We start from the raw sequence: 56,804 nt of genomic DNA on the forward strand, positions 1-56,804 counted from the left end.
CCGATACGGTTTTCGTCGACGCTCGCCGAGAACCGTGGATCCGCCAGGATGGCATTGAGCGACGCCTCAGCTTGCCGCGGACGATCGATCAAGATGCGCGACTGTGTCGGCGCCGGCGGCGAGCCGTAAGCATCGCCCACGTGCGTTGGGAGAATGACGATGAATCCGGCACGCGCAAGCGCGGTCGCCAGCTCACGATGGCTCAGCGGACCGCCGCGCCGGCCATGCGAGAGCAGCACGACGGGAAAACGCCTGTCCGCGATGGGCGCGGCATTGCGCGTGGCCTCGATCAGGAACGGCCCCGCTTGCCAGGCGGTTTCGCGATCGCGGGTGGGATAGAAGACAACAGTGTCGATCGGCGCGGTTTGATCGGCGACAGTCAGGCGGATGACGCCTGCATTGAAGCTCGGCGCATCGGTCTGCGCCCGAGCCGCGCACGCGAACGCAATAAACAGCACGACGGTCACTATCCAGCGCATGGCGTGGCTCCTCGCACGTCGCTCGAAATGAGCGTGGGCGAAGAAGCATAGCAAAGGCGGTTGGGGATGGGCGCATGAGCCCGCGCGCAGTGGCCCGGAAAAAAGAAAAGCCCTGACGGATCAGGGCTTTCTATCTGGAGGCGCGAGCCGGAGTCGAACCGGCCTACACGGCTTTGCAGGCCGTCACGACTTACACAAAATCAATCACTTATATATATTAACCACCAAAATTAGCCACCTTACCAAGGCAGTAGCCGCAGATCCCGTTTTAGAACGGGATGTCGATTTCCATTGAATTCTCCAAATCAACTAAATAAATGATCTGCGAGGCGCACAGCGCCAACAGGTACTCGGTGACTTCTAACGTCGCCTTGCCGCCGTTCGCCCCGCCATGTCCCACCCCGTCTCCACCGCTCCTAAACGCATAAACACCGGTAATCGTCTGGCAGATAACTATCGCTTTGTAGAACAGCCATTGAGACGAAGGGGGCGCTTCATCGCCAAACGTATCGAATCTGGAGCAGCTTCCTCGACGCCTCAAGGCGAACACCGCGGACGAGAGGATGAGGCAACCGGCGCGCTTGTCGGAAAGTGATTAGATTGTAGATCGGCTGTGGGAGGGATGCCGGGAGGGCACCGGCAATTCCGCCTGTGCACCAGAAGCAGCGCTGAGTATCCCGCGTCGAACCTTTCTCGATAGGCTGCACCAGAACACCGTCGATCGTGCGCGGCAAGAACGCAATGTGAGCGCAGAGTACGCGAAGTAGAATTCACGAAAGGCATCTACTTGCCCTTAACGCTGAAGGCGCCTAGATGATGTCAAGGCGCGTTTGCAGCGCAGATTTTCCGTAGTTGCCCCCGGGACGGTGACGAGAACGATTCGCCCACTGAATGGCTTTTTTCAAAAGAAGAGAGCGATTACCGCATTGCCAGTGCAGGCCACTAGGTTAACGGCCCCAAGCCCTACGGCGTCACGTACGCTTATCGTCGGCGCTGGGCCGCGTCGTCGCCTTGTTGTTATCGAAAACATCAACGGTGTACGGGCCAACTTGATGAATCTCGCTGGGCTCGCCAAACGTGGCGACCACCTGTTCTTGGCTAAATTTCGGTTCGATCTGCCGGTTTTCAACCACAACGAATTTGCGCCCTGGATTCGACATAAGTGGCTTTTCCGGCGTGCTGGATATCCAAACGAGAGGCGTTAACTTGCCGTTCGGCCCAGGAGCGAGCGCATTGACTGTAGTCTGACCGTGAGTCAACACAGTCACGATTCCGGCGCTCCAATATGGGCCATACCCATCCTTTAGATCGTGTGCCGTCAGCCATGCAGCGAGCTGCTGTTGCTCGCCGTTAGCGAAACGGTGTTGGTCGGTCGAATTCACGAATCCACAGACTATGGACACCACCGAGCTGGCCGCAATGACGCCGACAGCACCTTGATCCATTCTCACGCGTGGTAACGACATCGACACCAGGATCGCTCCAAAGACGTATACGGGCAGCAAGTATCGGGACGTCGCCAAATTGATAGGCAGCGTGCTGAAGAGATTCGCCGCGATAACTAACAAGATTGCCCAGAATAGTGCCTGTGTGATCGGCTGCTGATCAGTCGGCTCAGCGCCGAGTACTGAGCGCATGATCGGCCTCGCAAGTTTCGAAACGACAAAGCACAAGAGCAGCACAATCGGTAAGCGGATTAGCGCCGGCAGGGGGCCACTGGCGAGGAACGGAACTATATCTAGCACCGGGCTCACAGGCTTCCCGAAGAAATCTGCCCCGAACAACCCAAGAATGCCCTGCACGACCAATGAAACGTTCTTCCCCACTAGGTCGAACATGACGAATCCAGCCGGCATCGGGATGATACTGAAACCGCCAGCATGACCGATCAGGACTAGGCCAACCTTCCCTGCGATCACCGCACCGCTGGTCAGCGCACCTAGGGCGCCACGGCGACGCCAGTCCATGCGACGAGCCGACAGGCAGGTGAGCAACACAGGCGCCGCACAGAAATACGGGGAGAACGGGTCGCCGAGCGTCATTAAGGCGACGAGGAGAAAATAAGAACACGCTGCAAGACGTTCGATACGCCTTGAGACGAGGAAGCGTTGAGCCAGTACGAACGCGATCAGCGCGTAGACGATCGATCCGATATGGATCGGGGCAACGGTGATCAACGCCGCCACCGGCCCGTTAAATACCTGGGGCAGACCAAGTATCACGAAGGCACACAGCGCGTGGAAGAAGCGAGTTTCCTTCGCTGAATACTTGGCGACCACGGCGCACGACAGAAGAACAACCATTGCCCAGATAAGAGCGGGCGTAATAACAAGAATTGTGGGTGATTTTCCAAACACAATGGATTGTGCGCCGAACAGCAATAAGTCTATGCCGTAGAACGTGCTAACCGGCTCAACCCACCCCCGCAAGAGCCAGTTTCCGTGAACCATATCGTAGGCCGACAGCAACGGGTTCGCCTCGTCGGATGAGTGCGCAAACAGGTGAAAAATTTTGTAGTAAGCGATCGCCAGGACAAGCAGGCATACGATCGCAACAGCCAGCGATTTAGCCCGTGAAGATTCCGTTTGCATGAATTATTCTCATCTTTTAGCTAACCGCCGAAGCGATTAGCCGCGATAGTGTTCGTGTTGTTGAGAAGCTTAGGGGCAGATATGTGAGAGAAAGGATGGCTTCCCATGCGCCAAGGATGATGGCAACCGCTACGATCACGGCAACAACGTTCACGAAGGCTGATTGCCTTCGCGCAGTAACGTCAATCCGCGGGTTCACCGCGTCTGTCAGGATGCCCCGAGCGTCGCGCACGAGGTCTTCTTTTATCTTCACGGTAGTCTCTACCGATTAACTTACTACGCCCAATTTTGAGGCAGCCATTATGAGATAGGCTCACTGAACCGTCTACAACGATCCGGCTCAATCTTACCATGTCGTGGAACAATGGCATTCTCGCGTCAAGACTCTAGAAGAGTCCGCCTGTCTGGGTGCCGGGCTCCCAGTTCGTAATCACCAGCTCGCGACTCGTCGACGGCCCACCAGATTGAGTGTTATTGACGCTGTAGGTGGCAGGGCCTCGGCTGATTCACTGGCCAACTCAGTGGAAAGGCGGCCGGGTTCATGCGCGAACATTTTCCCGGTCGCCCTGTCTTTTCCCGTGCCGCGAAGCACGGTCAAAGTAACTTTTATGCTCCCCGCATAGCGCCGCGACAAGCGCTGGTGGCCACTCGCATCCCTTTAAAAGCCAGAATGATTAGCCCAGACGGGAAATCGCACTAAACGCGAACTATCCGCTCCAAGAGGTCCGCTATAATCGTCGCCCACCGCAATCCTTACATTTCATTACGGCGATGATTTCTAGAGACGACGTGATTTCAGCGTACCGAATAATCCTGAGACGCTCCCCGGAGAGCGAGAGTGTCATCGACCATTGGATGTCGCGGTGCGAGTTTCCAGAGCAGCTCATCTCCAGCATTCTCGGATCGACCGAGTTTCGATTGAGCGTCTACCGTCGCGCCCTTCCCGAATCTGAACCACGTCTTTCTGCCCGTGAAATTGCCGAGCGTTTCGGCGTATATCCAGAATCTAATCTGGTGCGCTGGCTGCGAGACTATCCGACGATCGAGGGCATGGTGTTGCCGAGCGCTGCCTATATGTCGGCGGCGCTCGCACAGTTGCAGGCGCGACAAAATCTGAGCGGCAATATCGCTGAGATCGGTGTCTACCACGGCAAGCATCTGGCCGGTCTGGCGACTTCGCTCAAAAACGGTGAAAATGACCTGCTCCCCGCGTTTAGTACGGTGACGGTGTAGAGTCCGTTCCAGAGAGGAACGGCAATGAAAAAGCGATTCACCGAAGAACAAATCATCGGCATCTTGAAGGAAGCCGAGGCTGGCCTGAAGCCGGCGGAGCTGTGCCGCAAGTACGGCATATCGGAAGCGACCTACTACAACTGGAAAGCGAAGTTCGGCGGGATGACGGTCTCCGAAGCGCAGCGCCTGAAGGAACTGGAGCAGGAGAACAACAAGCTCAAGCGCCTGTTGGCCGAATCAATGCTCGACAACGCCGCGCTGAAGGACCTGCTGGCCCGAAAGTAGCAAGCCCGCAGGCCAGGCGCGAAGCGGTCCGGATATTGATGACCGAACGCGCCATGGGTGTTACCCGGGCCTGCGGGCTGGTAGGGATTTCGCGCTCGCTGTTTCACTACGAATCACGCCGCCGGGTTGAGGACGAAGCGCTGACTGGCCGGATGATGGCCATCGCTGCGCAGAAGCGCCGTTACGGCTATCGCCGGATTCACGTGCTGTTGCAGCGGGATGGCTGCCTGGCCAACCACAAGCGCATCTGGCGCCTGTACAGCAAGGCGGGACTGAGTGTGCCTAAGCGGCGACGCAAGCGTATTGCGGCTGTCGAGCGCACGCCGCTTCCGGTACCAACAGGCCCGAATCAGAGCTGGTCGCTGGACTTCGTTTCTGACGGGCTGGCCTATGGTCGGCGGTTTCGATGCCTGAACGTGGTCGACGACTACACACGCGAGTGCCTGGCCATCGAGGTCGATACTTCATTGCGGGGCCTACGCGTGCAGCAAGTGCTCGAGCGGCTCAGGGAGATGCGAGGCTTACCCGCATCCATCACGGTCGACAACGGGCCGGAGTTCGCTGGTAAGGCGCTGGATGCATGGGCCTACGAAGCCGGTGTCACGCTGTCGTTCATCCGGCCTGGCAAGCCGGTGGAGAATGCCTATATCGAGAGCTTCAACGGGCGGTTCCGCGATGAATGCCTGAACGAGCACTGGTTCGTCTCAATGCGCCACGCCAGGCGGCTGATTGAGGAATGGCGTATCGAGTACAACACCGAGCGGCCTCATAGTTCACTCGACTATCTGACGCCCGTGCAGTTCGCCCGGGCGTACGACGCCAGGCAGCAGTTTTTAACCTCGGACTCTAACTGCAGTTCGGACTAAAACCGGGGGCAGGTCATCCTCTATGGTGACTATCTGGTCCTTTTGGGCGATGAGCTCTTCAGGAAGGATGCCAGCGTCGAGCAGTTGCTCTAAACGGGCAACGTACGCGTCGCCCTCTTCTTCGGTCTGGAATGTGAGGTGAGGGAAAGTGGCTTTGGGAGAACGCCCTTGCGGCGAATAATGTATTCCCACGTCCCTGATGGACGTCTTCTCTTTGTCGACATAGCCCCGTGGACTCAATTCGCGACGACGGCCAAAGAGCCGATCGTCGCGTGGTTGAGCGTGATTCTTGAGTGGTTACAGAGGGCTTTTTACCACTTCAGAGCGCGTATTTCCAACAATGGAAACGATCAGAAAAAAGAAAAGCCCTGACGGATCAGGGCTTTCTATCTGGAGGCGCGAGCCGGAGTCGAACCGGCCTACACGGCTTTGCAGGCCGCTGCATAACCGCTTTGCTATCGCGCCAGAAGCGGACTGCCGGCCCGGATCGAACAGGGTGCGCCTGAAACGGCCCGGCAGATTTGTGCGGCAGCCTTCCGGCCTGCCAAACAAAAAGGGAAGCGCAGCTTCCCCGTGTATCTGGAGCGGGAGACGAGTCTCGAACTCGCGACCTCAACCTTGGCAAGGTTGCGCTCTACCAACTGAGCTACTCCCGCATGGTCCTGCTTGCAACGCTTTCGGAACCGACACAACCGCAAAACGCCGCATCGAAAATCTGGAGCGGGAGACGAGTCTCGAACTCGCGACCTCAACCTTGGCAAGGTTGCGCTCTACCAACTGAGCTACTCCCGCGTTTTGCTGCTTTTTGCCGCCTTCTTAAAGCAACTCCGGTGTTCAGAACCGCGTGCACCGGAGAGATGAGATTATGTATAAGCCGCTGAAACGTGTCAAGCCCCACGCAAGTTTTTCCTCTTTGAAGCGGCGGCATCACGCAAGGTCGGTCCCTCGCCGGTTCAGGCCCGCCCACCGCGCTCGCGAATCTGCGGCCACGCGAGCTTCATGTAATAAAGCATCGACCAGATGGTCAACACGGCAGCCACGTAGATGAGCCACAGGCCCCACACGCGCGTGTCGAGCACGAAGCCGCCGCCCAGCGGCACAGGCCCGTAAAGCAGCAGCATCGGGATCGCGACCATCTGGCACGCGGTCTTGAACTTGCCGAGCTGATTCACGGCCACGCTCTTCGACGCACCGATCTGCGCCATCCACTCGCGCAATGCCGAGATAGCGATTTCCCGACCCACGATCACGAGTGCAATGGCCGCGTCGAGACGCAACAGCTGCACGAGCACGAGCAGCGCCGCCGTTACCATCAGCTTGTCCGCCACCGGGTCGAGAAACGCGCCGAACGACGACGTCTGATTCCATTTGCGCGCCAGATAGCCGTCGAACCAGTCTGTCAGCGCCGCCAGAATGAAAATGGCCGCTGCCGCCAGATTGCGATGCGCGGGGCTCATCATCATGTCCGGCAGGTAGAACACGCCGACGAACAGCGGAATCAGCACGATCCGCAGCCACGTCAGAAAGATCGGGAAATTGAACGGCATCGGCGGGCGCCATCTGTCAAGGGAGTTGCAATTGTGCCGTGTCGTCGCACCCGCTACAAGCAAAGCCCGGCGAGCCCGCAAGGCCCAGCGCAGGACGCGACGAAACGGCAAGGCGGCTGGATAGCACCGCGGCGCCTCAGTGAAGCTGCTGATAGATCTGCTCCGCAAGCGAGCGCGAGATGCCCTCCACGCTCGCGAGGTCGTCCACGCTCGCCGCCATGACGCCACGAAGGCCGCCAAACCGCGCGAGCAGCCGCTGCCGGCGCTTCGCCCCCACGCCTTCGAGTTCTTCGAGCCGCGAGGTCTGCCGCGTCTTGCTGCGTTTGGCGCGCATGCCCGTAATGGCGAAGCGGTGCGCTTCGTCGCGGATCTGCGCGACCAGCATCAGCGCCGCGCTTTCCTTGCCGAGTTCCAGCGGGGCGCGGCCGTCCGCGAAGACGAGCGTTTCGAGACCCACCTTGCGGCCTTCGCCCTTCGCCACGCCCACCAGCATGCCGCGATCGAGCCCGAGTTCAGTGAACACCTGGCGCGCAATCTCGACTTGCCCCTTACCGCCGTCGATCAGCACGATGTTCGGCAGCGTCCCGCCCGCCGCAGCCGGCTCCGCCACGTCGCCACCCGCGCTCGCGGCCTCTTCGGATTGCAGCGTTCCGGCTTCGTCGGCGGCATTCTGCGCGGCCTGCGCGACCATCTTTTCGTAGCGGCGCGTCAGGACCTGGCGCATGGCGGCATAGTCGTCGCCTGGCGTAATGCCCGTGATGTTGTAGCGCCGGTATTCGCCCGACTGCATCTTGTGGTGGTGATAGACCACGCACGATGCCTGCGTGGCTTCGCCCATGGTGTGGCTGATGTCGAAGCATTCGATTCGCAGGTGCGCGAGGTCGTCGAATTCGAGGCTCAGCGTATCGGCAAGCGCGCGCGTACGCGCCTGCTGCGAGCCTTGTTCGGAGAGCAGGCGCGCGAGCGCGAGCTGCGCGTTCTGCTCGGCCATCGTGAGCCAGGCGCGCTTCTGGCCCTGCGGCTGACGCAGCACGGTCACCTTGTGACCTGACTGCTCCATGAGCAGGTTGACGAGTTCGCTGTTGGCGGGCGGATGGCTCACGACCAGCACCGGCGGCACGCGATTGCCGAGGTAATGCTGCGCAATGAAGGCATCGAGCACTTCCGATTCGATCGCGACGCTGCGGCCTGTTCTCGCGGCGTCGGCCCCTTCTTCGTCGTCGCTCTCCGGCGCAAGGGCTTCGGCGAGCGCGAGGGGGTCGTCGGCGAAATTCGGGGCGCCGGCTTCGCTGTGGGCCCCCTTCCCGGCGGCATCGGCTTCAGCGGCGCTCGCGTCTGCCGCGGCCTCATCGTCGTTCTGGCGCAGGATCACGGCGCGGGCATCGGCCTCGCCCTCCGCGCGCTCCCCCCTGTCTTGCCCATCCGCGACCACTTCGGACTCGTCGCCCACGCCGCCTTCGTCTGCCGTGAGCGCGCTTTCCACGTGCGCGGGAAAATACGCCTTGTCGCCCAGATGCCGGCCGCCGCGCACCATCGCCAGATTCACGCAAACGCGGCCGCCTTGCGCGACCACGGCGAGGATGTCGACGTCGCTGTCACCGCCGGTCTCGATGGCCTGCTGATGCAGCACCGTCGAGAGCGAACTCATCTGGTTGCGCACCGCCGCGGCCTGCTCGAACTTCAGCTCGGCCGCGAAGGCGTGCATCTTCTGCTCGAGTTCCTTCATCACCTCGGTCTGCCGCCCGAGCAGGAAGCGCGAGGCGTTCTGCACGTCGCGCGCGTAATCCTCTTCGCTGATCGCGCCCACGCAAGGCGCGGAGCAGCGCTCGATCTGATGCAGCAGGCACGGTCGCGTGCGGTTGTTGAACACCGAGTCTTCGCAGGTGCGCAGCTGGAAGACGCGCTGCAGGATCTGGATGCTCTCGCGCACCGCCCATGCGCTCGGGAACGGCCCGAAGTACTGGTTCTTGCGATCGACAGCGCCGCGGTAGTACGCCATGCGCGGATACGCGTGGCCCGTGAGCTTGAGGTACGGATACGACTTGTCGTCGCGAAACAGGATGTTGTAGCGCGGCGCGAGCGCCTTGATCAGATTGTTTTCGAGCAGCAGCGCTTCGGCCTCGGAACGCGTCACCGTGGTTTCGACGCGCGCGATGCGCGTCACCATCATCGCGATGCGCGGCGACAGCAGCGTCTTCGTGAAGTAGCTCGACACGCGCTTCTTCAGGTCGCGCGCCTTGCCTACGTACAGCACGGCGCCGGCGGTGTCGTAATAACGGTAGACCCCGGGCAGATGCGGCAGCTGCGCCAGTACTTTTTTCGGTTCGAAGTCTTCGGATTCGGTCATGCAGAAACGGGCGACGCCGCGCTTGCACGCGGGCCACCTCGATGGCTGATGTGCTTTAGAATCGCCAGTTTAGAACATTCCACGCGCGTCCGAATCGCGGCGCGGGCAAGCGCTCGAGGCGCCGCGCCACGCTGCGCAATGTGCACGCCGACGCCATGCCTGCTTCGTCCTTCTCTTCCCGTCCCGGCATGCATCCCTCCGGTACAGCGACAGCCATCGCCTGCGACATCTTCTGCGCCGTCATCGACAACTTCGGCGACATCGGCGTCAGCTGGCGGCTCGCGCGCCAGCTCGCGCACGAGCACGGCTGGCAGGTGCGCGTGTTCGTGGACGACCTGCATGCGTTCCAGAAACTCTGTCCGGCACTGGATCTCGACAAGTCACGGCAAACGGTAGACGGCATTGCCGTGGAGCACTGGCACACGCCCACGCACGCGGGCGACGTGCTCGAGATCGCCGACGTGGTGATCGAGGCGTTCGCCTGCGAACTGCCGCCCGTGTACGTCGCGGCTATGGCGCGGCGCGAACGCAAGCCCGTGTGGCTCAATCTCGAATATCTGAGCGCGGAAGACTGGGTGGCGGAGTTTCATCTGCGGCCATCGCCACACCCGCGCTATGCGCTCACGAAGACGTTTTTCTTTCCGGGGCTCGGCGCCGGCACGGGCGGCGTGCTGAAAGAACATGATCTCGACGCCCGGCGCGCGGCGTTCGAAGCCTCCGCACAGGCGCGCGCCGACTGGTGGCAACGCGCGACCGGCGGCCCGCCGCCGGCCGAAGGCACTACCGTGGTCTCTCTCTTCGCCTACGAAAACCCCGCCGTGGACGCTTTGCTCGCCCAGTGGCGCGACAGCGCGGCACCCATCGTGCTGCTCGTCCCCGAAGGCCGGATCTCCGGGGCCGTGGCCCGCTTTTTCGGGGTCGGGTCGTTTGGCGCGCAAACGCATGCAAGCATGGGGGCGCTCACGGCATATGGCCTCGCGTTCACTGACCAAAACGGCTACGACAACCTGCTATGGGCCAGCGACATCAACTTCGTGCGCGGCGAGGACTCGTTCGTGCGCGCGCAGTGGGCGGCGCGTCCGTTCGTCTGGCACATCTACCCGCAAGCCGACGACGCTCATCTGCCCAAGCTCGACGCCGCCCTCGCCCACTACACCCGCACGCTGCCCGGCGCGGCACGCGCGTCGCTCGCGCGGTTCTGGCATGCGTGGAACGGCAACGGCGTGCCCGACTGGGCCGATTTCGAACGCCACCGCGTGCAATTCGCGGCCCGTGCGGTGGAATGGGCGAGCGAGCTTGCGCGGGTGGGCGACCTCGCCGCGAATCTGGCCGGATTTGCAAAAAGTCAGCTAAAATAAGCGGTTACCCGTGAACGCGCATCCCCGGGTAGGCGCAGCATGCAGCGCGAACCCGCCCAGGGTCGTATGCCGTAGAAAATATTCGAAGCGATTTAAATTTTTGGACAGGACAGTTTTATGAAGATTGCACAGGAACTCCGCACCGGCAACGTCGTGATGATCGGTAGCGACGCGATGGTCGTGCAGAAGGCCGAATACAACAAGTCGGGCCGCAACGCCGCCGTCGTGAAGATGAAATTCAAGAACCTGCTGACGGGCGCAGGCATGGAATCGGTGTACAAAGCCGACGACAAGTTCGACGTCGTCGTGCTGGATCGCAAGGAAGTGACGTACTCGTACTTCGCCGACCCGATGTACGTGTTCATGGACGCCGACTACAACCAGTACGAAGTAGAAGCCGAGATGATGGGCGACGCGCTCAACTACCTCCAGGACGGCATGGCGTGCGAAGTCGTGTTCTACAACGACAAGGCCATCTCGGTCGAACTGCCCACCACGCTCGTGCGCGAGATCGTCTATACGGAGCCGGCAGTCAAGGGCGACACGTCCTCGGGCAAGGTGCTGAAGACCGCGAAGCTGAACACGGGCTTCGAACTGCAAGTGCCGCTCTTCTGCAACATCGGCGACAAGATCGAAATCGACACGCGTACGAACGAGTACCGCAGCCGCGCCTGAGGCAAGCCCCACTCGGCGCACACGACTTACTCGCTGCAGGAAAGCGCCGCGGCACAGTCTGCGGCCGCGACGAAATAAAGCGCCCCCAGGGAATAAAGCGCCCTTTTGGGCGCTTTTTCTTTTTCCGTCGACCGTGTATGTTTGGGAAAACTTTACCGCTTTTGCACGTCATTCCGCGCCCTCTCCGGCACACAGACCGTCGCGGTGCCGCGCAGCACGGGGCTTGATCCAGACGTCACAGGATGGCACGTTCCCTGCTTTAAACGACGCGAGTCTTTGGGGAGCCGCATCCCCATTCTCGAGGTTCAGGAGACGTGCCATAAACAACGACGTCACAGCAGGCAAGTAGAAGCGCTTCACGGGCAAAGATCCGCGAAGGAGCGCCGCGCGAAGTGCGCCAGTTTTTCGACACAGACGAAGACTGGCGACCGTAACACCGTAACGCTCGAGGCGCCCGGAAACAGGCACCAGCCCCGTGAGGTTGGTCCGGAGGCACTCCGCAGGACGCGGCATGCAAGAGCCGCGCGGCGCCCGCAGGCGTTTTCGACAAGGACCGAATGACAAAGACAACGAACGCGTCGAATCGCGACCGCCGCCGGCTCACGTCAGAGCGGCAGCAACGCGACGTCGCCCTACGCATCCCAATATCTGCAACTTGCGCTCCGCCATGCCACACGCCCTGATTGTCGAAGACGATCCCAACAGCCTGTCCGGCCTCTCTGCCATCCTCGCGGCAGACGGTTTTTCTGTGGATACCGCGGCCACGCTTGCCGAGGCACGCAGCGCGCTCGCGCGGTTCATCCCCGACGTCGTGCTCGTCGACCTGAATCTGCCCGACGGCAGTGGTCTCGACCTGCTCCAGCACCTGCCTGCGCAACCGCCCGGCGGCGCGTTGCCCGTGATCGTGATGACCGGCAACGCGACAGTGGAAAGCGCCATCGAAGGCTTGCGGCATGGCATCTGGGACTATCTGCTCAAGCCCGTCAACATTCCGCGTCTGCGCAGCCTGCTCGCGCGTATTCCGCGTCCTTATGAACTGACGGAGGAAGTGCGCACGCTGCGCGCCACGCTGCGGCAGATGGGCCGCTTCGGCCGCATGATCGGGCACAGCACGGCCATCCAGCACGTCTACGACGCCATCGAGCAAATTGCCCCTACCGAGGCCGCCGTGCTCATCAGTGGCGAAGCGGGTACCGGCAAGGAGATCGCAGCACGCACGCTGCACGAGATGAGCCGCCGCCGCAAAGGGCCGTTCGTGGTGTTCGACACCCGCAAGGCGGCCGCCCAAGAAGAGGGACGCCTGCTCGAGAGCCTGCTCTTCGGGCACGAGCGCGGCGCGTTTAGCGGCGCCGAGCAACGCGAACCCGGACTCGTCGATCAGGCAAGCGGCGGCACGCTGTTCATCGACGAACTCGCCGACCTGCCGCGCGCGCAACAGGAAGCGCTGCTGCACGCGCTCGATTCGCAGACCTTCATGCGCGTAGGCGGCACGAGCAAGGTGGGGACCGATTTCCGGCTCGTGGCAGCCACCCGCACGGTGCCGCGCAATGCGGTGACCGAAGGCCGGCTGCACGAAGACCTGTGGCTGCGCCTCGATGCCGCAGCGCTCGCGCTCCCGCCGCTGCGCGAACGCGAAGACGACGCCGCACTTTTCGCGCAGGCATTCGTCGACGAACTGAACCAGGAAACGCACGCGCGAGGCCTCACGGGCACCACGCGGCTGATCTCGCCCGAATTCGTCCGCGAGTGTCTCTCGTACGAGTGGCCCGGCAACGTGCGCGAACTGCAGGAGCGCGTGCGGCGGGCGTATCACGCGTCGGGCGAAGTGCTGGAGACGTTGCGCGCAGACGAGACCGGCAGCGGCGGCATGCGCGACATCAACGGTGGCCGTGTCCAGGTGACGGTCGGCACGCCGCTCGCGGATGTCGAAGAAATGCTGATTCGCGCAACGCTGGACGCGGTGGGCGGAACGCGACATCGCGCCGCATCGCTGCTCGGAATCAGTCCCAAGACGCTCTACAACAAGCTGCAGCGCATGCGGCTCAATTGAGGGACAAACTAGAGCCCGGAACTCAGCCCAGGGCGCTGCGCAGCAGCGCCTGCGCGCGCTGATAGGCAGGCTGGCTCGCGAGCCTGTTCCATTCCAGCGCCTTGCCGCGCGGGCGCATCGCCTTGATGCGCTGCCGGGACGCCTTCGACGGCTCAAACGCCAGCGCATCCAATACCTTGCCCGCCTCCTCCGGCTGATTGCAGATCAGCACCATGTCGCAGCCCGCGCCGAGCGCGGCGGTGGCCGCCTCGGTCAGCGTGCCGCCCTGGCGCGCGGCTTCCATCGAAAGATCGTCGCTGAAGATGGCGCCGGTGAAGCCCAGCTTGCCGCGCAGGATGTCCTGCAGCCACACGCGCGAGAAGCCGGCGGGTTTGTCGTCCACCTGCGGATAGATGACGTGCGCGGGGATCACGGATTGCAGCGCGAGACCCAGCCAGTCGTAAGGCTTCACGTCCTCGGCAAGGATAGCGTCGAGGGGTCGATCGTCGACGGGCACCGCCACATGCGAATCCGCCACGGCGAAGCCGTGTCCCGGAAAATGCTTGCCGCAGTTCGCCATGCCGGCGAGCGCGAGACCGTGATTGAGGCTCTTGGCGAGCAGCGCGACGACGCGCGGATCGCGATGGAACGCGCGGTCGCCGATCACCTTCGAGTGGCCGTAGTCGAGATCGAGCACCGGCGTGAAGCTCATGTCGATGCCGCACGCGCGCAGCTCCGAGGCGAGGATGTAGCCGACTGCCGTCGCAACCTTCGTCGCATGCAGCACGTCCTTGTCCCATAGCTCGCCGAGCCGGCCCATGGCGGGGAGCACCGTGAAGCCGTCGGTGCGAAAGCGCTGCACGCGTCCGCCCTCGTGGTCCACGGCGATCAGGATGTCCTCGCGCACGTTGCGGATCGCGTCAGTCAACGCGACGAGCTGGGCGCGGCTTTCGAAGTGACGCGCGAAGAGAATCACGCCGCCCGTCATCGGATGGGCGAGGCGGCGCAGGTCGGCGTCGGTCAGCGTCTTGCCGGCGACGTCGAGCATCACCGGGCGGGGTCTGGTTTTCATCGGATCGGGAAAAGTGGTGGAAAGAGCGCGGAGCGTGCCGCGCATTCAGGAATCATGCGGCCGGGCCGGAGCGGGTCTCAATGCTGCCGTCGCTGCTGCCATCGACCTCGGCGATCACGAACGACACGGCGTAGTCGTGCTCGTCGCTGATGGTCACGCGCGCGGTGATGCGGCGCGCGGCGAGCCACTCGGCGAGTTCGCCTGACGTCACCACGACGGGCTTGCCGCTCGGCTCATTGAGCGTCTGCATCGCGCGCCATGTCATGGGCCAGTGCATGCCGAGACCGATCGCCTTCGAGAACGCTTCTTTGGCCGAAAACCGCGTGGCGAGAAACGCGAGCCCGCGCACCTGCGAGCGCGCATTGCGCGCGTGGTAGACGCGCAGTTCGTCGGGCCCGAGCACCTTCTCCGCGAAGCGCCCATTGGTGCGCGTCATCACCACCTCGACGCGGCTCACCTGAACGATGTCTGTGCCGATGCCGTAGATCGCCATGGAAGTTGTTTGTGTGTCGTCTGCGCCAGGGATGGGATGGCCAATCGCGAAGGTTGCGAAGATCGCGGCGGATCAGCCGCGCGCACCGAGCCGCGCGGCGACCATGATCGCCTTCATCTCGCGCACGGCGTTCTCCCAGCCGGCGAAAACCGCGTGCGCCACGATCGCGTGACCGATGTTGAGTTCGGCAATGCCGTCGATCGCGGCGATCTGCTGCACATTGGTGTAGTGCAGGCCGTGTCCGGCGTTGACCTTGAGACCCAGGCCCATACCGAACTCGACGCCGCGCACGACGCGCTCGTATTCGCGCTGCTGCTCGCCGGCATCGTGCGCTTCGGCATAACGGCCGGTGTGCAGTTCGATCACCGGCGCACCGGCTTCGTGAGCGGCGCGGATCTGCGTCTCGTCGGCGTCGATGAAGAGCGACACGCGAATGCCCACGTCCGCAAGCTGGCGGCACGCGGCGCGCACCGCCTCGAACTGACCCGCGACGTCGAGGCCGCCTTCGGTCGTCAGCTCCTGGCGCTTCTCGGGGACGAGACAGGCGTCGTGCGGCTTCACGTCGCACGCGATGTCGAGCATTTCCGCCGTGACGGCGCATTCGAGGTTCATGCGCGTCTTCAGCTGCGGGCGCAGTGCGCGCACGTCGGCGTCCACGATGTGGCGGCGGTCCTCGCGCAGGTGCAACGTGATGGCGTCGGCGCCCGCCTCTTCAGCCGCGAGCGCGGCGCGGATCGGATCGGGATACGACGTGCCGCGCGCATTGCGCAGCGTGGCGACGTGGTCGATGTTGACGCCCAGCTCGATGACGTTCGGCGAGGTGAGAAAGAAGCTCATAGGTTTTGCAGGTCGATCAGGATCTGACGAGTGGCCAGCGGCGCGCCGCCAAGGTAGGTATTGAGCAGGAAACGCATCAGCGTCTTGCTTTGCGCGACGGTCTGCGGACGATGGTAATCGTCCTCTTCCATATCGAGCAATGTCTGGCCCGCAATGATGGGCCATTGCGCGGGCAGGTCGTCGGACGCTTCGCGCACGCCGCGCTCCGGGTCGAACACGTAGCGGCCCTCGGCCAGCACGGGCTTGCGCGACGCGGTCTTGTCGAGCGACATCGCATAGCCGGTCTCGCGCAGCAGCACGCGCTCGAAGGAGCGCAGCACCTGCACGGCAGGTTCGTCGTGCGCAAGGCGCGTGAGCGTGACGACGTAGTGATGAAACAGCTGGGGGTGCGGATCTTCGCGCGCGCAGAACTTCACGAGCAGTTCGTTCACGTAGAAGCCGCACAGGAGCGCGTCGCCCGCGAGCGGCAACATGCCGCCCACCCATTCGGCCGTCGTAAGCGTGCGGACCTCGCCTTTGCCGGTCCACGAGAGCGAGAGCGGCTGGAACGTCTGAAGCACCCCGCGCAGCGCCGAATGCGGACGCTTGGCGCCCTTGGCGACAAGGGCGAGACGGCCATGGTCGCGCGAGAGCACGTCGATGATCAGGCTGGTTTCGCGATAGGGATAGCTGTGCAGCACGAAGGCGGGCTGCTCGGCGATTCGATACTGCGGGGTGGGCGGCGACGGCGCACGGGGTGCGCGGCGCGTGGAGGGTCGGCTTCGTTCGCCGCTCACGCGGCTCGAGGCGGCGCGGGTGCTGCTTTCATTGCCCGCGTCTTCATGCGTGTCGTGCGCCAACTCGCTCGCCGCCTTGACGGCGGCGCTTGCCTTGCGGCCGCGCGGCGCACGCGGGGCGGTTTCAGTGGCTTCGGCCTCGTCGGGATCGATGGGGTCGACGGGATTGACGCGCGGGTCGAGCGTCATCCATCCGTCATTCGTACCCATACGCCCGCAGCCCGGCTTCATTGTCGGCCCAACCGCTCTTCACCTTGACGAAGGTCTCCAGGTAGACCGGGCCGTCGAACAGCTTTTCCATGTCGAGGCGCGCTTCCGTGCTGATCTGCTTAAGCTTGGCGCCCTTCTGGCCGATCACCATCGCCTTGTGTCCGTCGCGCTCGACGAGAATGGTCGCGAAGATGCGGCGCAGCCGCCCTTCGGTTTCGAACTTGTCGATGAGCACCGTGCTCGTGTACGGCAACTCGTCGCCGGTCCAGCGGAACACTTTCTCGCGCAGAATTTCGGCGGCAAGAAAACGCTCGCTGCGATCGGTCAGATCGTCTTCGCCATAGATGGGCTCGCCTTCGGGCAGATACGGCTTGATCGTGGCGAGCAGGCGCTTGATGTCGTCCGGATTCTTCGCGGAAAGCGGCACGATTTCCTTGAACTCCCGCAGCGCGTTCATCTGCTGGAAGAAGGGAAAGAGCGTGTTCTTGTCCGAGACGCGATCGAGCTTGTTGGCAATCAGCAAGGTGGGCGCGGAAGGCGGAATCAGGTCGAGCACCTTCTGGTCGTCAGGGCCGAAGCGGCCTGCCTCGATGACGAACAGCACGGCGTCCACCGAACTCAGCGTCGACGTAACGGCGCGGTTCAGCGAGCGGTTGAGCGCGGAGCTGTGGCGGGTCTGGAAACCGGGCGTATCGACGAAGATGTACTGCGCGTCGTCGATCGTGTTGATGCCCGTGATGCGATGGCGCGTGGTCTGCGCCTTGCGCGACGTGATGCTGATCTTCTGTCCGACCAGCGCGTTCATCAGCGTCGATTTACCGACGTTCGGGCGGCCGACGATCGCGACCATGCCGCAGCGAAAACCGGAAGACGAGGAGGAAAGAGGAGCATTCATGGTCGGATGACAGCGGATTTCACCAACGTGCGGCGCACGCTGGCGACATTGTTTCAGTGGCCGGCGTCCGCGGCGCGGACGGGTACGGCGCCGGGGGCCACGACTGCGTCTTCGGACGTGCCGGACGACGCATCGCGAGCACGCAGTGCAACGGACTTCTCCGCGAGCGGACGCGCGCCGGACGATGCGTCATTACGCTCGCCGGAGCGATCGATGCTATGGACCGTGGCTTCGGCGCGATCTGCGGCGGCCTTGATGGCCGGGGTGCCCGACGTAGTCGCCGCAGCACCAGCAGATTCGGATTTTTCGGCAGAACGGTCGGCACGCGATTCAGGACGATCGGATTTCTCGGAGCGACTGCGTTCCGCAGAAGCTGACTCGACCTTCTCAGCGCTGTGCTCTTCCTTCGATTGCGCTTTTTCGGCGCTCTTCTCGGGCGCCTTGTCCTGGAGCTTTTCGGCGCCTCGCTCGGACGTTCTTTCTGTGGCTTTCTCAGTGCTTTTTTCAGCCGGCTTTTCGGGCGTTCTCTCCTGGCCTTGCGTCGAGCCGACGTGGGCGGCACGAATCACGGCCAGCGGCGCGGCAGGCGGCACGGCGCCCGACGCCACAGGAGACGCCGAAGGCGCACGCTCGGCCGCCGGCTCGGCGGTGGCCGCGGTCTTTTCCGCGACACGTGCCGCGCGATCCGGACGGCGCTCCGGTGCGCGCAGATCCAGCGCGGCCTGCACACCTGTCACCCCCGGCACCACTTCCTGTTCCGCCTTGGCCGCACGCGAATTCTTCGAGCGCTTCGGTTTCGTCGCGAGCGCAGGCGCCACGGCCATTACCTCTTCCAGCGCCTTCTTGGCCGCGGCCTGCTCAGCCGCGCGCCGGCTCGCGCCGGAGCCTGACACTTTCACGTCGAGCTTCGGAACCGTGCATTCCACTTCAAACTGCTGATTGTGCGCCGCACCATGCGTGGCGACCACGGTATAGGTGGGCAGCGCGATCTTGTGACCTTGCAGGTATTCCTGCAGCAGCGTCTTCGAATCCTTGCCGAGCGTACGAGGATCGATATGGTCGAGAATCGGCACGTACAGGCGCTTGATGACGGTCTGGGCGGCATCGAAGCCACCGTCGAGAAAGACCGCGCCGAAGACCGCCTCCAGCGCATCCGCCAGAATGGACGGGCGACGGAAACCACCGCTTCGCAGTTCGCCTTCCCCTAGCCGCAGGCTTTCCGAGATATTGAGGGCCTGAGCAATTTCATACAGCGACTGCTGCTTCACGAGATTGGCCCGCACACGCGACAGGTCGCCTTCGTCCAGTTTGCTGAAACGCTGGAACAAAAGGGCAGCCACCGCGCAATTCAGAACGGAATCGCCCAGAAATTCGAGCCGTTCATTATGCGTGGCACTGTGACTGCGGTGGGTTAAAGCCTGGCGCAATAATTCCGCATTACGAAATTCATAGCGCAAGCGGCTTTCCAGCGGAGATAGGGGCATGGGCAGAGTATAACGCGCCGGCCTGCCCCGGCGAACACACGGGGCAGCGGGCGAAAAAGCGTGGTGAAGCGGCGTTATCGCACGTTCTTAAAGTGCCGTGCGAACACGATGCGATGCGTCTCGCGTGCGAAACGCATCGTGACGATGTGTGCTCAGTTGAACGAGCCGACGCGCTTCAGGTTGCCGAAGTTCATCCAGATGAAGAAGGCGCGGCCGACCAGGTTCTTGTCCGGAACGAAGCCCCAGTAGCGGCTGTCGGCGCTGTTGTCGCGATTGTCGCCCATCATGAAGTAGTGCCCCGCCGGCACCTTGCATACGACGCCGCGATCGTTGTACTGACAGTTCTCACGGTACGGGTAATCTTCCGCACCCACCACGAAGGGCGGTACGGCCGGATTATTGAGGATCGCGTTCTTGCGTCCGTTGAGATCTTCTTCGAACTGCTTCGCGTAGCCGATGCGCTCCTCGTCGAAGTAGTCGGGCAGCGGCGTTTCGGGAACCGGCTTGCCGTTGATGGTGAGCTTCTTGTCTTCGTACGCGACCACGTCGCCAGGCAAGCCGATCACGCGCTTGATGTAGTCCACCGACTCGTCCTTCGGGTAGCGGAACACCACCACGTCGCCGCGTTCGAGCGGACGGCCCTGCGTGATCTTCGTATTCACGATGGGCAGGCGAATGCCGTAGTCGAATTTGTTGACGAGGATGAAGTCGCCAACCAGCAGCGTGGGCACCATCGATCCCGACGGAATCTTGAACGGCTCGATCACGAACGAGCGCACCATGAACACCACGAGGATGACAGGAAAGAAGCTCGCGGAATACTCGAGCCACCACGGCTGGCGCAGCTTTTCTTCGCGCAGGCGGGCTCGCGTGGCGGGCGCGTTCTCGTCTGCGAAGCGCTCGCCGACGCGCGCCTGCTGGCGGTCGAATTCCGCCACCGCCGCCTCTGCCGCCCGCCGCCGCTGCGGCATGAAAACCAGTTTGTCCGCCACCCATGCAACGCCCGTCAGAATGACGAGCACAAAAAGAATCAGGGCAAAATTCATGTAGGTACGGTTCCCGTGTTGATCTTATTTGTCTTCGACCCGGAGGATGGCAAGAAATGCCTCTTGCGGAATTTCGACGGAGCCGACCTGCTTCATCCGCTTTTTGCCTTCCTTCTGTTTCTCGAGCAGTTTCTTCTTGCGCGTGATGTCGCCGCCATAGCACTTGGCGAGCACGTTCTTGCGCAGCGCCTTGATGTTCTCGCGCGCGATGATGTGCGCGCCGATCGCCGCCTGGATCGCGACGTCGTACATCTGGCGCGGAATGATCTCGCGCATCTTCGCCGCCACTTCGCGGCCGCGGTACTGCGACTGCGAACGGTGGACAATGACCGAGAGTGCATCCACCTTGTCGCCGTTGATGAGCATGTCGACCTTGACCACGTCCGACGCGCGATATTCCTTGAACTCGTAGTCCATGGACGCGTAGCCGCGCGACACCGACTTCAGCCGGTCGAAGAAGTCGAGCACGATCTCGGCCATCGGAATTTCGTAGGTGAGCTGCACCTGGCGGCCGTGGTACTGCATGTTCACCTGGTTGCCGCGCTTTTGCGTACACAGCGTGATGACCGAGCCCACGTAGTCCTGCGGCATGTACAGGTTCACGGTGACGATCGGCTCGCGAATCTCTTCGATCTTCGACGGGTCCGGCATCTTCGCCGGGTTCTCGACCATGATTGTGCTGCCGTCGGCCAGCACCACTTCGTACACCACGGTAGGCGCCGTGGTGATCAGGTCCATGTCGAATTCGCGCTCGAGCCGCTCCTGCACGATCTCCATGTGCAACAGACCGAGGAAGCCGCAGCGGAAGCCGAAGCCGAGCGCCTGCGAGACTTCCGGCTCGTATTGCAGCGACGCGTCGTTCAGCTTCAGCTTTTCGAGCGACTCGCGCAGTGCGTCGTACTGGTTGGCCTCGACCGGATACAGCCCCGCGAACACCTGAGGCTTCACTTCCTTGAAGCCCGGCAGCGGCTCCGCGGCAGGCTTTGCCGCGTTGGTGACCGTATCGCCCACTTTGGTTGCCGCCAGCTCCTTGATGCCGGCGATGATGAAGCCCACCTGGCCCGCGGAGAGCGCCTCGAGGTCTTTCGACTTCGGCGTGAAGACGCCGACGTGCTCGACCGGGTACTGGGCGCCCGTCGCCATCAGCTTGATGCGCTCTTTCGGGCGCAGCGTGCCATTGACGATGCGCACGAGCATCACGACGCCGACGTAGTTGTCGAACCACGAGTCGATGATGAGCGCCTGCAACGGCGCTTCCGGGTCGCCCTTCGGCGGCGGCACCTTGGCGACGAGCGCTTCGAGTACGTCTTCCACACCCTCGCCCGTCTTCGCGCTGCAGCGCGTGGCATCGGTTGCGTCGATGCCGATCACGTCTTCGATTTCGGCAATCGCGTTTTCGGGATTCGCCGCCGGCAGATCGATTTTGTTGAGCACCGGCACGACTTCGACGCCGAGTTCGATGGCCGTGTAGCAGTTCGCAACCGTCTGGGCTTCGACGCCCTGGCTCGCGTCCACGACAAGCAGCGCGCCCTCGCAAGCCGACAGCGAACGGCTTACTTCATATGAGAAGTCGACATGGCCTGGCGTATCGATCAGGTTGAGGTTGTAAACCTTCCCGTCGCGCGCGCGATAACTCAGCGCCGCGGTCTGCGCCTTGATGGTGATGCCGCGCTCGCGCTCGAGATCCATCGAGTCGAGCACCTGCGATTCCATTTCACGGTCAGACAAGCCGCCGCACAACTGGATGATGCGATCGGCGAGCGTCGACTTGCCATGGTCGATGTGCGCAATGATCGAGAAGTTACGAATATGATCCATTCAGTGCCGATCAAGCGAAAAAGGCGCGCCTGGACGATTGCAGAGCACGCCTTGTAAGCAAATGAAAAACCGGACTATTTTAGCCGAAAAGGCCTTCCAGAGGCAGCTTTGGGCGGCCTCGGCCAATCTTCAGCGCGTTCGGGCGTAGAAACGGACAAAGCATCAGGACGACGACTGGATCAGCCATACGGCCGATTTGCAGCCTTTACCCGCGCGTAGATGTCGTGAGCCGCATCAGCGCGGCTCGCACCGGCGCTTCTTCGAACCGGTAGCGGCACAACTCGATGCCCCCGATTGCGAGCACCGGGACCAGTTCGTTGTAGCGCCCCTCCAGCACGGGGTCCGCATCGATATCGATGATTTCGACGGTCGCGCCGAACTCGGCCAGCAACGGCTCGAGCGCAGCGCGCATGTCGTCGCACAGGTGGCACCACGCGCGCCCATACAGCGTGAGGGTTGCGCAAGCGGTGGGCATCAGGCGCTATGCCTCGTCATTTTGCCGTTGCGCGGGGGCGCAGTGGCACGAACTGGGTGTTCTCGCCGCGACGCACGAGCACAGCGACCATCTTCTGCGAATCGAGGTGCGAGGCAACCTCTTCGAATTGCTTCGCGCTCTTGATGTCCGTGTCGCCCACCCGCAGGATGATGTCGCCCTTCTGCAGCCCCGCCCGCGCGGCCGGGCCGTCGACGGCGTCAATCTGCACGCCGCTGCGCAGCTTCAACGTCTTCAATTGGTCTTCGGGAATGTCGCTCACTGCAATACCGAGCGAATTCGACGCGCGCGGTTTCGGTGCCGGGGCCGGCTTCTGGTCGGCCTTCGCGGTCTTGTCCGTCTGCATTTCGGCAACCGTGATGGGCATATCGCGCGTCTGGCCCTTGCGCCAGACCGTGACCGTCGCCTTCGTGCCCGGTTTCGTGTCGCCCACCATGCGCGGAAGATCCGTTGCCGCATCCACCGACTGGCCGTTGAACTTCAGGATGATGTCGCCCGGCTGCACGCCTGCCTTGTCGGCCGGCCCGCCCGGCTCCACGCTGCTCACCAGGGCGCCCTGCGCCTTCGGCAAGCCCAGCGAGTCGGCCACGTCCTTGGTCACTTCGCCGATCGCCACTGCAATGCGACCGCGCACCACCTTGCCGGTGGACTTGAGCTGGTCGGCCACGCGCATGGCCTCGTCAATGGGAATGGCGAACGAGATGCCCATGAAGCCGCCGGTGCGGCTATAAATCTGCGAGTTGATGCCAATCACCTCGCCCTGCATGTTGATGAGCGGACCGCCCGAGTTGCCGGGATTCACCGCAACGTCGGTCTGGATGAACGGCAGGTAGTCGCCGGTGTCACGGCCCTTCGCGCTGACAATACCGGCCGTCACCGTATTTTCGAGCCCGAACGGCGAGCCGATCGCCACCACCCATTCGCCTACGCGAACCTTGTTCGAATCGCCGATCGTCACCGCGGGCAGGCTCGATGCGCTGATCTTCACGACGGCGACGTCCGTGCGGTCGTCCACGCCGATCAGCTTCGCCTTGAACTCGCGCTTGTCGGTGAGCGTCACGTAGATGCTGTCCGCGCCGTCCACGACGTGCGCGTTCGTCATCACGTAGCCGTCGGCCGACAGGATGAAGCCGGAACCCACGCCGCTGTTCTGCTCGGTGTCGTTGCCGCCGCTGTCGGGTGACGAGTCCGAGCCGCCGCCTTGACCACCACGCGGCGATTGCGGCGTTTGCGGTGACTGCGGCATCGGAATGCCGAAGAAGCGGCGGAAGAACTCCGACATGTCGCCGTCGTCGAGTCCGGGCGGCAGCCCGCGCTGCGACGTAGGCACACGCGCGGTGGTGCGGATATTGACGACTGCGGGACCGACCTTGTCCACAAGGTCGGTGAAATCGGGCAGATTGGCCGCCGGGGCCGCAGACGCCAGGTGCGGCGCGAACGGCAGGCAGACCGCCACCGCTGCGGCCGCGAAGAATTTGCGCACCGAAAAAGTCGTCATATCGTAGTCAGCCGAAGGAGGGTTTATCGCGGAGCCTTGTATTCTATGGCAGACGCGAATTGCTGCAACGTTGCCTGGGGCACCTCGCCGAGCAGCGTGATCCAGTAGTCGCCGCTGCGCTTCACGAGAACGTGCGTCGCCCCGCTATTGCCCGTCCCTTCCTTGCGTGTATTGTTTTCGACCGGCTCGATAAAAATCGAAATGGCGGCGAGCCCGTCCGAGAAGACGGCCTGATCGACCGGAATGGGCGGGCTCGACGGGTTGCGGGCGGCCATGGGCCGGCGCAGCTCGCGAATTTTGTGGAAGCCCGGCACGGTGGGCGCGAACTGCCAGCCCTGAGCTTCCATGTCCACCGCTTCGACCGGCGGCCGCACGATGGTCCAGCCTGCGGTATTGCGAATGCCGTTCGCGATCGGCGTTTTGTCGACCGGCACGCCGATGCGGATCTGCGAGAACGACAACTGTTCGAGCACCTGACCGCCAGCGTCCAGCGTTTGCGCACGTAGCAGCAGACCGGTCTTCGTGTCCGCCCACAGTTTGTACGCGAATCGATACGCGTCTTTCGGATCGAGCTCGATCACCTGGCTGTCGACGCCCGCCACACGGTCGGTACCCACCAGCTTCGGCTCATAGACCGACAACACCTGGTCCGCACTCGCGGCGAGCAAGGCCGGGAACGAGTCTTTGTTCTGGCGCTTTTCGACCACACAGAGGTGACGCTCTGGAACAAACGTATAAAGCTCGTCGTTATGGCGCAGCATCTTGCGCGGCTTGCCGTCGAGGCTTTCGAGCTGCTCGTACTCGCCGTCACCGTGCGTGGCGTAGTGGGTGATGCGCGAAGTCTGCACGAACGTGCCGCGCTGATAAACGAAGGCGCCCTCGTAGTTCTGCTGCTGGGCGGCCTGGTGAATCCGGTTCAGCCATTCGGCCGCCATGCGGCGTGTGGCAGCCGGATCGCTGGCGGAAGTCCCTTGCGCGTCGGCGCGGGCTGTGACCGACAGCGCCGATAACAACACGGCTGCACAGCACAGGAATGCCGGCAGCCGTCCCCAGATCGTCGTTTTATTCAACCGCAGGGTCTGCATCAGACTTATTGGCCTTGCGTAGTAAGCGCTGCGGCGCGGATCAGCGGCATGGAGTCGGGAACCATCGGTTGCTGGGCGAACTGCTGGTGCGCTTCAAGATACTGGTCGAGTCGCGCGTCGCGAATGATGTTGGCGTCCTGCGCCACCGCAGGCTGCACATTGGCCGCCGGCATGGAAGCCATCGCCACGCGCTGTACGCTGTCGGTGGGCTGGACCGCCGCGAGTTGGGCGCCGCCATGGCTGGCTACGCCCCCCGCCCCTTGCAGTTGCGGCACGACGATCCACGTCAGCGTTGCGGCGGCGGCCGCGACGGCGAACGCGGGAACCACCCGGCGACGCAGCGCAAGCAAACGGCGCGTGACCGGCGCCGACGCCGGTGCGAGTAGATGCGGCTCCGACTCGAAGCGCGCGGCAAAACCCGCCAGAAAAGCGCTGCTTGCCGCCGGACTGATGGCGAGGTCGTCGGAACGCAGCGCATCGCCGATCAGGTGATAGCTGGACCACGCCGCGCGTTCCTCGGGGTTGAGCCCGCCGAGAAAGGTGTTCAATTGCCCGTCGCCAGGCATTTCCCCGTCGACGAAAGCGGACAGGTGCTCGCCGCGCGAGCCTGCTTGCGATTGCATCGAGACCGACCCCATGATGATCCCCATTCCTTACAGACACCCCGTAGTGACACCACCCAAACCCTGATAATCGCGCTCGTGCCCTTCTGGCCGCCGGTACCGCTTACCAGCGCTTGCCTTCAGGTGTGTCCAGCAGCGGACGCAATTTTGCCGCAATGGCTTCTCGAGCACGAAAAATTCGCGACCTGACAGTGCCGATCGGGCAACCCATCATCTCGGCGATCTCTTCGTAGCTCAATCCTTCAATTTCCCGGAGCGTAATGGCGGTGCGCAGTTCTTCCGGCAACAGCGCCATGGCAGCGTTGACCGTCTCCGCGATCTGCTTGCTCATCAACATCGACTCGGGCGTATTGATATCCCTTAGTTGATCGGCGTCGGAGAAAGTTTCCGCCTCTTCCGCGTCCGCCTCCGTCGAGGTGGGCGCCCGGCGGCCCTGGGTCGCAAGGTAGTTCTTGGCGGTATTCACCGCAATCCGGTACAACCACGTATAAAACGCCGATTCGCCGCGAAATTGCGGCAGCGCACGGTATGCCTTGATGAAGGCGTCCTGGGCCACGTCCTCGACCTCGGCGGGGTCCCGCACGAGACGCGAGATCAGCCGGATGATCTTGCGGTGGTATTTGGAGACCAGAAGTTCGAACGCCGCCTTGTCGCCTTTTTGCACGCGCTCGACGAGCAACTGATCGATTTCTTTTTCGCTCACCTGATAAATCCGTTAATGGGGAGTGCCCCGCGGGGCACCATTGTAGCGTTCCGTTCGGCCCCTCACGTTACGCCGGTAACAGCGGTTACAGGCGTTACGGGTAGTAGCCGGTTCAGCCGGCAGCAAGCACGCGCGGGTGTCATCCACGTCCGCCGCAACGCGCGATTACCGAGAGTTCGCGAAAAGCATCGGGATGGAGCGCGTCGGCCGTGATAACCAGTGAGTACCGGCGCCGGCCTGAAGCGAGAACGAGGACGAGCAGCCAGGCGCCCCACTGTGAACTGGCCGCGATGAGCCCTTGGGCAACGTGCACGCCGCGGCGGTCGAATGCCGACACACCGTCTGGCCCGATTTCAATTGCAGCCGGGGCGCCGCGACGAAGCGCCGCAGAAACCAACGCAAGCAGCGCCAGAACGGCCAGAGAAAGCGGCAACGCGCGCCAGCCGCCGAGCCAAGGCGCGAGGCTCGTATGAACGGCTGCAACAGCAACCGCGATGAAACAGAACACGGCAATCTGCAAACCGCCTGACGGCCGCAACGCAATGCGTCGCGGCGCCAGGCGTTGCACCACTTCCCCGGACGGCAGCGCAGACCATGGTCCATCTTGCGGACCCGGCGGACACCCCGCCCGGGAGAGCGGCGTCAAGCGATCAGACGCGCTTGAAGACCAGCGTGCCGTTGGTGCCGCCGAACCCGAACGAGTTCTTCAGCGCCACGTCGATCTTCATCTCCCGCGCCGTGTTGGCGCAGTAGTCGAGATCGCACTCCGGGTCCTGGTTGAAGATGTTGATGGTGGGCGGCGACACCTGGTTGTGCACGGCCAGCACCGTAAACACCGACTCGAGACCACCGGCGCCACCGAGCAGGTGGCCCGTCATCGACTTGGTCGAGTTGACGACGATGTTCTTCGCGTGATCGCCGAATGCGCGCTTGATGCCCGTCGTCTCCGCGAGATCGCCGAGCGGCGTCGACGTGCCGTGGGCGTTCAGGTAGCTCACCTCGTCCAGATTGACGCGTGCATTCTTCAGCGCGGCCAGCATGCAGCGGCGCGCGCCATCGCCATTCTCGAGCGGTGCCGTCATGTGATACGCGTCGCCGCTCATGCCGTAGCCCGCCACTTCGGCGTAGATCTTCGCGCCGCGCGCCTTCGCGTGCTCGTACTCCTCGAGCATCATCACGCCCGCACCCTCGCCCAACACAAAGCCGTCGCGATCCTTGTCCCAGGGACGACTCGCCGTAGCGGGATCGTCGTTACGCTGCGAAAGCGCGCGCGCCGCGGCGAAACCGCCAATGCCGAGCGGCGACACGGTGGACTCAGCACCGCCCGCGATCATCGCGTCCGCATCGCCGTACTCGATGAGGCGCGCGGCCTCGCCGATGCAATGCAGGCCCGTCGTACAGGCCGTGACGATCGCGAGATTAGGACCCTTGATGCCGAACTTGATCGACAGGTGGCCCGAGATCATGTTGATGATCGAGGCCGGCACGAAGAACGGCGAAATACGGCGCGGACCGCGATTGAGCAGTTCGGTCTGCGTAATTTCGATCATCGGCAGTCCGCCGATGCCGGACCCCACCACCACGCCCACGCGTTCCGCGTTTTCGTCGGTGATTTCGAGCCCGCTGTCCCGCATCGCCTGCATGCCCGCCGCAACGCCGTAATGGATGAACGTATCCATATGGCGGGCTTCCTTGCCGGGGATGTAGTCCTCGATGTTGAAGCCCTTCACCTCGCCGGCGAAGCGCGTCGAGAAGTTCGACGCGTCGAACTTCGTGATGTTGGCGATGCCGGACGTGCCGGCAACGAGATTGGACCAGCCGTCGGCAACATTATTGCCAACAGGCGAAATCAGCCCCAGGCCTGTAACGACAACTCGACGGCGGCTCACGGTAACCCCTTTTCCATAGAATGACAAAAGCAAAAGCCACAGGGGCCACAGGAAATGCTCCTGTGAGCCCTGTGGCTGTTAGCCGGCAGATGCGCTTGCAAATGTGCTCGCAGGTGCACTGGCTGATGAGCGGGCAGCGGCGCGGCCCGGCAGGCAGCGCGCGGAACGCGGACGCGAACCGACTCAGGCCTTGACGTTCGCGCGGGCGTAGTCGATAGCCTGCTGGACGGTCGTGATCTTTTCGGCTTCCTCATCCGGAATTTCCATGCCGAATTCGTCTTCGAGGGCCATGACCAGTTCGACGGTATCGAGCGAGTCCGCGCCGAGATCGTTCACGAACGATGCTTCGTTCTTGATTTCCGCTTCGGCTACGCCCAGTTGTTCCGCGACGATCTTCTTGACGCGCTGTTCGATGTTGTCCATTACCCCTCCAAGGGAAGAAAGTTCATAAATACGAGTGCGCGCATTTTATCAGGTTTGACCTGGCAAAAAAGCTGCGCCCACGGGTTCCAGATGGCCAGTCCGCGCTGCGCTCTTCGACGGTGTTTGCGACGAGCGCATCAAGGCGCGGATAGTACCTGAATCCGGTTACGACATGTACATACCGCCGTTGACGTGCATCGTCGTGCCGGTAATGTAGCCGGCGTGCGGCGACGCGAGGAACGCAACGGCGTGCGCGATATCGTCCGGGCTGCCGAGACGGCCGAGCGGAATCTGCGCCTTGAGCGCCGCCTGCTGCTCTTCGGGCAGAACCTTGGTCATGTCGGTGTCGATGAAGCCCGGCGCAACGCAATTCACGGTGATGTTGCGGCTGCCGATCTCGCGCGCGAGCGCACGCGTCATACCTGCCACCCCGGCCTTCGCCGCAGCGTAATTCACCTGACCCGGGTTGCCCGCCGAACCCACCACCGACGTGATGTTGATGATGCGACCGCCGCGCGCCTTCATCATCGGACGCAGAACCGCACGCGACAGACGGAACACCGCCTTCAGGTTGGTGTCGATCACCGCGTCCCACTCCTCGTCCTTCATGCGCATGGCGAGTTGGTCCTGCGTGATGCCGGCGTTGTTGACGAGAATGCCGAGGCTGCCGAATTCCTTGACGGTCGCTTCGATCAGCGCTTCCACCGCGCCGGCATCGTTGACGTCGAGCACCGCGCCACGACCGTTCAGATCTGCTGCCTTGAACGCGTCGCTGATCGCGACTGCGCCCGCTTCGCTCGTTGCCGTGCCGATCACGGTTGCGCCCTGGCGAGCCAGTACGAGCGCGATGGCGCGGCCAATGCCGCGCGACGCGCCGGTTACGATCGCGATCTGTTTGTCGAGAGTCTTTTCCATCGTTCAGTCCGGATTGCGAATGGCCCGATAACCATCAAATCAGCGGGCGAGTAATACAGGAATGCGCTCATCGGCGATGCGCCTCGCGGCGAAAGCGTCTGGCTTGGCTGTTAGCGCAGGCACGCCGCGGGCCCGTGGGGCAACGCCGCCCGACCGCGCTCGTCGAGTCAGGCGCCGGCGAGCTTCAGTGCCTCGTCGAGCGAAGCCGGGTCCACGATCGCCGCCCCCACGAGGTTGCCGTCGATACGTTTCGTGAGGCCCGCCAACACTTTGCCGGGACCGCATTCGATCACGTGCGTCACGCCTTGCGCTGCAATCGCCTTCACGCATTCCACCCAGCGCACGGCGCCCGCGGCCTGACGCACCAGCGCGTCGCGAATTGCCGCCGGATCGCGCACCATGGCGACATCGACGTTGTTCACGACCGGAATGGCGGGCTCGCGCACTTCGACGCTCGCGAGATACTCGCGCAACTGGTCCGAAGCCGGCTTGAGCAGCGACGAGTGAAACGGCGCCGACACCGGCAACGGCAGCGCGCGCTTCGCGCCCTTTGCCTTCGCGAGTTCGCAGGCCTTTTCGACAGCGGCCTTGTGGCCCGCGATCACGACCTGCGCAGGCGCGTTGAAATTCACCGCTTCGACCACGCCGGCGACTGATGCCTCCGCGCACACGGCGCGCACCGCGTCGTCGTCGAGGCCAAGAATCGCCGCCATGCCGCCTTCGCCCACCGGCACCGCCGACTGCATCGCCTGCGCCCGGAAACGCACGAGCGGCACAGCATCGCGAAATGCGAGCGCGCCGGCCGCCACGAGCGCGGTGTACTCGCCCAGGCTGTGGCCGGCCACAATGGCCGGCGCCGGACCACCCGCCTGTTGCCAGGCGCGGTAGACGGCGTAAGCCGCCGTGAGCATGACGGGCTGCGTATTGGTCGTGAGATTGAGTTCCTCGGCGGGCCCTTCGGCGATCAGCTTGCCCAGGTCCTGGCCGAGCGCGTCGGAGGCTTCCTCGACGGTCTCGCGCACGATAGCGTGGTCGGCGAACGCATTCAGCATGCCGACCGACTGCGAGCCCTGTCCGGGAAAAACGAACGCGAATTTCATAACGTCCCCAATTCGATGATTTCAGATGCGGGCGCACACGCTCTGCGCGTGCACCGCGATGCGGCGCGATTGCCCCGCGTGACAACCACGTAGGCGGTTGCAGCGCTCCGGCACCGCACCACTGCGGTCGTCAATAACGGATGACGGATGCACCCCAGGTGAAGCCCCCGCCGACTCCCTCGATCAGCACGTTCTGGCCGCGACGGATGCGCCCGTCGCGCACGGCGACGTCGAGAGCGAGCGGAATGGAGGCGGCCGACGTGTTGCCGTGCTCGCCGACCGTGACGATCATGCGCTCCTGCGGCAAGTGCAGCTTGCGGCAGGTGCCCTGCATGATGCGGATGTTGGCCTGATGCGGAACGAGCCAGTCGATTTGATCAGCCGAGAGATGAGCCTTTTCCAGCGCTTCGACGGCAACTTTCTCCAGCAGGTTGACGGCGAGCTTGAACACCGCCTGGCCATCCATGTGCAGGAACGCGCTGCCGGCAACCACGCCGCCGTTCACGTTGCCGGGCGTGCAGAGAATATTTGCGTAGCTGCCGTCGGCGTGCAGTGCGCTCGAGAGCACACCGGGCTCGTCCGATGCCTGGAGGATCACCGCTCCGGCGCCGTCGCCGAACAGCACGCACGTGGTGCGATCATTGAAATCGAGAATACGGGAGAACGTCTCGGCGCCGACGATGAGCGCCGTGCGCACCTGTCCGCCGCGAATGAAGCTGTCGGCGGTCGCCAGAGCGTAGGCGAAGCCGGAGCACACGGCCTGCACGTCGAATGCCGCGCCGTGGCTCTTGATGCCGAGCTTGCTCTGCAGCAGGCAGGCCGTGCTCGGAAACACGTAGTCGGGCGTGGACGTCGCAACGATGATCAGATCGATGGACTGCGGATCGATGTCCGCCGCTTCGATCGCACGACGCGAAGCGATCAGTGCGAGTTCGCTGGTGGGAACGTCGGATTCGGCGAAATGACGGGCATGGATGCCGGTGCGGGCAACGATCCATTCATCGCTCGTTTCGATGCCGTTCTTCGCGAGGCGTTCAGCCAGTTCCTGGTTCGTGACGCGGCCCGGCGGCAGATAGCTGCCAGTACCGGCCACGCGGGAATATAGAGTCGATTGAGCCATTATGCCTTCGGGGATAATGCTGCGTAGGGCTCGGCCGGCTGGCCCGCGACGGGGCTCGCAAAGCCCGCGCCGCCCGCTTCGCGCGCGGCCCGCTCGAGGGGTGCCGCGTTCTCTTCCATGGCGCGCGCAAGACGTTCCACCACGCCATTTTTGACGGCATCATACCCGCGTTTGATCGCCCACTCAAACGCGTAGGCGTCCGCAGAACCGTGGCTTTTGATGACGAGACTGCGCAGGCCGAGAAGGGCCGCGCCGTTGTACTGACGGTAATCCACACGCTTCTTGAAGCGCGAAAGCACCGGCAGCGCGGCGAGCGCCATGAGCTTCGTGAGCCACGAGCGGCCGAACTCTTCCTTGATGATGTCGGCGAGTATCTGAGCCAATCCTTCCGACGTTTTCAGCGCGACATTTCCAACGAAACCGTCGCAGACGATCACGTCGACGGTGCCCTTGTAAATATCGTTGCCTTCCACGTTGCCGCGAAAATTCAGCGTGCTTGCGCGCAGCAGTTCGCCTGCGCGCTTGATGGTCTCGTTACCCTTGATGACTTCTTCGCCGATGTTCAGGAGTGCGATGCTCGGACGCTCCTTGCCTTCGAGTGCGGACACGAGCGCGTGCCCCATCTCGGCGAACTGCAGCAGATGTTGCGGCCCGCAATCGACATTGGCGCCGAGATCGAGCATCGTCGTGTAGCCATGCGGGTTCGGCATGGCGAACGCGATAGCCGGCCGCTCGATGCCCGGCAGCGTCTTGAGCACATAGCGAGAGACGGCCATCAGCGCGCCGGTGTTGCCGGCGGAGATGCAGGCCTGCGCCTCGCCGTCCTTCACGCGGTTGAGCGCCACGCGCATCGACGAGTCTTTCTTCTTGCGCAGCGCGACCTCGACCGGATCGTCCATGGCGACGATCTCGCTTGCTGCCACGATGGAAAGCGCCGGGTCGTCCAGTGCCTTGAGCTTTTTCAGCTGCGCTCGAATCGCCGTTTCGACGCCGACGAGCATCAGATGCGCGTCGGGATGCGCACGAACGAAATGGACCGCAGCGGGGACGGTGACGGACGGACCGTGGTCGCCTCCCATGCAATCAATCGTGAGCTTTACAGTCATGGAATGCGACGAATTTCAGACACAAAAAAGCGGCAGTTGAATGCCGCCTTTTTGCCGAGCAGGAAAGTAGTCAAGCGAACGGGTCGCCATGCGAAACGCCGGAAGGCGCAACGCGATGTGGCGATTAGTCGTTCTTCGTCTTGACGACCTTCTTGCCGCGGTAATAACCATTCGGGCTGACGTGGTGACGCAGATGCACTTCACCCGTGCTCGGCTCGACAGCCAGCGGGGCCGACTGAAGGAAATCGTGCGAGCGGTGCATGCCGCGCTTCGACGGCGACTTCTTGTTCTGTTGAACTGCCATGATAACTCCTGAAAATTTTCCGAATTCTAACACAGCACGATCCGGCCTTAACCAACCCTGACACCTGCCCCGACCTACCGCCCGGACTGCGCAGAGACATATCGCGCTACCCTGCAACCTGTTTGTTCAACGCCCGCTTAAAGCGCCGTCAATGCTTGTCGCCCGCCCCACCCTTCTTGAGCGCTTCCAGCGCCGCAAAAGGATTGGGCTTTGTCGTGCCCTGCTCCGGCTCGCCAACGCTTTGGCCGCTTTGGCCGCCCTCAACGTCTTCTTCGGGCGGCTCGCTGGCATCCTCGCCACTCGCACCGGAAATGAGACTCTCGTGGACTTCGGGGCAGACCTCGTGCTTCGGCACCACTGGCAACGAAAGCAGCAATTCTTCCTCGATCAGCTCGATGAGATCGAACTGGCGCGAGCCCACGATCACTTCGATTTCGTCCTCGTCGAGCGGAAACTCCTCCGCCTCGGCTTCCGTTTGAACGATGCGATAAATTGCATCGACATCGAACGCCTGCTCGTACGGCGTAAGACACCGCTGACACTCGAGCCAGGCGGCACCGTGGACGGCGAGCCTCAAATACGGCTGCGGACCCTCGGTACCGTCGTCCTGCAATTCCGGCTGCGTGGAGCCTTCCGCCTGCCACGTAAACGAGGTATCGCGGTCTGGCGCGTCCGCCGGGACTTCGTTTAACATGCGCGGCAGTTGCGAGACGCGCACTACACCCGCAGCCTGGCGCCCGCTGCGCGCGAACTCGAAGAGATCGAGTTCATGCATGCTGGCCGGACCGGCAGGTTTGCCAGGATGTTCGGTCATGGGCGGCTCCTGCATCGGTGAATTTCGTGCAGCCTCGTTGCCAACAAGAGAACCGGCAAGAGCATGCGAAAGCATACCGATGAAAAGCCGGAGATCATATCGCCTTTGTCTTTTCGAGTCAAACACTTAAGGGCACGGGCGAAATCGCCGGCAGCGCCGCCGTCTCTTGCACGTTCGCGGGCCGCCGCAGCCCCTCGTTAGCCGTCACCAGCCCGTCAGCCACCCCTCTTTCAGCGCCCAATAGACCATGCCGGACTTTTCCGATCGCCCGCCTTCAACCGGCCGGCCCGCCCTGATTCTCGCCAGCAGCTCGCCCTACCGGCGTGAACTGCTCGAAAGGTTGCGCATTCCGTTCGACGTAGCAGTACCCGCGATCGACGAAACGCCCCTCCCGGGTGAAACGCCGGACGCCACCGCGCTGCGCCTCGCCGAAGCCAAGGCGAAAGCCGTGGCCGCCACGCTGCCCGCGAACGCGCCCCGCACACTCGTTATCGGGTCCGATCAGGTTGCGACGTTCGACGGCCAGCAGATCGGCAAACCGGGCACGCACGAACGCGCCCTGGCGCAATTGCAGGCCATGCGGGGCCGCGAGGTACTGTTCCACAGTGCGCTATGCCTGTTCGACAGCGCATCGACCGAGTCGCAAAGCGTGGATGTGATCACCCACGTGCGTTTTCGCCGCCTGCCGGACGGCGCGCTCGACGCCTATCTGCGAGCCGAGACGCCTTACGACGTCGCGGGTAGCGCCAAATCCGAAGGGCTCGGCATCGCGCTCCTGGAGGCGATTCAGTCCGACGACCCCACCGCGCTGATCGGCTTGCCGCTAATCGCGCTCACGCGGATGCTGCTCGCCGCAGGTTATCCCTTGCTGGAGGCGGCATGAGCGGAACGCTTTACCTGATTCCGAACACGCTGGGCGAAGGCGACGCCGATTCGCTCGCAGCCGTGCTGCCGCAAGCGGTGCGCACGCGCGCGGCCGGGCTTCGCTACTACATTGGCGAAAACGCGAAATCCACGCGCGCCTTCCTGAAGAAAGTGGGTACCGAACAGCCTGTTCAGGCGATCGAAATTCGCGAGTTGAACGTGAACACGCCGCCCGGCGAAATCGACAAGCTGCTCGAACCGGTGCTCGCCGGCACGGACGCCGGGCTCGTGTCCGAAGCGGGATGCCCGGCCGTAGCCGATCCCGGCGCGCTTCTTGTGCGTCGCGCACATGAGCGTGGAGTCAAGGTCGTACCGCTTGTCGGGCCCAGCTCGATTCTGCTTGCACTCATGGCCTCGGGGCTGAACGGTCAAAGCTTCGCGTTTCACGGCTACCTGCCCGTCGATGCCGGCGAACGCGCGAAGCGGCTGCGCGAACTCGAGCAGCAGTCGCGCAAGTCGAAACAGACGCAGATTTTCATCGAGACGCCGTATCGCAACCGCGCGTTGCTGGACGCGCTCATCTCCATCTGCGCACCCTCGACACTTTTGTGCGTCGCGGCCGATCTGACCTTACCCACGGAGACTATTGCAAGCCAGCCGGTATCTGCCTGGAAAAAGGCGCCAGCCCTGGATTTGCAGAAGCGGCCCGCGATTTTTCTGCTGCTCGCCGTATAACGCGTAGCCGCGGCCTTTGGCGCAGGCCGCGCGTCCTTCCGCTCCGCTCAGGCGGCAAAAAGCGAGCGCCCACTCACCCGCTCATCATTGCAATCAGCGCAGATTCACCTTGCCGGTCAGAATCAGCGTGTGGACGGCGGCACTGCCCACGGCCGTGCCGAATTTGCGCGCCACGCGGTCGGTCAGGCTTTCCTTCACGGTGTAATCGACGATGTCCGGCGCCTTGATGACGTCGCGCGCCACATAGTCCATATCGCCGAAACCATCTGCGAGACCCAGTTCCACGCTCTTCTCGCCCGTCCAGAAGAGGCCAGAGAAGATATCGGGCGTCTCGTGCAGCCGTTTGCCGCGCCCTTCGCGCACGGCCGAGATGAACTGCGTATGGATCTGATCGAGCATCGACTGGGCATGCTCATCCATCTTCCGCGTATCCGGCGAGAACGGATCGTAAAACGCCTTGTTCTCACCCGAAGTACGAACCCGTCGCTCGATGCCGAGCTTCTCCATCAACCCGGTGAAACCGAAGCCGTCCATCAGCACGCCGATCGAGCCCACGATGCTGGCCTTGTCCACGTAGATCTTGTCGGCCGCCGCCGCGACGTAATAACCGCCCGAGGCGCACATGTCGCCCACCACTACGTAGAGCGGGATGGCCGGATATTTCGCGCGCAGCCGACGAATCTCCTTGTACATAACGCCGGCCTGCACGGGGCTTCCGCCCGGGCTGTTGATGCGCAGAATCACGCCGGCCGTACCGTCGTCTTCGAACGCGTTCTGAAGAGCCGTATCGATGTCTTCGGCGTTCGCGGTGCTATCCGACGCAATCTCCCCGTCCAGCGACACGAGCGCCGTATGGCGACCCGAGCCGGACACCTTGCCGCCGGAGACGTCGAGCAGCCCGATGGCGACAAGCAGCAACACGGCAAGAAAGGCGAAGCGGAAGAAAATTTTCCAGCGCCGGGCGGCGCGTTGCTCGTTGATCGCGGCGAGCGCGATACGCTCGAGCGCCGCCCGCTCCCAGCCGGGTTCTCCAGCAGAGGTGGCAGGAGCGGGTCTGGGACCCGACGAGGAGGGGTCGCGCGGATCGGAAGTCGGCTGGTCGGACATGCGTGGCGTGTGGAAGGTCAGGAATCGGCCGGACGCAGATCGTTGTCCGGGAGCCAGAATACGGCGCGGCCTTCCGGCGTGTCCCTTTCGTCAGCCTGCACCGGGCGAAGCCTGCCGCCGCGGCACGGACCGCCGACACACCGGCCGGTATCGGGCTCGTAAATCGCGCCATGCGTAGCGCACATCAAGTATAAACCGGACGATTCGAAGAACTGGCCCTCCACCCAGTCGAGCTCCATGGGCACATGGGCGCAGCGGTTGAGATAGCCGTAGGGCCTGCCGTTGTAGCGCACGAAGAACACGACCGCCTCCCCGCCCGCATACGACGCCCGGCAACGTACGCCCTGGCCGCCCTCGACAAGGTCCCCGGCGGCGCATACGCGCACGGGGTCGAGCACCGCGGCGCTCACGCGTTCTCCCGCAGCCACGCGACGAGCGACCCGACACTGTCGGCCACGAAGCAGGGCTCGAGCGCGGCGAGCGAGTCCGCCGGGTGCGCGCCATAGGCCACGCCCACGCCGGACGCGCCTGCGTTGATCGCCATCTGCAGATCGTGGGTGGTGTCGCCGATCATGACTGTGCGCTCGAGGTCCTGGCCAAGTTCCCGCGCCAGTTCCTGCAGCATGGCGGGGTGCGGCTTCGAGAACGTCTCGTCAGCACAGCGCGTGCCGTCGAAAAGGCTCGCGAGACGAGCCTGATCCAGCGCGCGGTTCAGACCCACGCGACTTTTACCCGTGGCAACACTCAGCAGATAGCCGGTGTCGCGCAGCTCCTCCAGCATTTCACGCACGCCCGCAAAGAGTTCCGTGTGCTGATCCTTCACCAGATAGTGGAACCGGTACCGCTCGGCGAGACGCGGATAGTCGGACGGGTCGAGTGTCGGCGCGGCGATCTGCAACGCGTCGCGCAATCCCAACCCGATCACGAAGCTCGCCGCCTCGTCGGCGGGCACGGGAAGGCCGAGATCGCGGCACGCGGCCTGGATGCTGCGCGTGATGTGCGCTGTCGAGTCCATCAGCGTGCCGTCCCAGTCGAAGACGATCAGGTCAAAGTGCTGTCGGGCCATGCGCGTTCGTCTCCCCTTCGATATCGGTATCGTGCCTATTTTCACCCGGGTTCTGATCCGTCCCGGCGTGCGGCGAATTTCCTGCATTTGCGGCCCCATCGCGCAACGCCGTGAGTTGCGAGAGGAAACGCCGGCAATCCGCCGGCAACGGTGCTTCAAACTGCAAGGTCTCGCCGGTGAGCGGATGCACGAGCTTGAGCCGGTACGCGTGCAGGAACATGCGCTTGAGCCCCGGGACGGCGTTCGCTCGGGCAAGCGCCTTGTTCAGCGCAAAATCGCCGTACTTGGCGTCGCCGACGATCGGCAGGCCGAGATGCGCCAGATGCACACGAATCTGATGCGTGCGGCCGGTCTTGAGCTCCGCTTCGAGAAGCGCGTACCCGGGCCAACGGTCGACCAGATTGAAAATCGTGTGCGAGGCAAGACCATCGGGCTGCACACGCACGCGCCGCTCGCCTTCCGGAGTCAGATACTTGTGCAACGGCTCCTTGACGACGCGCCGACGGCCCCAGTCGTTTGCCCATTGTCCATGGACGCACGCGTAGTAGCGCTTGTCCATGCGGTTGTCGCGGATCTGCTCGTGCAGGCCCACGAGCGCCGTGCGCTTCTTCGCCAGCATGAGCACGCCCGAGGTTTCGCGGTCCAGCCGGTGCACCAGTTCCAGGAACTTCGCGTGCGGCCTCGCCTCCCGCATTTGCTCGATCACGCCGAACGCCACGCCGCTGCCGCCGTGAACGGCCACACCGGCAGGTTTGTCGATGACGAGCAGTGCGTCGTCCTCGAAGAGGATGTCGAACTGTGCGGAGGGCACAGCCGCAGCGTCGAAACTCTGGGTCTGTGCGATCCGGATAGGCGGAACGCGCACCAGATCGCCCTGTTCGAGCCGGTACTGGGCGTCGACCCGCCCTTTGTTCACGCGCACTTCGCCGCTGCGCAGAATCCGGTAGATGTGGCTTTTCGGCACGCCCTTGCAGACGCGCGTGAGGAAATTGTCAATGCGCTGACCGGCGGAGTTCTCGTCCACTTCGACGAAGGAAACCTGGTCGCTTGCGACCTGATTCTGGGAAATTTTGCCTAACCCTTTCATTCTGAATATAATTTGCCCAGCGTACCGGCGCGGCCGGCCTTCGCGTTCGAACGGTTCGAACGACTTCGAGGCGCCCCAAACCGCACGGTCTGCGCAGGCAGCAAGCGATAAATCGTCATTTTACTTGCGCCCGGGGCTGGTTGCTCACCCTGACAACGAGATGCAACGAGTTGCACGCACGGATCCCGCAACGGGCAGGGACGGCGCCCACAGGCACGTTCGGTCACGTCGGCTCCGACGGTAACGGAATGTTGGTACAAAGAATTTGTCTGGCAGGCCTTCTCTCGCGCTCCACAGTTTGTGCGGTTGCGCGGCACAAGGCGGCCAGTGGCGAAAATACGGCGTGCGCCCGAAGCGTTCCGAGAAAACGGCGGAACATGGCGACGTCAAAATGAGGCGAGACACCCGAGGGGGAAGACGGGCGTTCCAGATCAGCTTCCCGCATGCGGCACGACCGCAGGTTTCAACGCGCAGCAAGGCCGCGCGCAGCACATTGCGCGCAGCAGGCCAAGGCGTCGAAGAAACCGGAAGCATTCGGACCACCGCATTCCGCGCGGCGTATCGAGCCATTGTTTGAAGCCGTATTCGCACGTGCCCCGCGGCCCTTCCATCCGTTTGACGGATGGGCCCTCTGACGGCAATTCTCCCCGCCATCGTTCCTGCTCCAGCGTGCTTGTGACAACACAATAAGGCGCGGCATGCCGCCGCCCGCCAGCGTCCCCGTGCCTGACAACCACGGGACGTGGGCCGGCAAGGCCGCTCTGGAGCCGTTCAATGAAACGCATGCTGTTTAATGCGACGCAGCAGGAAGAACTGCGCGTTGCCATCGTCGACGGTCAGAAGCTGATCGACATCGACATCGAAACCGCCGGGCGCGAGCAGCGCAAAGGCAACATCTACAAGGGCATCGTTACCCGCATCGAGCCGTCGCTCGAAGCCTGTTTCGTCAACTACGGCGAAGACCGCCACGGCTTCCTGCCGTTCAAGGAAGTGGCCCGCCAGTATTTCCGCGATGGCGTGGACATGCGCTCGGCGCGCATCCAGGACGCCCTGCGCGAAGGCCAGGAACTCATCGTCCAGGTCGAGAAGGAAGAGCGCGGCAACAAGGGCGCGGCGCTCACCACGTTCATCTCGCTCGCCGGCCGCTACCTCGTGCTGATGCCGAACAATCCGCGCGGCGGCGGCGTCTCGCGACGCATCGAGGGCGATGACCGCCAGGAACTGCGCGAAACCATGGGGCAACTGCAGTTGCCCGACGGCATGAGCATCATCGCGCGCACGGCCGGCATCGGGCGCAGCGCCGAAGAACTCCAGTGGGACCTGAATTACCTGCTGCAACTGTGGCGCGCCATCGAGGCCGCCTCGCAAAGCGGCCGCCAGGGCGAGCCGATGCTGATTTACCTGGAATCGAGCCTCGTGATCCGCGCGATCCGCGACTACTTCCAGCCGGATATCGGCGAAATCCTGATCGATACGACGGACATCTACGATCAGGCCCGCGCCTTCATGGACATCGTGATGCCCGACAACGTCGGGAAGGTGAAGCGCTACCACGACGATGTGCCCCTCTTCTCGCGCTTCCAGATCGAGCACCAGATCGAGACCGCGTACTCGCGCACGGTGCCGCTGCCTTCGGGCGGCGCCATCGTGATCGATCACACCGAGGCACTCGTCGCCATCGACGTGAACTCGGCGCGCGCCACCAAGGGCGCCGACATCGAGGAAACCGCCGCCCGCACCAACCTGGAAGCCGCCGACGAAGTGGCCCGCCAGCTGCGCCTGCGTGACCTGGGCGGCCTGATCGTGATCGACTTCATCGACATGGAGTCGGCCCGCAGCCAGCGCGAAGTCGAGCAGCGCCTGAAAGACGCACTCAAGCACGACCGCGCCCGCGTGCAGATGGGCAAGATCTCGCGCTTCGGTCTGATGGAGCTGTCGCGCCAGCGTCTGCGCCCGGCGCTTTCCGAAGGCAGCCACGTCACCTGCCCGCGCTGCAACGGCACGGGCCACATCCGCGACACCGAATCGTCCGCCTTGCAGGTCCTGCGCATCATTCAGGAAGAGGCGATGAAGGAAAACACCGCCGCGATCCACTGCCAGGTGCCGGTCGAAGTGACGGCCTTCCTGCTGAACGAAAAGCGCGCGGAAATCAACAAGATCGAGTCGCGCTTCAAGGTCAACGTCGTCCTGATTCCGAACAAGCACCTCGACACGCCGCACTACAAGCTCGAGCGCCTGCGCCACGACGACGCGCGCCTCGACGAGCCGCGTGCATCCTGGAAGATGGCCGAAGACGCGGCCCGCGAAATGGAGTCCGAAACGGGCTACAGCAAGCGCAGCGAAGAAGTGAAACCGAAGCAGGAGGCCGCGGTGAAGGGCATTACTCCTGAGCGTCCGGCACCCAGCGCACCGGTCAAGGCCGCGGAGCCCCAGGCGGCACCCGCTCCGGCCGTTGCCGCGCCCGCGAGCGGCGGCTTCTTTGGCTGGCTCAAGGGATTGTTCGGCGTGCAGCCGGCTCCGGTCGCTACCGCTCCGGCACCTGCGCAACCCGCAAAGACTGAACGTCCGGCACGTGAAGCGCGCCCGGAACGCCCGGCCGGCGAGCGCGGTGGCGATCGCAATCGCAACCGCCGCGGCGGACGCGACGGAGCCGCACGCGGTGAAGGCGCAGCCGTCGGCGGACGTCAGCAGCAACCGGCTCAACGCCGTGAGGAACGCGAACCGCGTGAAGGTCGTGAAGGCCGCGAAGGTCGTGAAGGCCGCGAAGGTCGTGAAGGTCGTGAGGCACGCGAGCCGCGCCAACCGCGTGAAGCCCGTGAAGTCCGCGAGGGCCGGGAAGGACGTGAGGGTCGCGAAGGACGCGAGCAACGCATCGAGCGCGTAGAGCGCGGCCAGGAACGCGCCGACGTCGCGGCAGAAGGCACACCGCGCGGCGAACGGCAGGAGCGCGGTGAGCGCCGCGAACGTGGCGAGCGTGCGGAACGCGGCGAGCGCCGTCGTCCGCAAGCCGAGGCCGCAGCTGAGCAGTTGAACGTCCCGGGCGAGCTGCTGGCGCCTGAGTCGACAACTGCCGTCGAGGCAAGTCTCGCGGCAGGCATCACTGAAGACATCGCACCGGAAGACCAGGGCGCCGCACCGCGTGAAGGCGAAGAACGCCGCCGCCGTCGTCGCGGCCGCCGTGGCGGTCGTCGCGAGCGCGAAGCTGAAGGCGCGAACCTGACGCATACGGCCGACCTCGCGGAAGCCGGCGGCGACACGGAGCCTGAGGAGGGAGCGGAAGCCGTTCACGAAGTGGAGCATCACGGCGTGAAGCCGGCGGCCGCAGTGGAAGCCGTGGTCGCTGCTGTGGCGACAGAGAAGGTCGTCGTGACTGAACTCCAGCCTGCCACCGACGCCCCCGAACTCGCCGTGCAAGCCGCAGCGAAGATCGAAACCGTCGCGCCCATCGTGCCCGCGGAAGAAAGCGTCCCGGCTACGGAAGCCAGTCATGCGCCAGCGGTGCCGGCTACCGAACCGGCGCCTGTGCCGGCCCCCGCGATGACTCCGGTCGAGGTCGCTCCGGCTGCCGCCGCAGTCGAAACAGCGCCTGTCGCGCCGGTTGAAGCCGCGGCGCCTGCATCGGCCGAGACGGCTACGCCGTCTCACGCCGCATCCGCTGAAACGGCACCCGCCGCGCAAGCGGCCCCGGAAGGCACCACGCCGCCGGTGGAAGAGGTTCCCGCAGCGGCACAGCCGGTTCCGGTGATTCGGGAAGACGTGATCCAGGCTGCGGTTCCGGCGCATGAAGCAGCCGTGCCCGCCGCCGCAGTTCCCGTGGAAACGGCGCCGGCAGCAACGGCCGCGGTCAAGCCCCGCCAGGCTGCGCCGCACGCCAACGGTCTGTCGCCGGAAACGCTGCAGCCGATGCTGGCAAACGCCGGCCTCGTCTGGGTCAACACGGACGCCGACAAGCTGCGCGCCGCGCAGGAAGCGGCCGCCCAGGTGGTGAAGCCGCCGCGCGCGCCGCGCGAACGCAAGCCGCTGCCGCCGGCGGATTCGACGCCGATGCAACAGGTCGAGACCATCAAGCACCCGCAGTAAGGCTGCGCGGTCGCTCGAACCGCGCTGCAAACGCGAAAGCCCGCCCTCACCGGCGGGCTTTTTTGTCCGACGCCTGTGCCCGGACGCCGCCAACGGCCCCAACGTGGCAGCGCCAGAGGCCCACAACATGGCAGAGTTCCTCGCGAACCTTCCACGCTTGAGGCGCCCCCTCGCCGGCAAGCCACCCGCAAGACCCCACGCGGCCGGTCTGGTCCCATGTGGCAAAGAGGCGGTTCGGCTAAAATGCATGGTCAAGCCTTGTTAAAACCACCATGTCCCGTCGCATCATCCCTGTCGCCGATGCCAACGCGCTCACCGTCCCTCGCTCCACTGCCGGAGCCGCGAGCGCACCGCGCGGCGTACTCCTCGATACGCTGGCGCGGCCGTTGCGCGACCTGCGCATTTCGGTGACGGACCGCTGCAACTTCCGCTGCGTCTACTGCATGCCGCGCGAGGTCTTCGACAAGGACCATCCTTTTCTGCCGCACAGCGCCCTGCTCACGTTCGAGGAAATCGAGCGGCTCGCAAAGCGCTTCGTCGCACACGGCGTCGAAAAAATCCGCCTCACAGGCGGTGAACCGCTGCTGCGCAAGAACGTCGAGCACCTGGTGGAACGCCTCGCCACGCTGACCACGCCCGACGGACGTCCGCTCGATCTCACGCTCACCACGAACGGCTCGCTGCTCGCGCGCAAGGCGCGCAGCCTCAAGGATGCCGGGCTCACGCGCGTCACCGTGAGTCTCGATGCGCTCGACGACGCCCTCTTTCGCCGCATGAACGACGCCGACTTCGCCGTCGCCGACGTGCTCGAAGGCATCGCTGCCGCCGAGGCCGTGGGCCTCGCCCCGCTGAAGGTCAACATGGTCGTCAAGCGCGGCACCAACGACGCGGAAATTCTGCCCCTCGCCCGCCACTTCCGCGGCTCCGGCATCGTGCTGCGCTTCATCGAGTACATGGACGTGGGCACGTCGAACGGCTGGAACATGACCGAAGTGCTGCCGTCCGCCGACGTCGTCAGCCGCATTCACGGGGAGTTTCCGCTGGTGCCGCTCGAAGCGCATAGCGCTGCCGAAACTGCGCAACGTTGGGCCTATGCCGACGGCGCCGGCGAAATCGGCGTGATTTCCAGCGTCACGCGCGCGTTCTGCGGCACCTGCACGCGTGCTCGCCTCTCGACGGAAGGCAAGCTCTACCTGTGCCTCTTTGCCTCGGCCGGCTACGACCTGCGCGCGCTCGTGCGCGGCGACGCCACGGACGACGACATCGACGGCGCCATCACGCACATCTGGCAAGGCCGCGCCGACCGCTATTCGCAATTGCGCGGCAGCGGCGCTGGACAACCGCCTTCTGGAGACGGCGGCCGGATCGAAATGTCGTACATCGGCGGCTGAACAAGACACGCCGATGAACATGCCCGCCGACCGCATCACCGGACTCGTGCTTGCCGGCGGACGCGGCACTCGCATGGGCGGCGCCGACAAAGGTCTGCAACCGCTGCAAGGCGAAGCACTGGCGCTGCACGTCATGCGGCGCCTCGCGCCACAGGTCGGTCCGCTGCTCGTCAGCGCGAACCGGCATCAGGACGGCTACGCCGCGCTCGGCGCGCCCTGGCACGCCGCGGTCGTAACCGACTCCCTGCCCGACTACGCCGGACCGCTCGCAGGACTGCTCGCCGGCATGCTTGCGGCACGCACCGAATGGCTGCTAGCAGCACCTTGCGACTCACCGTGGCTGCCGGCCGATCTCGCCCAACGTCTCGCCGAAGCGGTCGAAGCCGACGACGCCGACATTGCGACCGTGAAGACCACCAACGCCGCCGGCGAGACTTCGCTGCATCCGGTCTTCGTCCTGCTGCGCACCTCGCTTGCCGACGACCTCGCGGCCTTTCTGGCCGCGGGCGAGCGCAAGGTTCGCGCGTGGTACGCGCGCCACAAGGCCGTTGAAGTGACCTTTGCCGATGAACGCGCGTTTTACAATATCAATTCATTGCAGGAACTCGCCGAATCCGGGCGCGCGTGACCATGCCAGGCGCGCCACGATGCGCGCGTGTGCGGGGTCCGCAAGACACCGCCGCTCATCCTGGTACGACCGCCGGATTCCTTCCGGGCGCGACGCATCTCCAATCAATGACCACGCTTAACAACCTGTCCCGTTGCGTCGCCGATTACGATCCCGAGGCGTTGCCCGTTGCCGCCGCCCGGGCCATCGTGCGCCAGTGGGCCACGCCCGTCACGGCTGCTGAACGCGTGCCGCTGCGCGATGCGCTCGACCGCGTGCTCGCCGCAGACATCGTCTCTCCCATCAACGTGCCCGCGCACGACAACTCCGCCATGGACGGCTACGCCTTCGACGGCACAGCCCTCGGCACAAGCGCGGCGAACGGCGACGCCCCACGCACCGTCGAGCTGAAGATCGCCGGCAAGGCACTCGCCGGACACCCGTTCGACAGCAAGGCCGCGCGCGGCACGTGCGTGCGCATCATGACCGGCGCGCCGATGCCCACCGGCTGCGACACGGTCGTGCCTCAGGAGCTCACGAAGGTGGAAGGCGAGACGGTATCGTTCGCCGCCAGCGCCGTTCGGCCAGGCGCCAACCGGCGACGCGCGGGCGAAGACCTGGCCGCGGGGCAGCCGGCGTTGCGTGCGGGCCGCTGGATGCGCGCCGCCGACATCGGCCTCGTGGCCTCGCTCGGCATCGCCGAAGTACCGGTGCACAGGCGTCTGCGCGTCGCGTTCTTCTCGACCGGCGACGAGCTGCGTTCTATCGGCGAGCCGCTCGCAGCAGGCTGCATCTACGACAGCAACCGGCACACGCTCTATGCGATGCTTCGCCGCCTCAACGTGGAAGCCATCGACCTCGGCGTTGTGCGCGACGAACCGGGCGCACTCGAAGCCACCATTCGCAATGCAGCCGCCAATGCCGACGTCGTGCTGAGCTCGGGCGGCGTGTCGGTGGGCGAAGCCGACTTCACCCGCAAACTGCTCGACACCATCGGCGACGTGGCGTTCTGGAACCTCGCCATGCGGCCCGGCCGTCCGCTCGCCTTCGGCCGCATCTGGTCCGGGGCGCGTGCCGGCGACGGCCATCCCGCGCTGTTCTTCGGTTTGCCGGGCAACCCGGTCGCGGTGATGGTCACGTTCTACCAGATCGTGCGCGAGGCGCTGATCGCGATGACCGGGGCCTCGGTGAACCCGGTGCCGCTGATCGACGCCGCCTGCACGGTCGCTATCCGCAAGCGGCCCGGCCGCACGGAATTTCAGCGCGGCATCGCCCACCGCGACGCGCACGGCCAATGGCACGTCACGCCCACGGGCTCGCAAAGCTCGGCGGCGCTGAGTTCGATGAGCGAGGCCAACTGCTTCGTCGTCCTTGCGCACGATGCCGCCGATCTCGACGCAGGCGACCGCGTCGACATCATGCTGTTCGATGCACTCGTCTGAATCACCGTCTTTCACCAACCAACACACACGACCACGGGTCTCGACTCAATGAAAAAGCAGATCTCCTTCATCGCTCCGGGGCAGACCGCCAAAGCGCTCATCCTGGTCTACCTGACCTTCAGCGTGCCGATCGTGCTGCTCGGCGTGCTCGTGGCGTTCATTCGCTACGGTTCGGTGGAGCTGAGCACCGTGTTCAGCGCGCTCCTGCTCAACGCGATTCTCGGTTTCATCCTGCTGTGGATTGCGTGCCACGCGTACAACTGGGTCGCCTCGCGTTTCGGCGGCATCGAAATCCATCTCTCCGATGTGCCCGAGGAAGCGTAAATGACCGCCGTCGTTCGTCCCGCAACGCCCGCCGATGTCGGCGCAATCTTCGCGCTGATGTACGAACTGGCCGAATACGAAAAGCTCACGCATCTGTTCGTTGCAACCGAAGCGGGTCTCAACGACGCGCTGTTCGGTCCGCGGCCGGCATCGGAAGCGCTGGTCGCCGACGACGACGGACGCGTGGTCGGCTACGCCCTCTTCTTTCACAATTTCTCGACCTTTCTCGGCCGGCGTGGGCTGTACCTCGAAGACCTGTACGTGCAGCCGTCGCAGCGCGGCACGGGGCTCGGCAAGGCCATGCTGAGCCGCCTCGCGGCGCTCGCACGCGAGCGTCAATGCGGACGTTTCGAATGGTCGGTGCTCGACTGGAACCAGCCGGCCATCGATTTCTACGAGAAGCTGGGCGCCACCGTGCTGCCCGACTGGCGCATCGTGCGCATGACGGGCGACGCCATCGACCGCCTCGCCGATGCCGTGCCGCCCGCCGGCGTGCAGACTCGCCAAGAGCGGGCATAGCCGCCGCGTTGACCGCGCTCACTACGGCGCGGTCAACGCAACAGCTCAGGGCTCGTCCGAGTCCGCGCCTGAAAGCGCCTCACCCAGCACACCGCTCGCCTCTTCGCCCGGCAGCGCCTCGACGTCGCGCAGCTTGCGGTTCATCGCACGCGTGCGCACCTCGGCGGCCTCGATGGAGCGCGTCACTGTTTCGAGCTGCGACTTCGTTTTCGCGAGCACGTCGCCGAACTTGCCGAACTCGGTCTTCACCGCGCCCAGCACCTGCCAGACCTCGCTCGACCGCTTTTCGATGGCAAGCGTGCGGAAACCCATCTGCAGACTGTTCAGCAGCGCCGTCAGCGTAGTCGGCCCCGCGATGGTCACGCGATAGTCGCGCTGCAACAGGTCGGTGAGGCCAGGGCGCCGCAAAATCTCCGCGTACAACCCTTCGGTGGGCAGGAACAGCAGCGCGAAGTCGGTGGTATGCGGCGGCGCCAGATATTTCTCCGCGATGGTGCGCGCCTCGCCGCGCACGCGCGCTTCGAGCGCACGGCCTGCCTCGTCGATGGCCGCCACGTCGGCACGCTCCTGCGCGTCGATCAGCCGCTCGTAGTCTTCGCGCGGAAATTTCGCGTCGATAGGCAGCCATACCGGCGCCACGGTGCCCGTCGCGTCGGGACGGCCCGGCAGTCGAATCGCGAACTCCACGCGCTCGCCGCTCTTCGGCACCGTCGCGACGTTCTTCGCGTACTGATCCGGCGTGAGCATCTGTTCGAGCAGCGCTTCAAGCTGCACTTCGCCCCACGTGCCGCGCGTCTTCACGTTCGTCAGCACCTTCTTCAGGTCACCGACGCCCGCCGCCAGCGTCTGCATCTCGCCCAGCCCGCGATGCACCTGCTCGAGCCGGTCGGACACCAGCTTGAACGACTCGCCGAGACGCTGCTCGAGCGTGGCGTGCAGCTTTTCGTCCACGGTGCGGCGCATCTCTTCGAGCTTCGTCGCGTTGTTCGCCTCGATGTCCTTGAGCCGCTGCTCGATGGTGGCGCGCACTTCGGCAAAGCGACGGTCGTTCGCTTCGGTCAACTGCGAAAGTTGCAGCGTGAGCGTGTCGCCGAAACGCTTGAGCGCCGAGCCCTGCTCGTCACGCGCCTGGAGCGCCTGCTGCTGCAGGCTCTGGCGCACGGCTTCGAGCTGCTGTGCGTTGGTCTCGGTGAGCTTGACGAGCTGTTGCGCGAAGCCGTCGATCTGGTTGTTCTGCACGGTCGCGATGCTCGTGAGCTGCGTCGCAAGCGTCTGCTGGAATTGCGCGAGGCCGCTGCCCAGTTCGGTGCGGGAGGCCTGCGCGGTCTGCGCGATGTCCGTGCGCAGCTCGCGTTCGAGCCGTTCGGCGGTACGTGACTGCACATCATTGAATGCCGCGAGCCGGTCGGCCAGCTCATGGAGCCCCGCCTGCGCCGAGCCGTCGCGCCCGCGCATCGCCATCACGAGCACGATCACGAGCGCCGTGGCCAGCACGATCACGGCAATCGACATCAACAGCATCGCCGTCATGAGCGTGCCCTTCCGATTACTTCAGGATTGATGGGATTCGGCGGCTGTCCGGCACGCGGCCCTTTACCCAGGCCGGCAATCAGGTTGTCGGCAGCGAGATTGGCCATCGCGCGGCGCGTGCGCTCCGTCGCGCTCGCGATGTGCGGCGTGAGCACCACGTTGGGCACCGTGAGCAGCGCGGGGTTGAGGTTCGGCTCGCCTTCGAACACGTCGAGGCCGGCTGCGGCAATGCGCTTTTCCCGCAATGCTTCAGCGAGCGCGGCGTCGTCGACGATCCCGCCGCGCGCGATGTTCGTGAGCGTGGCGGTGGGCTTCATCAACGCGAGTTCGGCAGCGCCGATGGTGTGGTGGTTCTCGGCCGTGTAGGGCAGCACGAGCACGACGTGATCGGCTTCGCGCAGCAGCTCGGCTTTCGGCAGATAGGCGGCGTTCAGTTCGGCTTCGATCTCGGGCGCAACGCGCGAACGGTTGTGATAGACGACGCGCATGTTGAAGCCGCGCGCGCGGCGCGCCAGTGCCTGACCGATACGTCCCATGCCGATCACGCCCAGCGTGGAACCGTAGAGATCGACGCCGAGAAAACCGTCGTACGACCACTTCTGCCAGTGGCCCGCGCGCAGCCAGTGCTCGGATTCCGCGATGCGCCGCGCAGCCGCCATCATGAGCGCCCAGCCGAAATCGGCCGTGGATTCATTGAGAACATCCGGCGTATTGGTGCCGAGCACGTTCGCCGCGTTGAACGCGGCCATATCGAAGTTGTTGTAGCCCACGGCCATGTTCGACACGACGCGCAGCTTCGGCGCCGCCGCGAGCGTCGCCGCGCCAATCGGGTCGCCCGCCGTCAGCGCGCCGTCCTTGTCCGCGAGACGTCGTGCGAGTTCGTCGGCACTCAGCACGTCGCCGTTGTTCCACTCCACTTCGAAGTGCTGCTTCAACCGCTCGATCACGTCCGCAAAGATGGGACGTGCCACGAGAATCTTCTGCATCGGTTTTCTCCGCTTACTCTGTTTCTGTTTGCGCGCCAGTTGGCGTCAGAAAAATATCCACGTCGTCATGAGAAACACCGGCAACAGCACGCCGCCCGACCACAGCAGGTAGCCGAAGAAGCTCGGCATGCGAATGCCGCGCGACTCCGCAATGGCCTTCACCATGAAATTCGGCGCGTTGCCAATATAGCTGTTCGCGCCCATGAATACCGCTCCAGCCGAAATCGCCGCGAGCGTGGTGGCGCCCGTGGTCATCAGCGACGGCGCGTCGCCGCCCGCGAGATTGAAGAACACGAGGTACGTGGGCGCGTTATCGAGGAACGAAGAGAGGAGCCCCGTCGCCCAGAAGTACATGGCCTCGCGCGGCTGGCCGGCGGCGTCGTTGACCAGGTGCACGATACCGCCGAAGGCACCGCCCTCGCCCGCGCGCAGGATCAGGATGACGGGTGCAATGGTCACGAAGATGCCGGCAAAGAGTTTCGCGACTTCCTCGATGGGCGCCCAGTTGAAGCCGTTGCCGATGCGCGCCACACGCGGCGTCACGGCGAGCGAAATCAGCGTGATCCCAACGAGCGCAACGTCGCGCACCGCGTTTTGCAGTTCGACGTGTACGCCCATCAGGTCGAAGGTTACGCCGGGCTTCCACAGGCCGCTCGCGAGCACGAGCGCGACGACGCCCGCGAGCAGCAACAGATTGATCTTGCCGTCGATGCCGAACGACACCGTATCGGGCGTGGGATCGAGTCTCGCTGGCCGCGCTTCTTCGCGCCGCGCCCAGTACCAGCTATCGAGCGCAAAGAACACTGCCAGCAGCACGCCGCAGACGAACAGCATGGGCAACGCGAGATGCTGGGTCGTCCAGAAAAAGCCCACGCCATTGAGGAAGCCGAGAAAGAGCGGCGGATCGCCGAGCGGCGACAGCGAGCCGCCCGCATTCGCCACGAGGAAGATGAAGAACACGACGACATGGACGACGTGCCGGCGGTTGTCGTTGGCGCGCAGCAGCGGCCGGATCAGCAGCATGGCCGCGCCCGTCGTCCCCATGATGCTGGCGAGCGCCGTGCCGAGCGCGAGCATCGCGGTATTGACGCGCGCCGAGCCGTGCAGATTGCCGCGCACGCAGATGCCGCCGGCCACGGTATAGAGCGCCGTCAGCAACACGATGAACGGCACGTATTCCTCGACGAGCGCGTGCAGCAGCGTGCGCCACGCGGCCGCGAGGCCGAACGCTGCGCCGAACGGCACGATGAAGAGCACCGCCCACGCCGCGGCGATCTTGCCGAAGTGGTGATGCCAGAAGGCCGGCGCGACAATCGGAAAGATGGCGATGGAGAGCAGCATGCCGGCGAACGGCACCGTCCACCACGCCGACAAGGCGGCCCCATCGAGTGTCGCGGCGACGGCGAGTGCGGGCCACACGGCCAACAATGCAAACGCGGCATATGCAGCAAAGAGGGCCACGCCTGCACTCGCGGCGTGTCGTGTCATGTTCAGGTCCTTGTTTGTTGTAGAAACGCCTTGGATGCGCCGTCAGTGTGGAGCGTGGCGGCAGCACGGTCGGCGAAATGGGTTCAACGCGCGAGCACGAAGCACGAAGTTCCGGGCGACCCGTCAGTGTGGCGTGTCCGGTTGGTGTTTCGCCTGTCCGGCTATCCGGCTATCCCGCAGGTCCGGCGTCGAACGCGTGGCGCACCGGCACGCAGCAAGCCGCCGTGCAGCCGCATGCGGCCGCGCGGCACACGTGTCACGCCCCGCGCACGATCACCACATGCACGCGATAAGGACCGTGCGCGCCCAGCACGATGGTCTGTTCGATATCGCCGGTGCGCGACGGCCCGGAAACGAAATTGACGGCACGAGGCAGTTCGCCGCGTTCGGCGCGAATCAGCGCGAACGCATCCTCCTGTCCGGCCACGATGCGCGAAGCCGGCACGATCGCAACGTGCGTCTCCGGCAGCAGCGCCCCGGACGCCCACGTCTCGGGTCCGGAGAGCAGCACCAGCGTGCCCGTCTCCGCGACCGCGCAAAAGCAGCCGGTCACGCCGACAAGATCGGTATCCACAGGTTTGCGGAATTCGATGGCGAGTCCCGCGTCGGCCCAGGCAAGTTCCGTGAGCGTCGCCCACGCCACGCCGGTGAGCGGCAAGCCGTTCGTCTCCAGGTAGCGGCGCACGGCGGCGGGCACCTGGGCGAGCGTATCCACTTCGTCCACCGTGGTGGCCATTTTGTGAGCGGCCTCGATGAAGCAGGCCTTCAGATCGGCGGGCAATGGCGGACGCGGACCTTGCGGATGACGCGCGAGGTAGTCCACGACCGCTTCGCGCTCCGGCGCGGTGGGCTCGGCGTCGCGTCCCTGCGCAGCGCGAATGCGCGCGAGGATGTTGCGACGGGCAGCGGATGTATCCATGAAGCGGTCCTCGTGTCGTGGGCAGATCGAGTATCGCGGAATTATACCGGCGGGGGATGCACCGCCGCGGGGGCAAACGGCCTATTCCAGGCGGCCGGATGGCGGCAAACGCGCGGCCATCGCAGAATGAGCGATCAAGTCGCTCCACGGCGGCGCCGCACAGCGCGATCTATTTGCCCGAGGTCTCGTCATCGGCCAGCTGCTCGATGCCGAACACCTGGCGCAGGTAGGCCAGGTAAGCCTTGTCGTCGCACATGTTCTTGCCCGGCGAGTCGGAGAGCTTCGCCACAGGCTGCCCGTTGCAGCGGACCATCTTGATGACGATCTGCAGCGGGTTGTAGCCGAGGTCGTTGGTGAGATTCGTACCGACGCCGAAGGCCAGCTTGCAGCGCCCGCGGAAGCGCTCGTAGAGCTGCAGCACCTTCGGGATGTCGAGCGCATCGGAGAACACGAGCACCTTGGTACGCGGGTCGCAGCGATTCGCTTCGTAGTGGCTGATAAGGCGCTCGCCCCAGTCGAACGGATCGCCCGAGTCGTGCCGCGCGCCGTCGAAGAGCTTGCAGAAATACATGTCGAAGTCGCGCAGAAACGCCTTCATGCCGTAGACGTCGGAAAGCGCGATGCCGAGGTCGCCGCGGTACTCCTTCGCCCACATTTCGAAACCGTAGGTCTGCGAATCGCGCAGCCGCGGACCCAAGGCCTGACACGCCTGCAGATATTCGTGCGCCATGGTGCCGAGCGGCGTGAGGCCGTGCTTCATGGCATAGAACACGTTGCTCGTGCCGGCGAACTGCGGGCCCAGGCCGTCTTTGAGCGTCAGGATCACTTCCTCATGCCAGCGCTTCGAGAAGCGCCGGCGAGTGCCGTAGTCGGCGATCTTGCAGTCGGCGAACTCCGGTTTCGCGCCCAGCAGCGTGATCTTCTCGCGCAGCCGCTCGCGGCCCACGGCGTAGTCGGGCTGCTGCTGCGTGTTGCGGAAGTAGACCTCGTTGACGATGGCAAGCACCGGAATCTCGAAGAGAATGGTGTGCAGCCACGGCCCTTTGATCTCGATGTCGATCTCGCCGTTGCCCTTCGGTGACGGCGTCACCGAAATGTATTTTTCGTTGAGCTGAAAGAGCGCCAGAAAGTCGACGAAATCGCTCTTGATGAAACGCATCTGCCGCAGGTAGTCAAGTTCGGGCTCCGTGAAACGCAATTTGCAGAGCAGGCGCAGCTCACTGCGAATCTCGTCGATGTAGGGAACCAGGTCGACATTCGGCGTGCGGCAACGGAAGCGATATTCCACACTCGCGGCGGGGAAATGATGCAGCACCACCTGCATCATCGTGAACTTGTACAGATCGGTATCGAGCAGCGAAGTAATGATCATGGTGTGGCGGCTGGACTGCGGTCGGACGGTCGCGCGGTCACGACGTCCGCACGCCCGCGCTTGCAGGGCACGTCCCCCGCGCCCTTTGGTCGCCATGTTACCGCAAGGCGTCGGCACGGCACGTGCCAGCACACCGGCTGGACAAGGCTCATCGCGCCATGACAGCCGCGGCGCGACCCATAAACTAATCACCAAACGATATAAGCCGGCCTGTCAGCGTGTGGATTCGTCTTTTGACGTTCAGTTACAATACCGGTTTTGGCGTTTCGCCACCCCTGATACTGCACGCAGGAGCTGCCTGAATGACTCACGTTGTGACCGAAAGCTGCATTAAGTGCCGCTATACCGACTGCGTCGATGTGTGCCCGGTGGACTGCTTTCGCGAAGGTCCCAACTTCCTCGCGATCGACCCGGATGAGTGCATCGACTGCGCTGTGTGCGTGGCCGAGTGCCCGGTGAACGCCATCTACGCCGAAGAAGACGTGCCGGGCGACCAGCAGGACTTCATTCCGCTGAACGCCGAACTGGCGAAGGCATGGCCGAGCATCACGAAGACCAAGCAGCCGCTGCCGGAAGCCGAAGAATTCAAGGACGTGAAGGACAAGCTGTCGCTGCTGCAGCGCTAAACGACATCGGGGCTTGTCTATCAGGCCGGTCCGGCAGGCGCTACGGCAAGAAGCGCACGCAGGAAATACGCCTCGCCGAAGCCCCGAAGTATTGACAGCGTCTGAAGTACCCCATAGAATCTCGCTTCTCTGCTTTTGTTGTTCCCCGATAGCTCAGTCGGTAGAGCGCCGGACTGTTAATCCGTAGGTCCCTGGTTCGAGCCCAGGTCGGGGAGCCAAGAAATTGCAAAAGCCCGTTAACCATAACGGGCTTTTTTACGTAGTGAACGGTTGTATTGCTGTTCCCCGATAGCTCAGTCGGTAGAGCGCCGGACTGTTAATCCGTAGGTCCCTGGTTCGAGCCCAGGTCGGGGAGCCAAAAGATATCGAAGGGATTACGTGTCTTCACGTAATCCCTTTTTTCTTTTCCGGCAGAGCGGTGGCGAGTCGCCGCGCGAGTTCGTCGATAATGTGGATCTGTCATTCCCGCCGATCGATCCACGATGAACCTCGCCAAACGCACTCACGACTTCTCCACGACGCGAAACCCGCGCCTGCGCGTCACCGCACGATGCGCTGCCGCAGTCGGTACCGCGTTCCTCGCGGCCACGACAGGCGCGGCATACGGCGAGGATATCGGCAGCGTCAACACGAATTTCCGCATCACGGGCTCCGACCGCGTCGTGGTCGAAGCCTATGACGATCCGCTCGTCGATGGCGTCACCTGCTATGTCTCGCGGGCACGCACAGGGGGCATCAAGGGCACGCTGGGCGTAGCCGAAGACCCGACGGAGGCGTCCATCGCATGTCGCCAGGTCGGGCCGATCCACTTTACAGGCAACCTCAAGCAGCAGTCGGACGTGTTCACGGAACGCATGTCGTTCATCTTCAAGACGCTGCACGTGGTGCGCGTCGTGGATGCAAAGCGCAACGCGCTCGTCTATCTGACCTACAGCGACCGCGTGGTAAGCGGCAGCGCCAAGAATAGCGTGAGCGCCGTGCCCGTCCCCGCGGGCACGCCCATTCCGTTGAAGTAGGCAGGTTCCGCCCACGCATAACGCACCAGTCTCAAGAGACCCGCAAGCCCGAAACCATGACCGTGACCCGCTTCCGCGATTCCGCCCATTACTGGCGTACGCCGCTGTTGCCCGGCGCGGACCTGCTCACCGCGGAATATCACGATCACGAGTTCACACCGCACTGGCACGACGCCTACACGATTCCCGTGATCGAGGAAGGCGCGGAACGCTATCGCTATCGCGCCACGCACTACGTCGCCGAAGCGGGCAGCGTGCCGGTGATCAATCCCGGCGAGGTGCATACGGGCTCGCGTGCCGTGGACGAAGGCTGGCGCTATCGGGTGATGTACGTGCCGATCGAGTACATGCACAGCCTCGCGCAGGACATCGCGGGCGGCGCGCAGCCGCTGCCGTGGTTCGACGCCGACGTGATTCGCGACGCCGACCTGGCGCGCCGCCTCTCTCGTGCGCACCAGCTACTCGAAGCCGGCGCCGCCGGACTGCCCGCTCCGACGTCCACGCCGACGGCGGACCCGCTCGCTGCCGAATCGGCATTGCTCGACGCGCTCGCCACGCTGCTCGTCCGCTACGGCCGCACGCCGCCGGAACACGTGCTGCGCCCGGCGCGCGACCCGCGTGTGGCAACGATGAAGGAACACCTCGCCAGCCATCTCGCCACGCCGCTTCTGCTTGCCGACCTCGCGGCAGCGGTCAGCCTTTCGCCCTTTCACGCGGCACGCCTTTTCGCCCAGGCTACGGGGCTACCGCCGCACGCGTGGCGCAACCAGATGCGCCTGCAACGCTCGCTTGCGCCCCTGCGCGCGGGCCGGCCGGTGGCCGAGGTCGCGGCGGCCAGCGGCTTCGTCGATCAAAGCCACTTCACGCGCCATTTCCGCCGCATGTTCGGCGTGCCGCCGGGGCGCTGGCAAGCGGCATAACCGCCCTGGGAACACCCTCCCCACCCCGCCGCAAGAACGTACAAGCCAGCTGCCTACGCCCTCCGTTAAGCTCGCGGCAAAAGGAGGAGAGAGTGACCCGTTCCATTCGCTTCAAGGAATTCACGGCGGGCGCGCGCGACACGATTCCGATGATGGTCGGCGCCGCCCCGTTCGGCATCATCTTCGGCACGCTCGTCACGTCGGGACCGCTTCACGTGTGGCAAGGGCAGTTGATGTCCCTCGCGGTATTCGCCGGCTCGGCGCAGTTCATTGCGCTCGGCCTGATTGCGGGCAGCGCGAGCTTTCCGGTCGTGCTCGGCACGACGCTCGTGGTGAATCTGCGGCATCTGCTGTACAGCGCGACGCTCGCGCCCTATGTGGCGCACCTGCCGCTGCGCTGGCGGCTGGTGCTCGCCGGCCTGCTCACCGACGAAGTATTCGCCGTGGCCTGGGCCCACTATCGTCGTCAGCCGCATGGCCGGTTCGACGCCATTGGCCCCTGGTACTTCTTCGGCTCCGGGCTCGCCATGTACGTGAACTGGCAGCTCTGGACGGCGGCCGGACTGCTGTTCGGCGCGGCCTTTCCGGGACTGCAGTCGCTCGGGCTCGAC

At 64.1% G+C, this 56,804-nt stretch carries 52 protein-coding genes and 5 tRNA genes (2 of these 57 only partly in view); 19 read left to right on the forward strand and 38 right to left on the reverse strand.

Translation table 11 applies throughout. The features are described from left to right. Together PXJ20_RS07115 and PXJ20_RS07120 are read right to left on the reverse strand one after the other, a co-directional pair. Positions 1–479: the 5' portion of an alpha/beta hydrolase family protein gene (locus PXJ20_RS07115; protein WP_421029645.1), read on the reverse strand. The gene continues 541 nt to the left of window position 1, outside the view; only the first 479 of its 1,020 coding nucleotides appear in the window; its start codon is at positions 477–479; its stop codon lies beyond the left edge, outside the window. 971 nt (positions 480–1,450) lie between these two features. Continuing rightward, positions 1,451–3,070: a hypothetical protein gene (locus tag PXJ20_RS07120; protein ID WP_421029646.1), complete on the reverse strand. Its 1,620-nt coding sequence runs from the start codon at positions 3,068–3,070 to the stop codon at positions 1,451–1,453. 918 nt (positions 3,071–3,988) lie between these two features. Here PXJ20_RS07120 and PXJ20_RS07125 point away from each other — a divergent pair. Together PXJ20_RS07125 and PXJ20_RS07130 are read left to right on the forward strand one after the other, a co-directional pair. Beyond that, positions 3,989–4,303: a hypothetical protein gene (locus PXJ20_RS07125; RefSeq protein WP_421029647.1), complete on the forward strand. Its 315-nt coding sequence runs from the start codon at positions 3,989–3,991 to the stop codon at positions 4,301–4,303. A gap of 24 nt (positions 4,304–4,327) precedes the next feature. Continuing rightward, positions 4,328–5,454 (forward strand): IS3 family transposase gene (locus PXJ20_RS07130; protein WP_421029648.1). Its coding sequence is split into 2 segments (ribosomal slippage): positions 4,328–4,568 and positions 4,568–5,454, totalling 1,128 coding nucleotides; the frame shifts between segments, so codons are not numbered across the junction. A gap of 391 nt (positions 5,455–5,845) precedes the next feature. Here the strand turns inward: PXJ20_RS07130 and PXJ20_RS07135 are convergent. From PXJ20_RS07135 to uvrC, 5 genes are all read right to left on the reverse strand, one after another. After that, positions 5,846–5,919: transfer RNA gene (locus PXJ20_RS07135), tRNA-Cys, on the reverse strand. 115 nt (positions 5,920–6,034) lie between these two features. Then, positions 6,035–6,110, reverse strand: a tRNA-Gly gene (locus PXJ20_RS07140). Between the two features lie 60 nt (positions 6,111–6,170). After that, positions 6,171–6,246 (reverse strand) — tRNA-Gly (locus PXJ20_RS07145). A gap of 161 nt (positions 6,247–6,407) precedes the next feature. After that, the gene (gene pgsA, locus PXJ20_RS07150; RefSeq protein WP_017774689.1) at positions 6,408–7,001 is read right to left on the reverse strand and encodes a CDP-diacylglycerol--glycerol-3-phosphate 3-phosphatidyltransferase; all 594 of its coding nucleotides are present in this window, start codon (positions 6,999–7,001) and stop codon (positions 6,408–6,410) included. 136 nt (positions 7,002–7,137) lie between these two features. After that, the gene (uvrC, locus tag PXJ20_RS07155; RefSeq protein WP_421029649.1) at positions 7,138–9,348 is read right to left on the reverse strand and encodes an excinuclease ABC subunit UvrC; all 2,211 of its coding nucleotides are present in this window, start codon (positions 9,346–9,348) and stop codon (positions 7,138–7,140) included. A 155-nt stretch (positions 9,349–9,503) separates the two neighbouring features. Here uvrC and earP point away from each other — a divergent pair, with 155 nt between their 5' ends. The 3 genes from earP (at position 9,504) to PXJ20_RS07170 (ending at position 13,431) form a co-directional block, all read left to right on the forward strand. Next, positions 9,504–10,706: an elongation factor P maturation arginine rhamnosyltransferase EarP gene (gene earP, locus PXJ20_RS07160; RefSeq protein WP_421029650.1), complete on the forward strand. Its 1,203-nt coding sequence runs from the start codon at positions 9,504–9,506 to the stop codon at positions 10,704–10,706. Between the two features lie 117 nt (positions 10,707–10,823). Next, positions 10,824–11,381: an elongation factor P gene (gene efp, locus PXJ20_RS07165; protein WP_017774686.1), complete on the forward strand. Its 558-nt coding sequence runs from the start codon at positions 10,824–10,826 to the stop codon at positions 11,379–11,381. 667 nt (positions 11,382–12,048) lie between these two features. Beyond that, positions 12,049–13,431: a sigma-54-dependent transcriptional regulator gene (locus PXJ20_RS07170; RefSeq protein WP_421029651.1), complete on the forward strand. Its 1,383-nt coding sequence runs from the start codon at positions 12,049–12,051 to the stop codon at positions 13,429–13,431. Positions 13,432–13,453: 22 nt separating this feature from the next. Here the strand turns inward: PXJ20_RS07170 and nagZ are convergent, their stop codons facing one another. The 22 genes from nagZ to PXJ20_RS07280 all read right to left on the reverse strand — a co-directional run bounded on the left by nagZ (position 13,454) and on the right by PXJ20_RS07280 (position 34,114). Then, entirely contained in the window at positions 13,454–14,482 is a 1,029-nt protein-coding gene (nagZ, locus tag PXJ20_RS07175) for a beta-N-acetylhexosaminidase (RefSeq protein ID WP_421029652.1), read from the reverse strand. Between the two features lie 52 nt (positions 14,483–14,534). Beyond that, positions 14,535–14,975 carry a holo-ACP synthase gene (gene acpS, locus PXJ20_RS07180; RefSeq protein WP_421029653.1) on the reverse strand — a complete coding sequence of 147 codons (441 nt, stop codon included), beginning with the start codon at positions 14,973–14,975 and terminating at the stop codon, positions 14,535–14,537. A gap of 72 nt (positions 14,976–15,047) precedes the next feature. After that, complete coding sequence (gene pdxJ / locus PXJ20_RS07185) at positions 15,048–15,812, reverse strand: pyridoxine 5'-phosphate synthase (RefSeq protein ID WP_421029654.1); 765 nt, start codon at positions 15,810–15,812, stop codon at positions 15,048–15,050. Continuing rightward, the gene (gene recO, locus PXJ20_RS07190) at positions 15,809–16,798 is read right to left on the reverse strand and encodes a DNA repair protein RecO (protein ID WP_421029655.1); all 990 of its coding nucleotides are present in this window, start codon (positions 16,796–16,798) and stop codon (positions 15,809–15,811) included. Before recO ends, pdxJ begins: the two co-directional genes overlap by 4 nt. Further along, positions 16,785–17,648, reverse strand: coding sequence for a GTPase Era (gene era / locus PXJ20_RS07195; RefSeq protein WP_017774680.1), 864 nt, complete (start codon positions 17,646–17,648; stop codon positions 16,785–16,787). The genes recO and era overlap by 14 nt, the downstream gene beginning before the upstream one ends. Positions 17,649–17,746: 98 nt before the next feature. Next, positions 17,747–19,177: a ribonuclease III gene (gene rnc, locus PXJ20_RS07200; RefSeq protein WP_421029656.1), complete on the reverse strand. Its 1,431-nt coding sequence runs from the start codon at positions 19,175–19,177 to the stop codon at positions 17,747–17,749. Positions 19,178–19,329: 152 nt separating this feature from the next. Further along, positions 19,330–20,223: a signal peptidase I gene (gene lepB, locus PXJ20_RS07205; protein ID WP_017774678.1), complete on the reverse strand. Its 894-nt coding sequence runs from the start codon at positions 20,221–20,223 to the stop codon at positions 19,330–19,332. A 24-nt stretch (positions 20,224–20,247) separates the two neighbouring features. Then, on the reverse strand, positions 20,248–22,041 hold the full coding sequence (gene lepA / locus PXJ20_RS07210) for a translation elongation factor 4 (protein ID WP_421029657.1): 1,794 nt from the start codon (positions 22,039–22,041) through the stop codon (positions 20,248–20,250). A gap of 205 nt (positions 22,042–22,246) precedes the next feature. Then, positions 22,247–22,516 carry a glutaredoxin family protein gene (locus PXJ20_RS07215; protein WP_421029658.1) on the reverse strand — a complete coding sequence of 90 codons (270 nt, stop codon included), beginning with the start codon at positions 22,514–22,516 and terminating at the stop codon, positions 22,247–22,249. A gap of 16 nt (positions 22,517–22,532) precedes the next feature. Continuing rightward, positions 22,533–24,032 (reverse strand): DegQ family serine endoprotease, encoded by a 1,500-nt coding sequence (locus tag PXJ20_RS07220; RefSeq protein WP_421029659.1) that lies wholly within the window; start codon positions 24,030–24,032, stop codon positions 22,533–22,535. A gap of 23 nt (positions 24,033–24,055) precedes the next feature. After that, positions 24,056–25,117, reverse strand: coding sequence for a MucB/RseB C-terminal domain-containing protein (locus PXJ20_RS07225; protein WP_199540370.1), 1,062 nt, complete (start codon positions 25,115–25,117; stop codon positions 24,056–24,058). A 5-nt stretch (positions 25,118–25,122) separates the two neighbouring features. Further along, entirely contained in the window at positions 25,123–25,755 is a 633-nt protein-coding gene (locus tag PXJ20_RS07230; RefSeq protein WP_017774673.1) for a sigma-E factor negative regulatory protein, read from the reverse strand. A gap of 88 nt (positions 25,756–25,843) precedes the next feature. Continuing rightward, the gene (gene rpoE, locus PXJ20_RS07235; protein WP_017774672.1) at positions 25,844–26,443 is read right to left on the reverse strand and encodes an RNA polymerase sigma factor RpoE; all 600 of its coding nucleotides are present in this window, start codon (positions 26,441–26,443) and stop codon (positions 25,844–25,846) included. 139 nt (positions 26,444–26,582) lie between these two features. Then, positions 26,583–27,014 carry a protein YgfX gene (locus PXJ20_RS07240; protein WP_421029660.1) on the reverse strand — a complete coding sequence of 144 codons (432 nt, stop codon included), beginning with the start codon at positions 27,012–27,014 and terminating at the stop codon, positions 26,583–26,585. A 79-nt stretch (positions 27,015–27,093) separates the two neighbouring features. After that, complete coding sequence (gene fabF, locus PXJ20_RS07245; RefSeq protein ID WP_017774670.1) at positions 27,094–28,332, reverse strand: beta-ketoacyl-ACP synthase II; 1,239 nt, start codon at positions 28,330–28,332, stop codon at positions 27,094–27,096. Between the two features lie 183 nt (positions 28,333–28,515). Further along, positions 28,516–28,755 (reverse strand): acyl carrier protein, encoded by a 240-nt coding sequence (gene acpP / locus PXJ20_RS07250; protein ID WP_004197638.1) that lies wholly within the window; start codon positions 28,753–28,755, stop codon positions 28,516–28,518. A 165-nt stretch (positions 28,756–28,920) separates the two neighbouring features. Then, positions 28,921–29,670 (reverse strand): 3-oxoacyl-ACP reductase FabG, encoded by a 750-nt coding sequence (gene fabG, locus PXJ20_RS07255; RefSeq protein WP_017774669.1) that lies wholly within the window; start codon positions 29,668–29,670, stop codon positions 28,921–28,923. A 167-nt stretch (positions 29,671–29,837) separates the two neighbouring features. Then, positions 29,838–30,770: an ACP S-malonyltransferase gene (gene fabD / locus PXJ20_RS07260; protein WP_126876628.1), complete on the reverse strand. Its 933-nt coding sequence runs from the start codon at positions 30,768–30,770 to the stop codon at positions 29,838–29,840. A gap of 130 nt (positions 30,771–30,900) precedes the next feature. Continuing rightward, the gene (locus PXJ20_RS07265; RefSeq protein WP_421029661.1) at positions 30,901–31,890 is read right to left on the reverse strand and encodes a beta-ketoacyl-ACP synthase III; all 990 of its coding nucleotides are present in this window, start codon (positions 31,888–31,890) and stop codon (positions 30,901–30,903) included. Further along, positions 31,890–32,996, reverse strand: coding sequence for a phosphate acyltransferase PlsX (gene plsX / locus PXJ20_RS07270; RefSeq protein WP_026121404.1), 1,107 nt, complete (start codon positions 32,994–32,996; stop codon positions 31,890–31,892). Before plsX ends, PXJ20_RS07265 begins: the two co-directional genes overlap by 1 nt. 124 nt (positions 32,997–33,120) lie before the next feature. Beyond that, positions 33,121–33,300: a 50S ribosomal protein L32 gene (rpmF, locus tag PXJ20_RS07275; protein WP_017774665.1), complete on the reverse strand. Its 180-nt coding sequence runs from the start codon at positions 33,298–33,300 to the stop codon at positions 33,121–33,123. A gap of 148 nt (positions 33,301–33,448) precedes the next feature. After that, entirely contained in the window at positions 33,449–34,114 is a 666-nt protein-coding gene (locus PXJ20_RS07280; RefSeq protein WP_277598130.1) for a DUF177 domain-containing protein, read from the reverse strand. 247 nt (positions 34,115–34,361) lie between these two features. On the opposite strand from PXJ20_RS07280, the gene PXJ20_RS07285 reads away from it, so the two are divergent. Continuing rightward, complete coding sequence (locus tag PXJ20_RS07285) at positions 34,362–34,997, forward strand: Maf-like protein (RefSeq protein ID WP_421029662.1); 636 nt, start codon at positions 34,362–34,364, stop codon at positions 34,995–34,997. Next, the gene (locus PXJ20_RS07290) at positions 34,994–35,713 is read left to right on the forward strand and encodes an SAM-dependent methyltransferase (RefSeq protein WP_421029663.1); all 720 of its coding nucleotides are present in this window, start codon (positions 34,994–34,996) and stop codon (positions 35,711–35,713) included. Before PXJ20_RS07285 ends, PXJ20_RS07290 begins: the two co-directional genes overlap by 4 nt. Positions 35,714–35,806: 93 nt before the next feature. Here PXJ20_RS07290 and PXJ20_RS07295 read toward each other — a convergent pair whose 3' ends face one another. Genes PXJ20_RS07295 through PXJ20_RS07310 form a run of 4 tightly spaced genes read right to left on the reverse strand, consistent with a single transcriptional unit; the run spans position 35,807 to position 38,973 of the window. Continuing rightward, positions 35,807–36,820 carry a S49 family peptidase gene (locus PXJ20_RS07295; protein WP_421029664.1) on the reverse strand — a complete coding sequence of 338 codons (1,014 nt, stop codon included), beginning with the start codon at positions 36,818–36,820 and terminating at the stop codon, positions 35,807–35,809. A gap of 17 nt (positions 36,821–36,837) precedes the next feature. Continuing rightward, complete coding sequence (locus tag PXJ20_RS07300; RefSeq protein WP_017774660.1) at positions 36,838–37,230, reverse strand: Rieske (2Fe-2S) protein; 393 nt, start codon at positions 37,228–37,230, stop codon at positions 36,838–36,840. Further along, positions 37,227–37,886 (reverse strand): HAD family hydrolase, encoded by a 660-nt coding sequence (locus PXJ20_RS07305; protein WP_421029665.1) that lies wholly within the window; start codon positions 37,884–37,886, stop codon positions 37,227–37,229. The genes PXJ20_RS07300 and PXJ20_RS07305 overlap by 4 nt, the downstream gene beginning before the upstream one ends. Next, positions 37,867–38,973, reverse strand: coding sequence for an RluA family pseudouridine synthase (locus PXJ20_RS07310; protein WP_277596663.1), 1,107 nt, complete (start codon positions 38,971–38,973; stop codon positions 37,867–37,869). The genes PXJ20_RS07305 and PXJ20_RS07310 overlap by 20 nt, the downstream gene beginning before the upstream one ends. 774 nt (positions 38,974–39,747) lie before the next feature. Between PXJ20_RS07310 and PXJ20_RS07315 the strand changes: the two genes are divergently transcribed. The 6 genes from PXJ20_RS07315 (at position 39,748) to PXJ20_RS07340 (ending at position 47,336) form a co-directional block, all read left to right on the forward strand. Then, positions 39,748–43,053: an Rne/Rng family ribonuclease gene (locus PXJ20_RS07315; protein WP_421029666.1), complete on the forward strand. Its 3,306-nt coding sequence runs from the start codon at positions 39,748–39,750 to the stop codon at positions 43,051–43,053. A 272-nt stretch (positions 43,054–43,325) separates the two neighbouring features. Beyond that, the gene (gene moaA / locus PXJ20_RS07320) at positions 43,326–44,444 is read left to right on the forward strand and encodes a GTP 3',8-cyclase MoaA (RefSeq protein WP_421029667.1); all 1,119 of its coding nucleotides are present in this window, start codon (positions 43,326–43,328) and stop codon (positions 44,442–44,444) included. Between the two features lie 13 nt (positions 44,445–44,457). Continuing rightward, the gene (gene mobA, locus PXJ20_RS07325; RefSeq protein WP_421029668.1) at positions 44,458–45,072 is read left to right on the forward strand and encodes a molybdenum cofactor guanylyltransferase MobA; all 615 of its coding nucleotides are present in this window, start codon (positions 44,458–44,460) and stop codon (positions 45,070–45,072) included. Between the two features lie 107 nt (positions 45,073–45,179). Beyond that, on the forward strand, positions 45,180–46,493 hold the full coding sequence (gene glp, locus PXJ20_RS07330) for a gephyrin-like molybdotransferase Glp (protein WP_421029669.1): 1,314 nt from the start codon (positions 45,180–45,182) through the stop codon (positions 46,491–46,493). A gap of 48 nt (positions 46,494–46,541) precedes the next feature. Continuing rightward, positions 46,542–46,817 (forward strand): hypothetical protein, encoded by a 276-nt coding sequence (locus PXJ20_RS07335; RefSeq protein ID WP_017774653.1) that lies wholly within the window; start codon positions 46,542–46,544, stop codon positions 46,815–46,817. Beyond that, positions 46,818–47,336, forward strand: a complete 519-nt coding sequence (locus tag PXJ20_RS07340; protein WP_017774652.1) for a GNAT family N-acetyltransferase — start codon at positions 46,818–46,820, stop codon at positions 47,334–47,336. 45 nt (positions 47,337–47,381) lie between these two features. On the opposite strand, the gene PXJ20_RS07345 is transcribed toward PXJ20_RS07340, so the two are convergent. The 5 genes from PXJ20_RS07345 to pncB form a co-directional block, all read right to left on the reverse strand. Then, complete coding sequence (locus PXJ20_RS07345; RefSeq protein WP_421029670.1) at positions 47,382–48,866, reverse strand: DNA recombination protein RmuC; 1,485 nt, start codon at positions 48,864–48,866, stop codon at positions 47,382–47,384. Then, complete coding sequence (locus PXJ20_RS07350; protein ID WP_421029671.1) at positions 48,863–49,852, reverse strand: 2-hydroxyacid dehydrogenase; 990 nt, start codon at positions 49,850–49,852, stop codon at positions 48,863–48,865. The genes PXJ20_RS07345 and PXJ20_RS07350 overlap by 4 nt, the downstream gene beginning before the upstream one ends. A gap of 45 nt (positions 49,853–49,897) precedes the next feature. Continuing rightward, positions 49,898–51,340 carry a sodium:proton antiporter gene (locus PXJ20_RS07355; RefSeq protein ID WP_421029672.1) on the reverse strand — a complete coding sequence of 481 codons (1,443 nt, stop codon included), beginning with the start codon at positions 51,338–51,340 and terminating at the stop codon, positions 49,898–49,900. Between the two features lie 256 nt (positions 51,341–51,596). Continuing rightward, positions 51,597–52,259: a LutC/YkgG family protein gene (locus PXJ20_RS07360; protein ID WP_421029673.1), complete on the reverse strand. Its 663-nt coding sequence runs from the start codon at positions 52,257–52,259 to the stop codon at positions 51,597–51,599. Positions 52,260–52,428: 169 nt separating this feature from the next. Continuing rightward, positions 52,429–53,631: a nicotinate phosphoribosyltransferase gene (gene pncB / locus PXJ20_RS07365; protein ID WP_017774647.1), complete on the reverse strand. Its 1,203-nt coding sequence runs from the start codon at positions 53,629–53,631 to the stop codon at positions 52,429–52,431. Positions 53,632–53,933: 302 nt separating this feature from the next. On the opposite strand from pncB, the gene fdxA reads away from it, so the two are divergent. The 6 genes from fdxA to PXJ20_RS07395 form a co-directional block, all read left to right on the forward strand. Next, the gene (fdxA, locus tag PXJ20_RS07370) at positions 53,934–54,257 is read left to right on the forward strand and encodes a ferredoxin FdxA (protein ID WP_413212260.1); all 324 of its coding nucleotides are present in this window, start codon (positions 53,934–53,936) and stop codon (positions 54,255–54,257) included. 142 nt (positions 54,258–54,399) lie between these two features. Then, positions 54,400–54,475: transfer RNA gene (locus PXJ20_RS07375), tRNA-Asn, on the forward strand. Between the two features lie 64 nt (positions 54,476–54,539). After that, positions 54,540–54,615, forward strand: a tRNA-Asn gene (locus PXJ20_RS07380). A gap of 124 nt (positions 54,616–54,739) precedes the next feature. Next, complete coding sequence (locus PXJ20_RS07385) at positions 54,740–55,273, forward strand: CreA family protein (protein WP_421029674.1); 534 nt, start codon at positions 54,740–54,742, stop codon at positions 55,271–55,273. Between the two features lie 56 nt (positions 55,274–55,329). Further along, positions 55,330–56,193, forward strand: a complete 864-nt coding sequence (locus PXJ20_RS07390; protein WP_421029675.1) for an AraC family transcriptional regulator — start codon at positions 55,330–55,332, stop codon at positions 56,191–56,193. A gap of 149 nt (positions 56,194–56,342) precedes the next feature. Then, positions 56,343–56,804 carry the 5' portion of an AzlC family ABC transporter permease gene (locus tag PXJ20_RS07395; protein WP_085970107.1) on the forward strand. Its footprint extends 219 nt past the window's final position, so the window shows 462 of its 681 coding nt (coding positions 1–462); the start codon lies at positions 56,343–56,345; the stop codon falls past the right edge of the window.

The organism is Paraburkholderia sp. A1RI_3L (genome assembly GCF_048957895.1).
GTDB lineage: Bacteria > Pseudomonadota > Gammaproteobacteria > Burkholderiales > Burkholderiaceae > Paraburkholderia > Paraburkholderia kururiensis.

Excerpts from the sequence above, each read along its gene's own strand:
- PXJ20_RS07120 (WP_421029646.1), bottom strand. The coding sequence starts at position 3,070 with ATGCAAACGGAATCTTCACGGGCTAAATCGCTGGCTGTTGCGATCGTA.
- pgsA (WP_017774689.1), bottom strand. The coding sequence starts at position 7,001 with ATGCCGTTCAATTTCCCGATCTTTCTGACGTGGCTGCGGATCGTGCTG.
- uvrC (WP_421029649.1), bottom strand. The coding sequence starts at position 9,348 with ATGACCGAATCCGAAGACTTCGAACCGAAAAAAGTACTGGCGCAGCTG.
- earP (WP_421029650.1), top strand. The coding sequence starts at position 9,504 with ATGCCTGCTTCGTCCTTCTCTTCCCGTCCCGGCATGCATCCCTCCGGT.
- efp (WP_017774686.1), top strand. The coding sequence starts at position 10,824 with ATGAAGATTGCACAGGAACTCCGCACCGGCAACGTCGTGATGATCGGT.
- PXJ20_RS07170 (WP_421029651.1), top strand. The coding sequence starts at position 12,049 with ATGCCACACGCCCTGATTGTCGAAGACGATCCCAACAGCCTGTCCGGC.
- nagZ (WP_421029652.1), bottom strand. The coding sequence starts at position 14,482 with ATGAAAACCAGACCCCGCCCGGTGATGCTCGACGTCGCCGGCAAGACG.
- acpS (WP_421029653.1), bottom strand. The coding sequence starts at position 14,975 with ATGGCGATCTACGGCATCGGCACAGACATCGTTCAGGTGAGCCGCGTC.
- pdxJ (WP_421029654.1), bottom strand. The coding sequence starts at position 15,812 with ATGAGCTTCTTTCTCACCTCGCCGAACGTCATCGAGCTGGGCGTCAAC.
- recO (WP_421029655.1), bottom strand. The coding sequence starts at position 16,798 with ATGGGTACGAATGACGGATGGATGACGCTCGACCCGCGCGTCAATCCC.
- era (WP_017774680.1), bottom strand. The coding sequence starts at position 17,648 with ATGGTCGCGATCGTCGGCCGCCCGAACGTCGGTAAATCGACGCTGATG.
- rnc (WP_421029656.1), bottom strand. The coding sequence starts at position 19,177 with ATGCCCCTATCTCCGCTGGAAAGCCGCTTGCGCTATGAATTTCGTAAT.
- lepB (WP_017774678.1), bottom strand. The coding sequence starts at position 20,223 with ATGAATTTTGCCCTGATTCTTTTTGTGCTCGTCATTCTGACGGGCGTT.
- lepA (WP_421029657.1), bottom strand. The coding sequence starts at position 22,041 with ATGGATCATATTCGTAACTTCTCGATCATTGCGCACATCGACCATGGC.
- PXJ20_RS07215 (WP_421029658.1), bottom strand. The coding sequence starts at position 22,516 with ATGCCCACCGCTTGCGCAACCCTCACGCTGTATGGGCGCGCGTGGTGC.
- PXJ20_RS07220 (WP_421029659.1), bottom strand. The coding sequence starts at position 24,032 with ATGACGACTTTTTCGGTGCGCAAATTCTTCGCGGCCGCAGCGGTGGCG.
- PXJ20_RS07225 (WP_199540370.1), bottom strand. The coding sequence starts at position 25,117 with ATGCAGACCCTGCGGTTGAATAAAACGACGATCTGGGGACGGCTGCCG.
- PXJ20_RS07230 (WP_017774673.1), bottom strand. The coding sequence starts at position 25,755 with ATGGGGTCGGTCTCGATGCAATCGCAAGCAGGCTCGCGCGGCGAGCAC.
- acpP (WP_004197638.1), bottom strand. The coding sequence starts at position 28,755 with ATGGACAACATCGAACAGCGCGTCAAGAAGATCGTCGCGGAACAACTG.
- fabG (WP_017774669.1), bottom strand. The coding sequence starts at position 29,670 with ATGGAAAAGACTCTCGACAAACAGATCGCGATCGTAACCGGCGCGTCG.
- fabD (WP_126876628.1), bottom strand. The coding sequence starts at position 30,770 with ATGAAATTCGCGTTCGTTTTTCCCGGACAGGGCTCGCAGTCGGTCGGC.
- PXJ20_RS07265 (WP_421029661.1), bottom strand. The coding sequence starts at position 31,890 with ATGGCTCAATCGACTCTATATTCCCGCGTGGCCGGTACTGGCAGCTAT.
- plsX (WP_026121404.1), bottom strand. The coding sequence starts at position 32,996 with ATGACTGTAAAGCTCACGATTGATTGCATGGGAGGCGACCACGGTCCG.
- rpmF (WP_017774665.1), bottom strand. The coding sequence starts at position 33,300 with ATGGCAGTTCAACAGAACAAGAAGTCGCCGTCGAAGCGCGGCATGCAC.
- PXJ20_RS07280 (WP_277598130.1), bottom strand. The coding sequence starts at position 34,114 with ATGACCGAACATCCTGGCAAACCTGCCGGTCCGGCCAGCATGCATGAA.
- PXJ20_RS07285 (WP_421029662.1), top strand. The coding sequence starts at position 34,362 with ATGCCGGACTTTTCCGATCGCCCGCCTTCAACCGGCCGGCCCGCCCTG.
- PXJ20_RS07290 (WP_421029663.1), top strand. The coding sequence starts at position 34,994 with ATGAGCGGAACGCTTTACCTGATTCCGAACACGCTGGGCGAAGGCGAC.
- PXJ20_RS07295 (WP_421029664.1), bottom strand. The coding sequence starts at position 36,820 with ATGTCCGACCAGCCGACTTCCGATCCGCGCGACCCCTCCTCGTCGGGT.
- PXJ20_RS07305 (WP_421029665.1), bottom strand. The coding sequence starts at position 37,886 with ATGGCCCGACAGCACTTTGACCTGATCGTCTTCGACTGGGACGGCACG.
- PXJ20_RS07310 (WP_277596663.1), bottom strand. The coding sequence starts at position 38,973 with ATGAAAGGGTTAGGCAAAATTTCCCAGAATCAGGTCGCAAGCGACCAG.
- PXJ20_RS07315 (WP_421029666.1), top strand. The coding sequence starts at position 39,748 with ATGAAACGCATGCTGTTTAATGCGACGCAGCAGGAAGAACTGCGCGTT.
- moaA (WP_421029667.1), top strand. The coding sequence starts at position 43,326 with ATGTCCCGTCGCATCATCCCTGTCGCCGATGCCAACGCGCTCACCGTC.
- mobA (WP_421029668.1), top strand. The coding sequence starts at position 44,458 with ATGAACATGCCCGCCGACCGCATCACCGGACTCGTGCTTGCCGGCGGA.
- glp (WP_421029669.1), top strand. The coding sequence starts at position 45,180 with ATGACCACGCTTAACAACCTGTCCCGTTGCGTCGCCGATTACGATCCC.
- PXJ20_RS07335 (WP_017774653.1), top strand. The coding sequence starts at position 46,542 with ATGAAAAAGCAGATCTCCTTCATCGCTCCGGGGCAGACCGCCAAAGCG.
- PXJ20_RS07340 (WP_017774652.1), top strand. The coding sequence starts at position 46,818 with ATGACCGCCGTCGTTCGTCCCGCAACGCCCGCCGATGTCGGCGCAATC.
- PXJ20_RS07345 (WP_421029670.1), bottom strand. The coding sequence starts at position 48,866 with ATGACGGCGATGCTGTTGATGTCGATTGCCGTGATCGTGCTGGCCACG.
- PXJ20_RS07350 (WP_421029671.1), bottom strand. The coding sequence starts at position 49,852 with ATGCAGAAGATTCTCGTGGCACGTCCCATCTTTGCGGACGTGATCGAG.
- PXJ20_RS07355 (WP_421029672.1), bottom strand. The coding sequence starts at position 51,340 with ATGACACGACACGCCGCGAGTGCAGGCGTGGCCCTCTTTGCTGCATAT.
- PXJ20_RS07360 (WP_421029673.1), bottom strand. The coding sequence starts at position 52,259 with ATGGATACATCCGCTGCCCGTCGCAACATCCTCGCGCGCATTCGCGCT.
- pncB (WP_017774647.1), bottom strand. The coding sequence starts at position 53,631 with ATGATCATTACTTCGCTGCTCGATACCGATCTGTACAAGTTCACGATG.
- fdxA (WP_413212260.1), top strand. The coding sequence starts at position 53,934 with ATGACTCACGTTGTGACCGAAAGCTGCATTAAGTGCCGCTATACCGAC.
- PXJ20_RS07385 (WP_421029674.1), top strand. The coding sequence starts at position 54,740 with ATGAACCTCGCCAAACGCACTCACGACTTCTCCACGACGCGAAACCCG.
- PXJ20_RS07390 (WP_421029675.1), top strand. The coding sequence starts at position 55,330 with ATGACCGTGACCCGCTTCCGCGATTCCGCCCATTACTGGCGTACGCCG.